Source organism: Sphaerisporangium dianthi (assembly GCF_042654065.1).
In the GTDB taxonomy this organism is placed as follows: Bacteria; Actinomycetota; Actinomycetes; order Streptosporangiales; family Streptosporangiaceae; genus Sphaerisporangium; species Sphaerisporangium dianthi.
Genome location: NZ_JBHSFP010000032.1, coordinates 1 through 56,538 on the forward strand (window position 1 = coordinate 1; position 56,538 = coordinate 56,538).

The following is a 56,538-nucleotide window of genomic DNA, read 5'->3' on the forward strand; positions in this document are numbered from 1 at the left end:
GGCTCATCGCTCAGGGCAAGGGTCTGAGTGATCTGGTCGAGCAGCAGGTGCCGCAGTCGATCACGCTGACGTCGGAGACCATCACCAAGGAGAACGCGCAGAAGTATCTGCCGCTGGGCTTCGAATCCTAGAATCGGGGGTTGTGCAGTGACTGACACCAGGGCCGCACTCGGGGTCGGCATGGTCGGGTACGCGTTCATGGGACGCGTCCACTCCCAGGCGTGGCGCAGCGTCGGGGCGTTCTTCGACCTGCCGGTGACCCCGGTCATGGCCGCACTGTCGGGCCGCAGCGGCGACCGCACGGCCGCCGCCGCCGCGAGCCTCGGCTGGGCAGCGGTCGAGACCGACTGGAAGGATCTCGTCGCCCGGGACGACGTGCAGATCGTGGACATCTGCACGCCCGGCGACTCGCACGCCGAGATCGCCATCGCCGCGCTGGAGGCGGGCAAGCACGTGTTGTGCGAGAAGCCGCTCGCCAACACCGTGGCCGAGGCGGAGGCGATGGTCGCGGCGGCCGAGCGCGCCGCGGCGCGGGGCGTGCGGAGCATGGTGGCGTTCAACTACCGGCGGGTACCGGCCGTCGCGCTCGCACGGCGGTTCGTCGCCGAGGGACGGCTCGGGGAGTTGCGGCACGTCCGCGCCCAGTACCTTCAGGACTGGATCGTCGACCCCGCGTTCCCGCTGGTGTGGCGGCTGCAGAAGGACAAGGCGGGGTCCGGGGCGCTCGGCGACATCGGCTCCCACATCGTGGACACCGCCCAGTTCATCACCGGGCAGACGCTGACCGGTGTGTCGGCCATCACCGAGACCTTCGTCAAGGAGCGCCCGCTGGCCGAGGAGTCGGCCGGGCTCGCCGCGGACGCCTCCGGTGACGGAGGGGCGACCGGCACGGTCACCGTCGACGACGCCGCGCTGTTCTTCGGCCGGTTCTCCGGCGGCGCCCTCGGGTCGTTCGAGGCGACCCGCTTCGCCACGGGACGCAAGAACGCCATGCGCATCGAGGTCAACGGCTCGCTCGGCAGCCTCGCCTTCGACTTCGAGTCGATGAACGAGCTGTGGTTCCACGACCACACGCTCGACGCGGAGGAGGCCGGTTTCCGGCGCATCCTGGTCACCGAGGCCGGCCACCCGTACGCGGGGGCCTGGTGGCCGCCGGGGCACGGGCTCGGCTACGAGCACACCTTCACCCACGAGGTGAAGGACTTCCTGGAGGCGATCGGCGAAGGCACCGACCCGGCCCCGTCGTTCGCCGACGGCCTGCGGGTGCAGCGGGTGCTGATGGCGGTCGAAGAGAGCGCCGCCAACGAGAGCCGCTGGACCGCCATTTCGTAGCCGCACGCCCGGCGCGAGCGGACCGTGACCGCTCGCGCCGGGCGAGCGGACCGTTGCGGGCGGCCCGGCGCGCGCGGATCATGGCGGCGGGCCCCGGCGACGCGCCAGGGCCCGCCGGCCGGCGCGGCGGCGTGACGGGCGGCCTGGCAAGCAATCGGGCCCCGCAGCGGGACCCGCGAGCATCAGAAGGAGAGCCGAAATGACGCGACCGATCACCTTGTTCACCGGCCAGTGGGCGGACCTGCCGTTCGAGGAGGTGTGCCGCCTGGCCGGGGAGTGGGGGTACGACGGCCTGGAGATCGCCTGCTGGGGCGACCACTTCGAGGTGGACAAGGCCCTGTCGGACGACTCCTACATTCCCCGCAAGCTGGAGGTCCTGGACAAGCACGGGCTGAAGGTGTGGACGATCTCCAACCACCTGGTCGGGCAGGCCGTGTGCGACAGCCCGATCGACGAGCGCCACAAGGGGATCCTGCCCGCGCGCATCTGGGGGTCGGGCGACCCCGAGGAGGTGCGTCAGCGGGCGGCGGAGGAGATGAAGGACACCGCCCGCGCCGCGGCCAAACTGGGCGTGGACACCGTGGTCGGGTTCACCGGGTCGTCGATCTGGCACACCGTGGCGATGTTCCCGCCGGTGCCGCCGTCCATGATCGAGGCCGGTTACCAGGACTTCGCCGACCGCTGGAACCCCATCTTGGACGTGTTCGACGAGGTGGGGGTGCGCTTCGCCCACGAGGTGCACCCGAGTGAGATCGCCTACGACTATCACACGACCGTGCGGACGCTGGAGGCCATCGGGCACCGCCCGGCGTTCGGGCTCAACTGGGACCCCTCGCACATGGTGTGGCAGCAGATCGACCCGGTGAACTTCATCCTCGACTTCGCCGACCGCGTGTACCACGTGGACTGCAAGGACGCCAAGGTCCGCATCGGCGACGGCCGGCGGGGACGGCTGTCGTCCCACCTGGCCTGGGCGGACCTGCGCCGGGGCTGGGACTTCGTCTCCACCGGCAGGGGAGACGTGGCCTGGGAGGACTGCTTCCGCGCGCTGAACGCCATCGGCTACGAAGGGCCGATCTCCGTCGAGTGGGAGGACGCCGGCATGGACCGCCTGCACGGCGCTCCCGAGGCCCTGGCGTTCGTCCGCGGGCTGAACGCGATCACCCCGCCCACCGCCGCCTTCGACGCCGCCTTCTCCTCGGAGTGACCCGCCCGGGTCTCCCCCCGGTGAGTCACCCGTCAGTGGAATGAGGCCGGAGGCCTGCCCGCCGGATCGGCGGGCAGGCCTCCATGCCGGTGGCCGCGCCACCTGACGCGGCGTCGCGGCGACAGAGGTGTCAGTCGAAGATGACGATCTGGCGCAGGACCTCGCCGGAGCGCAGGGCAGCGACGGCGTCGTTGAGGTCGGCGAGCTTGATCCGGGAGCTGATCATGCTCTCCAGGTCGAGCTTCCCGGCCTTCCACAGCTCGGCGAAGAACGCGAAGTCGCGGCGCACGTCACTGCCGCCGTACAGCGAGCTGAGCAGGTTCTTGCCCTCGAACAGCAGGCTGAACGCCGACAGCGGCACGAGATCGTCCATGGCGCCGGCCCCGACCACGATGACGTCGCCGCCTCGGCGGGTGGCCTGCCAGGCGGACATGATGGAGGCCGACTTGCCGACCGCCTCGAAGCCGTAGTCGAACCCGCGGCCGCCGGTCAGCGAGCCGATGACCTCCATGAGCTTGTCGGGGGTGCAGGCGTGCGTCGCGCCGACCTTCTTGGCCAGGGCGTGCTTGGACTCCAGGGGGTCCACCGCCAGGATCGTCGTCGCCCCGGACACGCGGGCCCCCTGGATGACCGACAGGCCCACCCCGCCGCATCCGACCACGGCCACGGTGGAGCCGGGACGGACCTTCGCCGTGTTGACCGCCGCGCCGACGCCGGTGGTGATGCCGCAGCCGATCAGGGCCGCGATCTCGTACGGCACCTCGGGGTCGACCTTGATCGCGCCCTGCCAGGGGACCACGATCTCCTCGGCCCAGGTGCCACAGCCGGCCATGCCGAACGCGGGGCTTTCGCCGCCGTATCGGAACCGGGCCAGCGTGAAGCTCTCCATGACGTAGGTCATGCAGAGGAACGGCTGGCCGACGAGGCAGTTCGGGCAGGCGCCGCAGGCCGGCGTCCAGTTGATGATGACGTGGTCGCCGGGCTTGACGGTGGTGACGTGGTCCCCGACCTCCACGACCTCGCCCGCGCCCTCGTGCCCGGGGATCACCGGCAGGGGCATGGGCAGCACGCCGGTCAGCACCGACAGGTCCGAGTGGCAGACGCCGGTCGCCTTGACCTTCACCCGCACGTCCGTCGGTCCGACCGGCGTCAGGGTGAAGTCGTCGCGGATGTCTAGCTTGTCGTCGCCGACGGCGTGCAGCAGGGCGGCTCGCATGGGGGGACCTCCTTGGGGTGCGGCCTATTCTCCTTCGAGGGAGAGCGCGGCCTTGGGGCAGGATCGGACCGCGTGGCGCACGCGGTCGAGCAACTCCGGCGGGGGCTCGGGGAGCAGGACGTTCAGGTTGTCGTCGTCGTCCACCTCGAAGACCTCGGGGGCCAGACCCATGCAGACCGCGTTGGCTTCGCAGACGTCGTAGTCGACTTTGATTCTCATCGGACCCTTTCTCGCATAAGGACGCTTCACAGCGAGATTAGGCCGTAGCGGGCGCAGAGAGCTTGCGATGGTCCCAGGAGACCACCCGTGTCGGCTCGACGACGTAGGCGACGCGTTTGCGGCCCGTCTGCTCGACGTACCCACGGAGCTCGGGCGTCACGTCGGTGTCGGAAAGTCCGGTCATGCGCTTGGTGATGTCCATGCCGATGCCGAGAACGGCGTCCGGCTCGGCGATCAGGCGCGCGGTGCCGTACAGCAGGACGCCGCGCAGTTCGGCGTAGTCGTCGCCGGCCTCGACCAGGCAGCTCACCCGGGGGTCGCGCTCGATGTTGCGGGTCTTCTGCGCCTTGCCGTACGTCCAGAACGCCAGCCGGCCCTCGGTCAGCCCGTAGAACATCGTCACCATGTGCGGCGTACCGTCCGGATTGATCGTGCCGAGCTGGAACTTGCGCGACTCCCGCAGGAACGCGTCCACCTCGTCGCCGGACATCACTATGCGAGCACGCTGGTTCACCCCGAAAGTAGAACACGTTCCACCGGACCCGACAAGAGGTCCACGGAACAATGTTCCGATGGCGCGCCCGCTCGCCGGCCGTCCCCGCTGTTACACGCGACATCCGGCCTGGCCGCTCGGACGCGCGCCCGGCTGAAGTGCGGGAACGGCGGGCCGGCGTGTCGCCGCCTACGCCGGGGGCAGGGTCTGGGCGGTTCCCGTGCGGGAGGCCCGCTCGACCGCGTCGACGAACCGGTGCCGCCTCAGGGCATGGTCGAAGCCGGGCACGGTGTGCGTGCCCTCGCGCAGATCCCGCCCGAAGCGCGCGTACACCTGGGCCACGCCCTGCGCCATCGCGGGCAGGTCGCGCGGGACCGGATCGAAGCGGCTGCCGGGGAGGGCGATGTCGGCGAGCGCGCGGTCGTCGCCCCGCCCGCCCTGCAGCCGCAGGTCCAGAGTCTGGAGGTTGCCGTTGACGCCGGGCGCGGTCAGGACCAGGTCGCCGTCGGTGCCGTTGATCTCCCAGCGGAAGTTGTCCCCCCGGGAGAAGCCGCCCCGGTAGTACAGCGAGAGGGCGGCGCCGCTGCGGAAGGCGCCCGTGAGGGACACCTGGTCGGCCACCGTCACCGGGATGGTGGAGCCCTCGTCGGCCACCTGTGCCTGCGTGAAGCTCGTGACCAGGTTGGCCGAGACGCCGGCGAGCTCGCCGAGCACCTCGTTCACCGCCTCCAGGGCGTGCAGCGCCGACACGGTCAAGAGCGTCACGCCGTTGGCGGCGTCGTAGAGATAGGCGTGCGCGCGGTCGGTCACGGGGCTCCAGGACATGCCCGATCCGACCAGCGTCGTGCCGAGCACCCTGCCGACGTAGCCGTCCGCGACCAGGTCGCGGGTGTGGCGGATCACCGGGAGGAAGCCGCCCTGCAGCCCGATCACCGTGCGGACCCCCGCGGCCTCGGCACGGGCGGCCAGGTCGGCCGCCTCGTCGGTGCCGGCGCCGAGGGGCCACTCGCTGTAGACCATCTTCCCCGCCGCCAGCGCCGCGGAGATCAGCGCGTGGTGGTGGGGCACCTTGACCGACACCACCACCAGATCCACCCCGGGATGGGCGATCAGGCCGGCGGGGTCGTCGAAGGCCGCCGGGACGTCGAACTCCTTGGCGGCCAGGTCGGCGGACGCGCGGCGGGACGTGCTGATGGCGCGCAACTCGTAGTCAGGGAGGGCCTTGAGCGCGGGAACGTGGCTGATGGCGGCCCAGCCGCCGACGCTCGCCCCGATGATGCCTACGCCGATGGTCATGATGCTCCTTGGATTGTGCCCGGTCGCCGGTGGCGAACGGAGTGTGCCGATGTCGCATTGCACGGAATGGGAGAACCGCAGGAGTTTAACTGGAACGTACGTTACAGATTGAGGGCATGAAAACGTCAGGCGAGGCAGCCCAGGGCCGCCTCCACGACGCTCATCAGGTATCGGCGGTCGGGATTGATCCCCCCCATGACGCGTAGCCCGTGAATGAGGGTCATGAGGAACCTCGCCAGATCTCGGGGGTCGCGGGCGCCGAGCGGCTCGCCGCGGCTCTGGGCCGCCGCGATCGCCTCGGTCAGTTCGTCCTCCAGCTGCGAGGTCGTCGCCCTCACTCGCGTGGCCACCTCGGAGTCGTGGCACAGCCGCTCGGTCGCGGCGCTGACGATCAGGCAGTTCTGCTCGCGCCCGTCCCGCAGGATGGTCTCCACCAGGTCGGCCAGGATTTCGTGGATCAGCTCCCTCGTGAGGGCGCTGCTGCGCAGCAGATCGACCAGAGGGCTCGCGTACCGCTCGCGGTAGCGGTCGAGCGCCGCCCGGTACAGCCCCTCCTTGCTGCCGAACGCCGCATAGAGGGAGCCGCGGCCCACCTCGGTGGCGTCGACCAGGTCCTGCACCGAGGTGCCCTCGTAGCCCTTGTGCCGGAAGACGGACATCGCCGCTTCCAGCGCGGCCTCCGTGTCGAACTCCCGTACCCGTGCCATGTCGTGCAGGTTAGCCGTATCTGGAACGAGCGGTCAAGTTCGTCGCCGGCGTGGGGTGACGGCAGGGATAGAACATTGTTCGGGCGGGATCGGGCGGGGATCGGGGGCACCTTTCGGGCAGTGGCGGTGTTGACAGATAGGGTGCATCCGCACTGGCCGCACATAGAGGGAAAATCATGACTCACGTGTCCATGCCGGCGGACCTGCGTCACGCGGCCGAGCGCGCGAAGGGCTTCATGCCGCCGAGCGAAGGCCAAGCCCTGTTCGAGACCGCCTGCGCGTACGGATCCCTCGGCCCCATCTGCGAGATCGGCACCTACTGCGGCAAGTCGGCGATCTACCTCGGCGCCGGCGCCCGGCACACCTCGTCCGTCGTCTTCACCGTGGACCACCACCGCGGCTCGGAGGAGATCCAGCCCGGCTGGGCCCATCACGATCCCACCCTGATGGACCCACGCTTCGGCAAGATGGACTCCCTGCCCTTCTTCCGGACGGCCATCGCGTCGGCCGGGCTGGAGGAGGAGGTCATCGCCGTCGTGGGACGGTCGGAGACGGTCGCCCGCTACTGGAACATCCCCCTGGCGATGCTCTTCATCGACGGAGGTCACTCCGAGGGGCCGGTGACGAGCGACTACGAGGGCTGGGCGCCACACGTCATGGTGGACGGTGCCCTGGTCTTCCACGACATCTACCCCGACCCCGCCCGCGGCGGCCAGGCCCCGTTCCGCGTCTACGGGCGCGCCCTGGCCTCCGGCGACTTCAAGGAGGTCGCCGCCGAGGGCTCCCTGCGCGTGCTCCAGCGCGTCGCGAGCCCCGGTCCCTCCGCCTGAGGTCCTGGAGACCTCCTACGAGACGTCCGGCACCCTCGCCGGACGTCCAGACCCTCCGCCCGAGGCCAGGACCTTTCGCCCGAGGCCGCGCCCCTTCGCCTGAGGTCAGGACTCGGGGGACTCGGGGGAAGGGGCGCCTGTGTAGGCCGCGGTGGTGCGCTCGGCCGCGGCGCGGGCCTTGGCCTCGTCGGCGCCGGCCGCCACGTCCGCGTCGGCCCAGCGCTCGCTGCTGAGCGTCATGAACAGCTTGCCCTCGTCGGAGGCCGCCCAGGCCGCCCCGGCCTCGGGGCCGGCGCCCTGCCCGGTGGACAGGTGGAGGTACAGGCCGACGAGGCCCATGTCCCAGCCGATGCCGACCGCGCCGGGGCCGAACTGCTCCCAGTGGTCTTCGGCGAAGGCGATGTGCTCCAGTTCGAACCGGGCGCGGTCACCCGGCTCGGGGGACAGCCGGACCTCGATCCAGCTGACGCTCCCGCCGAACTCCCAGGTGGCGGCGAAGCTCTTCGGGGGGTCGCAGCGCTCGACGACGCCGCCCGCCTGGCCCTCGAACTGGTAGCGGCCGTGCAGGCGCAGCTCGCCGGAGACGGGCAGGAACCACCGGGCGATGCGCTCGGGGTCGGTGCAGGCGTCCCAGAGGTCCTCGACGGTGGTGTCATAGGTCTGGCTGACGGTCACGGTGCGGGCCTCGCCGGCATCGAGCACGCGTGAGCCGACCTGCCGCCGCACGGCGTTGATCTGCTGGTTGACATCGATCATGGGGATTCCCCTTGCGTCGGTTGTTCGCCGGAGTCGCGGAGCCGGCGTTCGCGTCTGCCGCGGGCCAGCTCTGTCGCCAGCGCGTCCAGATGCGGAGTCCAGTAGCGCCGGAAGCGGTCGAGCCATGCGTCGATGTCGCGCAGCGGATCCAGGTTCACCGCGTACAGGCGGCGGGTGCCCTCGGGCCGTACCGTCGCGAACCCGCCGTCGCGCAGGACGCGCAGGTGCTGCGAGACCGCAGGCTGCGAGATGCCGAACTCCTCCTGGATTACCGCGGACACCGCGCCGGAGGTCTTCTCGCCGTCGGCGAGCAGCTCCAGGATCCTGCGGCGCACCGGATCGCCGAGAACATCGAACGCATGCACGAGGAATGTATATCAGTCTTCGCTTATATAAGGCAAATCTTTTGAGAGAGACCGCCTGGCGACCTCTCTACGTCCGGCTGGAGGCGGGGGAGCAGCCGCAGGCGTCAGGGTCGATGACCGGGACGGCGAAGCGGCCGGCGGCGCGGAACAGGGAGGACGCCGGTGTGGCGCCGGACAGGGCGTCGGCGGCGAGGACGACCGCCGCGGCGGTGTAGGCCGACTGCTCGTGCGGGAACCACGCCTTGTTCACGAACTGCCAGCCCGTCCAGTACGAGCCGTCGTGGTGCCGCAGGTGCTGCATGTCGCGGTACACCGCCAGCGCGCGATCGCGGTCGCCGATCGCGTCCAGGGTGAGCGCCAGTTCGCAGGACTCCGCGCCGGTCACCCACGGCTGGTCGGACACGCAGCGGATGCCGAGCCCGGGGACGACGAAGGTGTCCCACTCCTCCTCCAGCCGAAGGCGCGCGCCGGTCCCGCGCAGGGCGCCGCCGAGGATGGGGTAGTACCAGTCCATCGAGTACCGGCTCTTGTCGGCGAACGCCTCCGGGTGGGCGGCGAGCACGTGCCCGAGCCGGTCGGCGGCCAGCTCCCAGTCGGGCTGCGGCTCGCCCAGGTGTTCGCCGAGCAGCACGCCGCAGCGGAGCCCCTGGTAGATCGACGAGCACCCCGTCAGCAGGGCGTACTGCGCCGGGACGCCGGCGGACGAGCGCTCCCAGACGATCTCCCCGCGCGCCGTCTGCAGCCCGACGACGAAGTCCAGCGCCTTCCTGACGACCGGCCACATGGCGCGGGCGAACTCCTCGTCCCCGGTGACCAGGAGCTCGTGCCGCACGCCCACGGCGACGTACGCCGCGTGGTTGCTCTCGCCGTTCGCCTCGGCCGCCGCTCCCCGCACCATCTTCATCGGCCAGGAGCCGTCGGCGCGCTGGTGGCGCGCCAGCCAGTCGTAGCCCTTCCTGGCCTCGGCGGTGAGCCCGGCGGCGGTCATGGCCATCAGGCATTCGACGTGGTTCCAGGCGTCGACGTGTCCTTCTGGCCAGGGCACGCCGCCGTCGGTCTCCTGTACGGCCGCGATGCTGCGCGCGGTCGCGATGACCTGCTCCGCGGTGATGATGCCCGGTACCGCCGGGACGGCGCCCGTCGTGACCGTTTCGGTCATGCCGGCTTCCGGACGTAGACCACCACACTCTTGCCGATCAGAGGGTTGAGGACGGCCTCGGCGGCCCGGGTGAGCGCCGGGCGCTTCATGATGTCCCACACCAGCAGCTCGTGGTAGGCCTTGGCCAGCGGGTGGTCGTCGTCGTTCACGCCGACCGCGCACTTGATCCACCAGTACGGCGAGTGCAGGCCGTGGGCGTGGTGGTGCGGGCCCACCGAGAAGCCCGTCGACTTGAGCTTGGCGGTGAGCTCGGCCAGCGTGTAGATGCGGACGTGGCCGCCGGGGGCGGTGTGGTAGGCCTCGGACAGCGCCCAGCAGATGCGCTCGGGCAGGAAGCTCGGCACGGTGATCGCGGCCTGGCCGCCCGGCTTGAGCACCCTGTGGATCTCGCGCATCGCCGTCATGTCGTCGGGGATGTGCTCCAGCACCTCGGCGGCGATCACCCGGTCGAAGGAGGCGTCCGGGAAGGGCATGGCCAGCGCGTCGCCGGTCACGGTCTCGGCGGTGGCCTCCGGCGGCACCTCGCCGGCCTTGTCCATGGCGGCGAACATGCTCGCGACGCCTTCCAGCTCGGCGGCGTCCTGGTCGAACGCCACCACCTCGGCGCCGCGCCGCAGCACCTCGAAGGCGTGGCGGCCGGCGCCGCAGCCGAGGTCCAGGACGCGGACCCCGGGCCCGACGTGAAGCTTGCCGAAGTCGACGGTCAGCACTTACCGCTCCCCTTTCCTGCGGGCCTCGATGGCCTCGTGATAGGCCTCGACGGTCCGCTTGGCGACGACGTGCCAGGTGTACCGCTCCATCACCCGGTCGTATCCGGCCCGGCCGACCCGCTCGCGCTCCTCCGGCGAGTCGTGCAGGCGGCGCAGGACGGCGGCGAGCTCCTCGGGGTCGCCGGGGGCGACCTGGACGGCGGCGTCGCCGACGACCTCGGGCAGCGCCCCCGTACGGCTGGCGACGAGCGGGGTGGCGCACGCCATGTGCTCGACGGCGGGCAGTGAGAAGCCCTCGTAGAGCGAGGGGACGACCGAGATCTCGGAGGTCGCGATCAGCTCGCCCAGCTCGTCGTCGGAGATGCCGTGCACGAACCGCACCCGGTCGCCGAGCGCCAGTTCCTGGACGAGCTTCTCGGTGGGGCCGCCGGGCGTCGGCTTGCTGACCACCGTCAGGTTGACGTCGCGTTCGGTGGCGAGCTTGGCGACGGCGCGCAGCAGGGTGGCGACGCCCTTCATGGGCGAGTCCGCGCTGGCCACGGCCACGATCGACCCCTTGCGCCTGGGCAGGTGCGGGCGCGGGTGGAAGTAACGGGTGTCGACGCCGAGCGGGATGAGCCGCATGCTGCTCTGCGGCACGTTGAAGTCGCGGTGGATGTCGGCGAGGCTCGACTCGCTGACCGTGAGGATCGGCTTCAGGCGCGGCGCGACGATGCTCTGCATGCGGACGAACCCGTACCAGCGGCGCATCGAGAGCTGCTTGCGCAGCGGCGCGGCCTCCAACTCGATGCGCCGGTCCACGCTGATCGGGTGGTGGATCGTCCCGACGACCGGGAAGAGCTTCTGGATGCCCAGCACGCCGTAGCCGAGGGTCTGGTTGTCCTGCACGACGTCGAAGTCGCCCTGCCGCTTCTTCAGCTCGCGCAGCGCGCGCAGGCTGAAGGTCAGCGGCTCGGGGAAGCCGGCCGTCCACATCGTCGCGACCTCGAGGACGTCGATCCAGTCGCGATACTCGTGCAGGCCGGGGGTGCGGAAGGGGTCCTCGTCACGGTAGAGGTCGAGGCTCGGCACCTCGGTGAGCACGACGCCCTCGTCCAGTTCCGGGTAGGGCGGGCCCGAGAAGACCTCGACGTAGTGGCCGAGGGCGACCAGCTCGCGGCTGAGGTGGCGCAGGTAGACGCCCTGGCCGCCGCAGGTCGGCTTGCTCCGGTACGACAGCAGGGCGACCCTCAGCCTGCCCGGTTCCCGCTCCCGCTGGTCGTCTGGAACCTCCACGGACACCCCTTTCGAGAGCGGTGCTCGACGGCCGCCGTCGCAGGCACACCACAAAGCCGATCTTAGCCGCGAAGCCTACCATCTAGGTCTGAACCCGCACCTAATGTGTAATTGGGCCTCAAATCTCTCTCACACCTCAGGAGCTGGGACGTTAGGGTTACCGAACGTCGCTCGGTAGAACGTGTTCTACAGGGGTGGCCGCTGAGCGTATCGGCGTCCCATAGCGCTCGACGCACCCCTTGGCGGTACATTCGCGTCTTACAGCTCATAGTTCGGGCGAAGCCATACAAGCAGCCAAGCCCGAAGATCAAGGAGGACCCGTTGGCCAGGCGTGCGCTGATCACTGGCATCACCGGGCAGGACGGCTCCTACCTCGCCGAGCACCTGCTCGACCAGGGATACGACGTCTGGGGACTGGTGCGCGGCCAGGCCAACCCGCGGGTCTCGCGCGTCCGACGGCTGCTGCAGGACGTCCAGCTCGTCCGGGGCGACCTGCTCGACCAGGGCTCGCTGATCAGCGCCGTGGAGCGGGTCCAGCCCGACGAGGTGTACAACCTGGGCGCCATCTCGTTCGTGCCGATGTCATGGGAGCAGGCGGAGCTCACGGCCGAGGTCACCGGCATGGGCGTGCTGCGCATGCTGGAGGCGATCAGGGTGTGCTCGGGCGTCACCTCCTCACGCGCCCCGGGTTCCGCCCAGATCAGGTTCTACCAGGCGTCGTCGTCGGAGATGTTCGGCCAGGTGCGGGAGACCCCGCAGAACGAGCGCACCCCGTTCCACCCGCGCTCGCCCTACGGCGTCGCCAAGGCGTACGGGCACTTCCTCACCCAGAACTACCGCGAGTCCTACGGCATGTTCGCCGTCTCGGGCATCCTGTTCAACCACGAGTCGCCGCGGCGCGGCGCGGAGTTCGTCACGCGCAAGGTGACGCTGGCGGCCGCGCGCATCAAGCTCGGCCTGGCCTCGGAGCTGCGGCTGGGCAATCTCGAAGCCCGCCGCGACTGGGGGTACGCGGGGGACTACGTCCAGGCCATGCGGCTGATGCTCCAGGTCGAGGCCCCCGAGGACTACGTCATCGGCACCGGCCGCACCCACTCGGTGCGCGAGCTGGTGATCGCGGCGTTCGAGGCGGTGCAGCTCGACTGGGAGCGGTACGTGATCGCCGACCAGACGCTGCACCGGCCCGCCGAGGTCGACCTGCTGTGCGCCGACCCGAAGAAAGCCCGCGTCCAGCTCGGCTGGGAGCCCGCGGTGACCTTCGAGGAACTGGTCGCCATGATGGTCGAGTCGGACGTCCGGCTGCTGTCCGAGGGCGCCGACCCCGAGCAGGACTCCTCCTGGCCCTGATCGGCCTCCCCACCGGTCCGCGCAGGACGGCTCGGCCGACCGGCCGTCCAGTCGATCGGTCGTTGGCCGGCTCGGCCGACCCGCCGGCTCGGTGGGATCAGCCGATCCATGCTCCCGTGGTGAAGTTGCCGACGTTGATCGCCATGACGGGCAGCATGATCGCCATGATCGTCCAGAACAGCCATGGCCGTCGCACGCCCGCGTAGCCGAGGGCCAGCCACAGCGGGAACCAGGTCAGCGACGCGCGGCCGATCGACAGGTAGAACGACGACAGGGTCAGGAACGACAGCACCTGCGGGACCATGTACGTGAGCTCGGGCCAGCGGCGGCGCACCGCCAGCCAGATCGCCAGGCCCAGCAGCACCGCCGCCGCGACGATCTCCTCGTAGTAGGAGGTGGTCAGCGTGGGGATGTCGTCGGACATGTTCCAGGTGTTGAGGAACGCCTCCCACGGCCATACCGCGTGCCGGCCCCAGTACTGCGCCTGGACGCTGTTGTAGGCCAGCAGGTCGCCGGTGCGCGTCCAGTGGTACAGGGTGTACAGCCCCACCGGGATGGCGGGGAGGGCCAGCCAGAGCCACTGGCGCCGGCTCTCGGGCGCCCTGCGGCCGTTCTCGGCGACCAGCCACATGACCACCAGGCCGAGCGCGAGGAACAGCCCTGAGATGCGGACCGAGGCGGCGGCCGCCGCGCACAGGGCGGCGTCGTCCCAGCGCCCCTTGCGGGCCAGCAGCCACGCGGGGAACGCCAGCGCCAGGAAGAGCGACTCGGAGTAGCCGGTGTGGAGAAAGGCGGCGAACGGGCTGAGGAACAGGGCGGCCACCGCGAACGTGCCGCTGCCCTTGAACATGTGCTCGGCCAGCCGCGACAGCGCCACGGCGGCGACCGCGCTGGCCACCAGGGAGATCAGCACCGTGATCAGGCGCCCGTCGTGCAGGATCGGCCGCAGCAGCCGCACCAGCAGCGCCATGCCGGGGAAGAACGCGGGCAGTTTGGCGCTGTCCTGCATGCCCGGCGGGCCGTCGTACCCCCACTCGGCGATGGCGATGAAGTTCTCGGCGTCCCAGCGGGTCAGCCGGTTGAGGAACGGATCGGTGGTGCGGCCGGGCGCGGCCAGGTAGGTGTAGATCAGGAACCCGATGTGCGAGCACAGCCAGATGAGCAGCGCCCGCCGGTCGGTGGCGTCTGTCACGAACCGCGGCGGCCACCACCGGTCCCGAACCCGTCCGGCCCCCTCACCACCCTCGGCTTCGCCGTCCGTCGGCGTTTCGCCGTCCCTCGATGCTTCGCCGCTCGTCCGCGGTTCCGCTTCGGTGAGCGTCGCAGCCCCGGCGACCGTCTGCGCGTCGCCGGCCGTGCGTGATCCGGCCTCGGTGACCGTCGCAGCCCCGGTGGACGTCCGCGACTCGGTTCCGGCGGTCGCCTCGGCGGCCGTGTCGGCGGCCGGGCGTGACTCGGTTCCGGCGGTCGCCTCGGCGGCCGTGTCGGTGGCGGTGTCGGTGGCCGGGCGTGACTCGGTCGCGGCGGTCGTCTCAGGCGCGTGCACGGCGCCATTATCATCCGCGGGCACGGTGCCGGTGGCGGTGCCGTTCCGTCCCGCGACTCCGGCACCTCCGACGCCGGCGCCGTTCGAGGTCGTGGCCGCTCCGCCGTCGGCCGTGCCGCCGGCCTCCTTGGCGGGGACGGCGTCGGAGTCGGACTCGGGCTCGGTCGTGGCGGCGGGCGCGGCCGTGGTGGCGGCGGGCTCGCGTGGTGGGGTGCGTTCCATCACCAGGACACCCTGGTATATCCGGCAATTTCCTGACAAGCGAGTGCGGGTCACTTTAACGGCGTTCAGACAGGACGAATCCCGTGACCTGGGGCGACACGAACTTGCCCCGGCGGCCCTCTGCCGCCGCCGGAGCACGCCGCGAAACTTTCACGGCCGCGCCGGCGGTCAGGGCTTGCGGCCGACTCCGGCCAGTACCCACATCTTGTCCAGGTCGACCGCCCGGGCGATCTGGGGCCGCCACTCCGGCGCGCTGACCAGGCCGGGCTCGACGAGGTCGAGCCCTTCGAAGAATCGCGTCACCTCGCCGTGGGAACGGGCGACGAAGGGCGCGCCCGCGCTGGTGGACACCTTGATCAGCGCGGCCGTCTCCTCGGGGTGAGGGTCGGGGGTGACGCTGGAGACGGCCAGATGGCTCCCTGGGGCCATGAGATCGCGCAGGCGGGCGACGACCTCGTACGGTCCCTCGCCGTCGGGGATGAAGTGCAGGACGGCCACCATCAGCACGGCCACCGGCCGGTCGAAGTCGATGAGCCGCCGCAGGCCGGGGTGGTCGAGCACGTCGTCGATGCGCCGCAGGTCGCCTGGCACGAACGCCACGTCCGGGGACGTGGCCACCAGCGCCTCGCCGTGCGCGACGACGATGGGGTCGTGGTCGACGTAGACGACCCTCGACTCCGGTGCGATCTCCTTGGCGACCTGGTGGACGTTCTGCTGGGTCGGCAGGCCGGAGCCCAGGTCCAGGAACTGGCGGATGCCGGCCTCGCCGGCGAGGTAGCGCACCGCGCGGCCGAGGAACGCCCGGTTCTGGCGGGCCATGGCCCGCATCTCGGGGGCGATGGCGAAGACCTTGTCGGCGGCGGCGCGGTCGGCCGCGTAGTTGTCCTTGCCGCCCAGCGCGTAATCGTAGATGCGCGCGGCGCTCGGGACATTGGGGTCGAGGACCTGCGGTGCCGGGCGGAGGTCGGACATGGTCCCATCGTAGGTGTGATCAGCTCCGGTGGAGGCAGGCCTTCTCGCCTCGGCCGGGTCCTCCGGCGCTGGCCCGGCCGGCGGCGGCGAGCGGGAACGGCGCCGCGCCCGCGGAACAGGGCCGGCGTCCGGGGACGCCGGCCCTGTATGCCGGGATCCGGTGGTGTCAGGCCTGCACGGGGAGGTTCTTGATGCCGTTGATGAAGTACGACCTCAGGCGCTTGGCGTCGCCCGCGGGACGCAGGTCCGGCATGCGCTGAGCGAGCACCTCGAACAGCACGCGCAGCTCCAGCTTCGCCAGGTGGTTGCCCAGGCAGAAGTGGGCGCCCCCGCCGCCGAAGCCGATGTGCGGGTTGGGGTCGCGGCCGACGTCGAAGCTCGTGGGCAGGCTGAAGATGTCCTCGTCCCGGTTGGCCGAGGAGTAGAACACCACGACCTTGTCGCCCTCCTTGATCTGCTTGCCGCGCAGCGTGGTGTCGCGGGTCGCCGTGCGCCGGAAGAGGTTGACCGGCGACACCCACCGGACGATCTCGTCGGCGGCGGTGCGGGCCAGGGACGGGTCGCGGACGAGCCGCCCCCACTGCTCGGGATTCTCGAAGAGGGCGAGCATGCCGCCGGAGGCCGCGTTGCGGGTGGTCTCGTTGCCCGCGACGACGAGCAGCAGGACGAACAGGTCGAACTCGTCCTCGCTGAGCGACTCGCCGTCGTCGCCCGGCTGCAGCAGCTTGGTGACGATGTCGTCGCGCGGCTCCTCACGGCGCTGGGCGGCGAGCTGGTTGGCGTAGGAGTAGACCTCCATCGCGGCGGCCCGGCCCTCGTCGGGGCTGCCGGCGTAGTCGGGGTCCTCACTGCCGATCATGCGGTTGGACCACTGGAAGAGCTTGTCGCGGTCCTCGACCGGCGCGCCGAGCAGCTCGCAGATCACGTACAGCGGGAGGGGCGCCGCCACATCGGTGACGAAGTCCACCTCGCCCTTGGCCATCGCCTCGTCCACCAGGCCGTGGCAGATGTCGCGGATGTGGTCTTCGAGGATGCCGATCTGGCGTGGCGTGAAGCCGCGGTTGACCAGCGAGCGCCTGCGGGTGTGCTCCGGCGGGTCCTGGTTGAGCATCATCAGCCGCTGCAGCTGGCGCTGCTCCTCGGCCATCTCGTTGAACAGGGCCAGGTTCCTGCTGGAGGAGAAGATCTCGGAGTGGCGCGAGATGTGGACGACGTCCTCGTGCTTGGTGACGGCCCAGAAGCCCGGCCAGCCCGGCTGCTGCTCGCCCTCGTGCCAGAAGACCGGATCGTTGGCCCGCAGCCAGTCCAGCTGCTCGTGTGGAACGCCGGACCGCGCGTAGAGATCCTGGTCGACGAGGTTGATTTCCATATGACCGCCCGGGGGAGTTGATCAAGCGCTTGGTCGGCAACGTTTCTGAAACGTGTTCTATTACGGTCGCCGGGACCCGTCAAGGCGCGTCCGAGGTGTCAATACCCTCGCCGCCTCCCGGACCACCGTGTCCAGGGGCCAGGTTACGAGAAGGTGAAAGTCCTGTCGCGATGCCTCCGCAGCCATCGGATGAATGACCGGTCGTCCCGGAGGTCCCCTTGACGCGCGCGCATCCCCGCGTAGTGTTCTCTCTCGACACATCCGATGAATGCGAGGGAGACGCGTGAAGCCGCTGCGAGTCGGACCGCCCGGAGGGAGCGACCTTCCGCTGATCACCGCCCTGGAGACCCACGACATCCGGTTCCCCACCTCCCGGGAACTGGACGGCTCCGACGCGATGAACCCCGACCCGGACTACTCGGCCGCCTACGTGGTGCTGCGGACCGACGGCGACGTCGAAGGGCACGGCTTCGCGTTCACCATCGGCCGCGGCAACGAGGTGCAGACCGCCGCCATCGCGGCCCTGGCGCCGTACGTCGTGGGCCGGCGCCCCGACGACCTCGGCGCCCTGTACAAGGAGATGGTGTACGACTCCCAGCTGCGCTGGCTGGGTCCGGAGAAGGGCGTCATGCACATGGCGATCTCCGCGGTCGTCAACGCGCTGTGGGACCTCAAGGCCAAGATCGAGGGCAAGCCGCTCTGGCTGCTGCTGGGCGAGATGTCCCCAGAGGAGATCGTCTCGCTGGTCGACTTCCGCTACATCAGCGACGCGCTCACCCCCGGCGAGGCGCTGGACATCCTGCGCCGCGCCGAGCCCGGCCGTGCCGAGCGCGTCGCCGAACTGCGGGCGAACGGCTACGCCGCCTACACCACATCTCCCGGCTGGCTCGGCTACGACGACGACAAGCTGCGCCGCCTGTGCCAGGAGGCTATCGCCGCGGGCTTCACCCAGATCAAGCTCAAGGTGGGCGCCGACCTCGACGACGACCTGCGGCGCATGCGCGTCGCCCGCGAGGTGTGCGGGCCGGGCTTTCGCATCGCGATCGACGCCAACCAGCGCTGGGACGTCGGCGCGGCCATCACCTGGGTCAACGCGCTGAAGGAGTACGACCCGTACTGGGTCGAGGAGCCGACGAGCCCCGACGACGTCCTCGGCCACGCCGCCATCGCCCGCGCCCTCGCGCCGATCAAGGTGGCCACCGGCGAGCACGTGCAGAACCGCGTGGTCTTCAAGCAGATGCTCCAGGCCGGTTCGCTGTCGTTCGTGCAGCTCGACTCCGCCCGCGTCGGCGGCGTGAACGAGAACATCGCGATCCTGCTGCTCGCCGCCAAGTTCGGCGTGCCCGTCTGCCCGCACGCCGGCGGCGTCGGCCTGTGCGAGCTGGTGCAGCACCTGGCCATGTTCGACTACGTGGCCGTCAGCGGCAGCCTGCGGGACCGCGTGATCGAGTACGTCGACCACCTGCACGAGCACTTCGTCGACCCCGTGGTGGTCAAGGACGGCCGCTACCAGGCGCCCGGCGCGCCCGGGTTCAGCGCCGCCATGCGCCCGGAGTCGATCGACGCGTACGCCTTCCCCGGCGGGCGGGTCTGGGCCGAGATCGGCCGGCCGTCCTGACCTTGCCGCGTGCGGGCCGCCGACAGCGTCGAGTCCTTTTTGTGTGGCATGCTCTTGCTCGGCTTGATCACCGACGTACTCGCGCCGGCCGGCGTCTCCGCGCAGGGGATCCAGAAGATCTACGGAGGCAGCATCCTCCTCGTCGCGCTGATGCTCGTCCGCGTCACGAGCGTCACTAGCGGAAAGGCGCAGAACCGATGCAGCGGCTCGCCATGCGCACCCGGCTGCGGCCGGGTGCCGAAGAGACCTACGACAGGGAGCACGCCTCGATCCCGGCCGACCTGGAGGCCGAGATGCGCGAGGCAGGCGTGCACAGCTGGAAGATCTGGCGTGACGGTCTCGACCTGTTCCACTACATCGAGGTCGAGGACTACGCCGTCCTGCAGGAGAAACTGGACCGCAGCGCGGCGAACGCGGCCTGGCAGGTTCAGATGAACCGTCTGCTGGACGGCGGCGGCTTCGACCCGTCGTCCCTGGGCATGCGGATGGTCTGGGAGATGTAGGCGCCAGTCCGGCGAGCCCTTACGCCGAGTACGTTCTCATTTGTTCCGGCGCCGGCCGCCATCGGCCGGCCGGAATCACGCCCGGCGCCATCGGCGCGTTCAGCGGTCTTTTTGTCGTGTCCATGCGGCGCCGGGTGGTTCGAGGCGCCGCACAGCACCCTCTGATCTGGGCGAACCCGGGTCTTCGCGGGGGAAACCATGGCACGATGCTGAATTGCGGCCGACGAAGAATTTGATTCTCCCGAATGCGTGACGGCCGCGAGCAATGCACGTGAATTGCTCATTCTTAGCGGGTTATTGGCCCATTTGGCTAGGACGTCGGGTATATCCGCAAATGTTGGCCGACAGGTCATCCGAACCGGGTAAGGGAGAGGCACATGATGGCGGTGCGCGCGGGAGTCGTGGCGATGGTCATGCCGTTGACGTTGCTGAGCGAGGGCGCCCTGGCCGCGAGGCCGCAGCCCGAACCGCTGAGCCGCGGCCCCGAGCCGGTCCTCGCGCTCGGCCGGTTCGCGGGTTACGGCCACGGGCAGACGGCCGTCACCTACGATCCCAAGCTCGTCCCCGCGGGCTCGGCGGCGGCCGTCGCCTACGTCCCCACCGCCGACGGGCGCGCCAGCGTGCAGCTGAGGGCGCAGGGCCTGCTGCCCAACCGCAAGTACGGCGCCCACGTGCACACCAACGCCTGCGGTGCCAAGGGCGAGGACGCCGGGCCGCACTTCCAGCACGTCCAGGACCCTAAGACCCCCTCCACCGACCCCAAGTACGCGAACCCCCGCAACGAGATCTGGCTCGACCTCACCACCGACGGCCAGGGCAACGGCTTCTCCCGCGCCACGGTGGAGCGCAGGTTCGCCGAGCGGCGCCCGCACTCGGTGATCGTCCACGCCGACCACACCCACACCGGCGCCGGGCACGCCGGCCAGGCGGGGCCCCGGCTCGCCTGCATCAACGTCGACTTCTGAGAGGGCGCGGCCCTCGCCGGCCGCCGCGCCCGGCGTCACCGGTCCCTTCGGCAACGCCCGCGTCTTCACCGGCATGGACCTGGTGACCGGCGACCTTCAAGAAGATCCGGCTGCCGATGCGGACGATCCGGGCGTCGTCCGCGGCGCCCGGTCACGAGACGCGGGCCGCCGTGCCGGCATAGCGGGGCGAGGGGGCTCCCGCGTCGGTCACCTGGAAGCTCACCTGGCCGGCGCCGCGCGGTGCGAGACGCAGGATGCCGGTGTGGCACTGGTCGCCGCGCACCTGGTCGAGCCGGAAGATCCCCGTGGCGGCCTCTCCGCCCGTCCGGGTGAGGCGGCCGGTGCAGTGCAGATCGGCGCCCCACCGCATGATGCCGTCGCCGTCGCCGGCCGGCAGGCGGATCTCCACGGGGAACACCCGTCCGGCCGCCGGATGCTCGGCGCTGCCCGTCCAGGTGCCCGCGTACGACACCCCGCCCGCTCCGAGCCCGCCGGTCGCCCACCACACCGCGCCGAACGCCGCGACGGCCGCGACGGCGACGAGCCCCGCGAGCACCGGCCACCGTCGGCGTCGCTTCGGCGCCGGACCGTGCGACGCGGGCGCGTCCGGGCCGTTCTCCCTCGTCGGCGGTTCGGCGGCCATCATCGCGCCCGTCTCCAGCACGCCGCCGCGCGGCGGCGCGGGAGCGGTGACCGGCCGCGCGCCGATGAGATGGCGCAACGCCTCCTCGGCGCCCGGCCGGTTCGCGGGGTCGGCGGCCAGGCAGGCCACCACGAGCTCGCGCAGCGGCCCGGTGAGCGGGCCGAGGTCGGCCTCGCCGAACAGGACGCGTCCGAGGGTCGCCTCCAGCGACCCGGCCGCGTAGGCGTGCCGGCCGCTCGCCGTGAAGGCGACCGTGAGCGCCCAGCCGAACATGTCCGCCGCCGGGCCGGCCCGCTCGCCCCTGAGCTGCTCGGGCGAGATGTACGCCGGAGTGCCGGCGAGCGCCCGCCCCGCGGTGGTCGTGGCGCCCACCAGCCGGGAGATGCCGAAGTCGATGACCCGGGGTCCCTCGACGCCGAGCAGGACGTTGCCGGGCTTGAAGTCGCGGTGCACGACGCCGGCTCCGTGGATGGCGGCCAGCGCGGTGGCGGTGCCCACGGCGACGCGGTCCAGAGAGCCGCCCGTGAGCGGCCCCTCCGCGGCGACGTGCTGCTGCAGCGACACGCCGCGGACGTATTCGCTGACGATGTACGGGTGGTCGCCGTCGAGGTCGGCGTCCAGCACCTGGGCCGTGCAGAAGGGCGCCACCCGCTGGATCGCCTTCACCTCATCGGCGAACCGGCGGCGGGCCCGCTGCTCGTCGAGACGTGAGCGCATCAGCTTCAGCGCGACCCGGCCGCCGCCGGGCGCCTCCGCGAGGTAGACGACCCCCTGCCCGCCCTCGCCGAGGCGGCCCGTCAGGCGGTAGCCGCCGAGCCGCTCGGGGTCGCCGGAGCGCAGCGGGGCGGGCGTGGACATGAGCCATCCTTACCACGAACCCGGTCGAAGCAGCGTCGCCTCGTCAGCCGGCCCGCGCGCCGCGCAGGGGCCCGTCCGGTGCCGCGCTCTTGGCGGCCGGAACGGGCGCGGGAGCGGTGGTCGTACGCGCCGGGCCGCGCACGGCCAGCGTCGCCAGGCCGGCCAGCACGATCGCGCCGCCCAGCAGCTCGCCGGCGGCCGGGCGCTCGCCGAGCCACGCGAAGGCCGCCGCCATGCCGACGAGCGGCACGAGCAGGGTGAACGGCGCCACGGCCGAGGCGGGGTAGCGGCGCAGCAGCGCGTTCCAGATGCCGAAGCCCACGAAGGTGGCCAGCACCACCACGTACGCCAGCGCCCCGAGGGAGCCGGGGTGGAAGGAGGCGAACGCGCCCCGGATGCGGTCAGGGCCCTCGAACAGACCGGAGAGCGCGAGCAGGGGCAGCGGCGGCACCAGGCTCGACCACACCAGCAGCCCGAGCCCGGCGGGCGCCTCGGCGCGCCGGACGCACACGTTGGCCACGCCCCAGGAGGCCGCGGCCCCGAGCGCGAGGAGCAAGGGCAACAGCGGCACCTGCGCGCCCCTGCCGACCGCGATCACGGCGATGCCGGCGGAGGCGACGACGATGCCGGTGAGGCGGCGGCGGCCCGGCCGCTCACCGAGGGCCGCCGCGGCGAAGGCCACCGTGAAGATCACCTGGGCCTGCAGCACGAGCGAGCTGAGCCCGGCGGGCAGTCCGAGGTACATGGCGGTGAACAGCAGCCCGAACTGCCCGGCCCACTGGAACAGCCCCACGACGACGATCCAGCGGACCGGAATGGCCGGACGAGGGATGAGGAACACCGCGGGGACGGCCACCAGGGCGAAGCGCAGCGCCGCGAACAGCAGAGGCGGGAAGTTCTCGAGCCCGATGTCGATGACGACGAAGTTGACCCCCCAGATGACGGCGACCGCGACGGCGAGGAAGGAATGAAGGGGACGCACGCCTGGAGTTTCGAGGCAGATCAGCGTTCAGTCCATCTATTTCTTCTAAACCTGTCCTTGTAGCGTCTCTACATCGTCGCCCGATGTGGCCGTCACCTCGCCCACCGGGCGGGCCGTGTACCGCCTGAGCGCCGGCAGGGTGAGGGCGATCACCGCGGCGCCGGCGACGGTGGCCAGGCCGCCGCCGACCGCGCTCGCGGTGGGCGACAGCAGCGAGCCCGCCGCGCCCGCGCGGAAGTTGCCGAGCTGCGGGCACCCGACGCCGACCAGGTATTCGGCGGCGCCGACCCGTCCTCGGTAGCGGTCGGGCGTCGCGACCTGCACGACGGCGGTGCGGAACACCACGCTCAGCACGTCGGCGGCGCCGGCCACGACGAGCAGCGCGAGCGCGAGCCACAGGCTGTGGGCAAGGCCGAACCCCGCGACGCCGGCGCCCCAGACCGCCCCGGCGACCAGGATGGCCCTGCCCTGCCGCGACACCCGCCCCACCCACCCCGAGAGCGCCGTCCCGGCGAGGCCGCCGACCGCGACGGCCGAGGTCAGCAGGCCGAGGGTCTCGGCCGAGCCGCCGAAGCGTTCGGCGTTGATCACCGGGAACAGCGCGAAGGGCATCCCGAGGATGGTGGCGTTCATGTCCGCCAGGAAGGCTCCGCCGATTACGCGGTTGTTCCGGATGAACCGCAGGCCTTCGCCGATCGCCCGCAGGCCGGGCCGCGCGCCGCCGCCCTCCGGCGGCATGGCGGGCAGGCGCGCGATGCCGTACAGGGCGGCGGCGAAGCTCACCGCGTCGATGAGGTAGCACGTCCGCAGCCCCCAGGCGGAGGCGATCAGCCCGGCCAGCGCGGGGCCCACCGTCGCGCTGAAGTGGAAGGTGAACATGGTGAGCGCGGCGCCCGCCGGAACCAGGTCGGCAGGCAACAGCCGCGCGAGGAAGGTGCCCCGCGCCGGGCCGTTGACCGCGCCGAGCACCGACTGCGCCGCCACCAGGCAGTACAGCGGCCACACCTGCGTGAGACCGGCGAACGCCTGGACGGCGAACAGCGCCGACACCAGCGCCAGGCAACCGCTGGTCACCAGCACCAGCCTGCGCCGGTCGACCGCGTCGACGATCGCGCCGCCGGCGAGCCCCAGCACGATCGCCGGGACGGCGCTCGCGAGGCCCACCGCGCCGACGGCCACCGCCGAGCCGGTGAGCGTGTAGACCTGCAGGACGACCGCGAAGCTCGTCATCTGCCCGCCGACCGCGGACAGCATCGTCCCGGCCCACAGCCGGCGGAACGCGGGCGAGCGCCGCAGGGGCCGCACATCCATGAACAGCCGGCTGCCCGTCATCTCCCCGTCCTCCCCAAGGCGCCGCGGCCCCGTGCGGCATGAGCCAGAGTGAGCCGGAATGAGCGGGAAAGTCTAACGACACCGCGGGCGTGGCGAAGGGTCTCCCTCACCCGCACGTCGCGGGAGGCACGGGCTCAGAGGGCGCGGCGCAGCCATTCTTCGACGCCGGCGACGTGGACGGTGGCCCAGGCGCGGGCGACGTCGGGCTGCCGGGCCGCGATCGCCTCGTAGATCGCGGCGTGCTGCTCTCTGGTCTTGACGGTCGCGCCCTCCTGGGTGAGGCCGCGCCAGACGCGGGCCCGGGTGGTCGGACCGGACAGGCTCTCGATCAGCGAGCAGAGCACCGTGTTGCCCGAGCCCTTGGCGATGAGCTGGTGGAAGTCGAGGTCGTTGGCGACGAGTTCCTCGATGCTCGGGTCGCCGGGCAGGGCCTCCAGGATCGCCCGCAGCTCGTCGATCTGGTCGTCCCCCATGGCGAGCGCGGCCATGCCCGTGGCGGCGGGTTCGAGGATGCGGCGCACCTGGAAGAACTCGAGCACCGTGTCGTCGCGGTGGAAGTCGACCACGAAGGACAGGGCGTCGAGCAGCAGGTGGGGCTCGAGGCTGGTGACGTAGGTGCCGTCGCCCTGCCGCACGTCCAGCACGTTGATCAACGCCAGGGCGCGGACGGCCTCGCGGAGGGAGTTGCGCGACAGGCCGAGGCGCTCGGCGAGGTCGGCCTCTTTGGGCAGCCTCGCGCCGGGGCCGAGCTCGCCCGAGACGATCATGCCCTTGATCTTGTCGATCGCAGCGTCCGTGACCGCCACGGAGTCACCACCCTTGACTTGCGCGTTTCCATCCACAGACATCGGATGTCTATGAGTCTATGGGGTCAATGTGACGTGGTGATGAACCGGACGGGATCGCCGGGAGCGCCAGGTTCGCGGCGTACGGCGCCCTGGGACTCCAGCGTCCGCAGGTGGGCAGCCGCCTCGCCCGCCGCCATCCCCCGCTGCACCGCGATCAGCTCCGACCAGGGCCTGTTCCAGGTCATCCGCTCGGCGACCTGCCAGATCGTCAGGGGCCGGTCCGCGCACTCGGTCATCAACTCGCGGAGACGTAGGAGCTTGTCCTCGTGATGGGCGCGGATCTCGGCCGCGCGGGCGGCGATGCCGGCGAAGGCCCACTCGTGTGCGGGCAGGGCCTGCGCGGTCCCGAGGTCGGCGACGCGTTTGAGGGAGGCGATGAAGTCCCCGAGCGGGTCGATGTCCTGCCGGTCGTATGGATAGAGGCCGATATGAGGTGTTATGCCGGGGAGGATGTGGTCGCCGGTGAACAGCCGGTCGGCGCCCTCCAGGTGCAGGCACACGTGCCCGGGGGTGTGGCCGGGCGTCCACACCACGCGCAGAGCACGCCCCGGCAGGTCGACCAGGTCCCCGTCCCTGAGCTCCCGGTCGGGCTGCGCGGGCGGGTCCGGCCGCTCGAAACGCCGGACCTCGTCCGCGTCCGCCTCCGCGCCCGCGCGGCGCATCATCTCCGCCTGGAAGTCGCCGTGGGAGCCGTCGGGCATACTGCGGATCAGCCGCACCAGGGCGGCGTCCGCCTCGTGCATGGCGATCCAGGCCCCCGACTCCTCCCGCACCCGCCCGGCCAGCCCGGCGTGGTCGGGGTGGTAGTGGGTGACGACCACCCCGCGCACCTCACGGACGTCCACGCCGGCCGCCGCGAGCCCGTCACGCAGCGCCGTCCAGGCGTCCTCGTGGTTCCAGCCGGCGTCGACCAGCACCGGCCCGCCCGGGGACTCGACGGCGTACACCAGCGTGTACCCGAGCGGGTTGCCGGGGATCGGCACCGGCACGCTCCACACCCCGCCCCCCATGTCGGTGGTCCGCTGGGCGCTGAAGGGCCTGCGGCGCGTCCTCACACGCGCTCGAGGATGGTCGCGGTCGCCAGGGCGCCTCCGGCGCACATCGCCACCAGAGCGGTCGAACTGTCGGACCTTTCCAGCTCGTGCAGCGCCGTGGTGACCAGACGGGCGCCCGTCGCGCCCACCGGGTGCCCGAGCGCGATCGCCCCGCCGTTCACGTTGACGCGCTCCATGTCCGGATTGTGGACCGCCGCCCAGGACAGCACCACCGCCGCGAACGCCTCGTTCACCTCGAACCTGTGGATGTCGTCCACCGACATGCCGGACATGGCGAACACTTTGGCGGTCGCGTCCACCGGCCCGTCCAGGTGGAAGTACGGCTCGGAGCCGACCAGCGCCTGAGCCAGGATGCGGGCGCGCGGGCGCATGCCGTGCCGGGCCGCGGCCTCCTCGCTCATCAGCAGGACGGCCGCCGCGCCGTCGGAGATCTGCGAGGAGGTGCCCGCGGTGTGCAGGGCGTCCTCGCCGAGCACCGGCCTCAGGCGGGCCAACCCGTCGACGGTCGTCTCGCGCAGACCCTGGTCCTTGGACACGACGCGGGTCTCTCCCGTCGGAGCCCCGTCCTCGCCGAGGACGGGCGCCGTCACCGCGACGATCTCGCGCTCGAACCGGCCGTCGGCCCACGCCTTGGCCGCCAGCTGCTGGGAGCGGGCGCCGAACCGGTCGAGCCGCTCGCGGGTGAGCCCGCGCCGCTGGGCGATGCGCTCGGCGGCGGTGAACTGGTCGGGCAGGTCGATGGACCAGTCCGCGGGACGCGGGTCGGCGGGCAGCACGTTGCTGCCGAGCGGCTGGCGGCTCATGGACTCGACGCCGCAGGCGATGCCCGCGTCGATCACCCCGGCCTGGATGAGGGCGGCCACCAGGTGAACGGCCTGCTGGGAAGAGCCGCACTGGGCGTCGACGGTCGTCACCCCGGCCTGGTACGGCAGGCCCGCGTAGAGCCAGGCGTGCCGGCCGACGTGCCCGCCCTGCTCGCCGGCCTGGGTCACGCAGCCCGCGAAGACCTGCCCGATGATCGAGGGGTCGACGCCGGACTTCTCCACGACCCCTTTCATGGCGGCCGCGAGCAGGGCCTGGGGTTTCACCCCGGCCAGCCGGCCGTTGCGCTTGCCGATCGGAGTGCGTACGGCCTCGACGATCACGGGCCTGCCCATGCGGCCTCCTCAGCATTCGAACATGGTTCCAGCCGCGACTGTAACCGGTTCTAATTTCGCGCGGAAGCCCTCGCGGGCCCGGGGCCGCGCGGGGTGGCGGGCACGAGGGCGTGGCACACGCGGGACGTGGGCGGCGGTCAGGAGCCGAAGTCGGCGAGCAGGCGTTCGGCCGCGATCTCGATGCGGCGCTGGATCTGCTCGTAGGTGCGCCGTCCGCGCAGCATCTCGAGGAGCTCGTTCACCCACACGCCGGCCAGTGAGCCCGCCAGGGCGAACTGCTCTTCGCTCGCCGTCTCGAGGGTGAGGCCGTTGCCCGAGACGCGCAGCAGCAGCCCGGCCATGCGGTCGCCGAACGGGATCTCGACCTGCGCCATGATGAGCGAGCGGATCAGCGCGTCGGCCAGCTCGGGCTCGCGCATCAGGCCGCGGGTGGCCCGCATGAGCACGTCGACCGCGCGGCCGGCGGCCGTCTCGGCTCTGGGCGGGCGCCGCTCGATGCTGTTCTCCAGCAGGTCGATCTCTTCGCCGACGACCGCGACGACGAGATCCATCTTCGAGGGGAAGTAGCGATAGAGGGTGCCGAGCGCCACCCCGGCGCGTTCGGCGACGGTTCTCATCTGCATGGCCTCGACGCCGCCGCGCGAGGCGAGCGCCGCCGCGGCCTGGACGATGCGCTTGCGCCGTTGGTGCTGGCTGCGGGTGCGGACACCGGAGGAGGCTCGCCCGGCCTGGGCCTGGATGGCCGCCTGGTCGCCGCCGTCGGAGGCGGCGTCGGGGACGGCTGCCGGGCCGGCATGCGAGGTGCGCATGAGAACACGTTACCGGATTACTCGCAGGTAGGGCTTGTTACTCGCCGGTCACAAGGAATGCCGTCCTTGCATGACCTTTGTGTTGCGCGCAGATGTCGGGCGTGGGTCTCGTGCAATGGCTCTGGACACAGACTAGAATCTGTTCTAATTTGCGGCTGACCGGACTCCACCGGGCTCGACCGGGCCGTACGGAAGGCGTCGTGATGGATTTCGACCTCGACGAGACGCAGGCGGAGCTGAAAGAGCTGGCCGCGGGCCTGTTCGGCCGGGAGGCCGGGCACGACCGCCTCGCCGCGCACGCCAAGAGCGGCCACCCGTACGACGCCGCGTTGTGGCGGGCGGTGGCGCGGGCCGGCCTGATCGGGGCCTGCCTGCCGGAGGAGGCCGGCGGCGCCGGTCTGGGCGCCGTGGCGATGGCCGTGATCGCGCGCGAGGCCGGCGCCCGGGTGGTCCCGGCCCCGCTGCAGGACGGCCTGGTCGCGGCGATGGTGATCGGCCGGTACGGCTCGGCCGCACAGCGGGCGCTGGCGGCCCGCCTGGCCGAGGGCGAGATCGTGCTGACCGCCGCCCTCCTGGAACCGGGCCGCGATCTCGGGGCGCCGCCGCTCACCGAGGCCCGGCCGGCCGGCGAGGCCGGTGAAGGCGGTCACGCCGGTGACGGCGGTGACGCCGCGCGCGCTCATGAAGAGAGGACCGCGGGCGGGTGGGTGCTCTCCGGGCGCAAGACCATGGTCTCCTACGCCGCCGAGTCCGCGGCGATCGTCGTCCCGGCAGTGACGCCGCGGGGGGTCGGGCTCTTCCTCGTCGAGCCGGGGGCGGCGGAGCTGCGGCCCGTGCCCACGGCCACCGGCGAGCCGGCCGCCGCCCTGATCCTGGACGGCACCCCGGCAGAGCCGCTCGGCGAGCCGGACGGCGTGGCCTTCGCCTCCCTGCGCCGGCTCGCGCTGGTGGCGCTCACGGCGAGCGCCTCGGGCGTGCTAGCGGGCGCGCTCGCGCTGACCACCGAGCACATCAGGACCCGCAAGCAGTTCGATCGCGCGCTCGCCGAGTTCCAGGCGGTGACCATGCAGATCGCGGACGTCTACATCGCCGGGCGGGCGTTGGACGTGGCGGTCTGGTCGGGCGCCTGGCGGGTGGACCAGGGGCTGGACGAGGAGGCCGAGCTGGACCTCGCCGTCGCCGCGCACACGGTCGCCGACACCGCCCTCGCCGCCCTCTACACCTGCCAGCACCTGCACGGCGGCCTCGGCCTGGACGTCACCTACCCGCTGCACCGCCACTTCGCCTGGGGCAAGCACCGGGCGCACCTGCTCGGCGGCGTGGAGGCCCGGCTCGACTCGATGGGAGCCCTCGTCTGATGCTGATCGACCTGACGCCCGAGCAGAAACGGCTCGGTGACGAGCTGCGAGAGTACTTCGCCGCCTGCCTCACCGACGAGGACCGCGGCAAGATCGCCGAGGACCCGTTCGGCGAGGCGTACATGGAGCACTGCCGCAGGCTCGGCCGCGACGGCAAGCTCGGGCTCGGCTGGCCCAAGGAGTACGGCGGAGGCGGCCTCGGGCCGCTGGAGCAGCAGATCTTCGCCAACGAGATCGCCCGCGCCGAGGTGCCGTACCCGATCATCACGGTGCAGACGGTGGGCCCGACGCTGATGCAGTACGGCACGACCGAGCAGAAGGAGTACTTCCTGCCCCGCATCCTGGCCGGGGACTGCCATTTCGCCATCGGCTACAGCGAGCCGGGCGCCGGCACCGACCTGGCCTCCCTGCGCACGACGGCGGTCAGGGACGGCGACCACTACGTCGTCAACGGGCAGAAGATCTTCACCTCGGGCGCGCACTACGCCGGGTACGTCTGGCTGGCCGCCCGCACCGACCCCGGGGCCAAGAAGCACCGCGGCATCTCGATGCTGATCGTGGACACCCGCGACCCGGGGTACTCCTGGACGCCGATCGTCACCATGGACGGGCGCCACCACACCAACTCGACGTACTACTCCGACGTCCAGGTGCCGGCGGACATGCTGGTCGGCGAGGAGAACAAGGGCTGGGACCTCATCGTCAACCAGCTCAACCACGAGCGGGTCACCCTCGGCCCCGCGGGCAACCTCGCACGCATGTACGACCGGTTCGCGGCCTGGGCGCGGCGCACCGGCGCCATCGAGGAGCCCGCGGTGCGCCGGGCCCTCGGGCGCGTCTACGCCTACTTCCGCACCAACGAGCTGCTCAACTGGCAGGTCGCCGCCAACATGGGCCTCGGCTGGCTCGGGGCGCCCGACGCCTCCGCCACCAAGATCTACGGCTCGGAGCGCATGCAGGAGGTCGGCAGGATCGTGGGCGAGACGCTGGCGCGGTTCGGCGACCTGTCCGACCCCGGGACCGCCGCGTTCGTCCAGCAGCTCGACAGGTCGGTCAAGGGGGCGATCGTGCTCACCTTCGGCGGCGGGGTGAACGAGGTCCAGCGCGAGCTCATCGCCATGCTCGGCCTCGGCCTCCCGCGCCCGCCCCGGTGAGCGGGATGGCGACGGACACGCTGAGCACGGTCGAAGGAGAGAGATGACGACGACGGCCGCACCGGATCTTCACGAGCGGCTCACCGCGCTGGCCGAACGGCAGATCGCGGCGGGCGAGGTGCGCGGCGCCCCGGCGGCCGACCCGGTCAACCTGCCGATGATCCGTCACTGGACCGCCGCGATGGGGGACGCCAACCCGGTCTACACCGACGAGGCGTTCGCCGCCGCGAGCGTGCACGGGGAGATCGTCGCGCCGCCGGCGATGGCGCAGGTGTGGACGATGGGCGGGCCGGGCCCGCGCGAGGGCGCGACCTCGCCGGTGGACGACGTGCTGCGGGCGCTCGACGAGGGCGGCTTCACCGGAGTGGTGGCCACCAACTGCGAGCAGACCTACCACCGGTACGCGCGGCTGGGGGAGCGGCTGATCCCCGCCACGCGGTTGACCGGGCTGGCCGGGCCGAAGACCACGGCGCTCGGCACCGGATACTTCGTGACCTGGGTGATGACCTGGTACTCGGAGCACGAACCGGTAGCGGAGATGATGTTCCGGATACTGAAGTTTCGTCCGCGGGAGGATAAAGCCGCGCCCGAGGGGCGCAGCCCGTACCCTCTGCGACCGGCCGTCAACCGGGACACGGAGTTCTTCTGGAATGGTGTCCGGGAAGGCGAGCTCCGGATCCAGAAATGCGGTGACTGTGGCGAGCTGCGGCATCCGCCGGGACCGGTCTGCCCGTCGTGCCGTTCGGCGAACCGGGGGTACGCCGTGGCGAGCGGGCTCGGCGAGGTGTACAGCTTCGTCGTTCACCACAACCCTCCGGTGCCGGGAATCGAGCGGCCTTACGTGGTCGCTGTGATCGAATTGCCGGAGGGAACGCGAATTGTCGGAAATGTCGTGGAATGCCCACCGGAAAGCGTGGATATCGGCATGCCGGTCCAGGTGGCATATCGCGAGATGGACGACGAACTGACCTTGCCGATGTGGGTACCCCGGGAGTCGTGATGCGCACACTGACGGAAGACGACATCGAATACGGAGCCACGCTCCCGCCGTTGCGCATCGAGCTGACGCCGACCACGGTCATCGCGACCGCCCTGTCGACCATGGACTTCACGCCGGTCCACCACGACGTCGAAGGAGCCAGGGCCCAGGGCTCCAAGGACATCTTCCTGAACATCCTCACCACCATGGGCCTGGTCGAGCGCTACGTGACCGACTGGGCCGGGCCGGAGGCCCTCGTCCGCGGCATCAACGTCAGGCTCGGCGTGCCCGCGTACGCCGGCGACACGCTGACCTTCAGCGGGACGGTCACCGCCCGCGAGGGAGGCGAGGTGACGGTCGAGGTCCGCGGCGCCGTCAGCCTGGGCGACCACGCCATCGGCACGGTCCGCTTCAGCCTTCCCCGCTGAGGCCGCCGCCGGCTCCGGCCCACCCCTCCCGCCCGCGCATCCGCCCGCCCCGGGACCCGCACTCCACCGAGGCCGACGTCACCAGAAAGGCTCACCACGTGCACTCGCTCTCCGGCCGCACGGCCGTCGCGGGCATCGGCGCCACCGAGTTCTCCAAGGAGTCCGGCCGCACGGAGCTCCAGCTCGCCGCCGAAGCCGTCTTCGCCGCCCTGGACGACGCCGGGCTCTCCCCGTCGGACGTCGACGGCCTGGTCACCTTCACGCAGGACGCCAACCAGGAGATCGCCGTCGCCCGCGAGGTGGGCATCGGCGACCTCTCCTTCTTCTCCCGCGTCGAGTACGGGGGAGGGGCGGCGTGCGGCACGGTGCTCCAGGCCGCCATGGCCGTCGTCACCGGCGTCGCCTCCACGGTGGTCTGCTACAGGGCCTTCAACGAGCGGTCCGGGCGCCGGTTCGGCCAGCCGAACGCCGGCCTGGGCGGCGAGCCGTCCTCGCTCGGCGTCGAGATGGGCTGGCACGTGCCGTTCGGGCTGATGACCCCGGCCGCCTGGGTCGCGATGTTCGCCCGCCGGTACATGCACGCGTACGGCGCGACGTCCGAGGACTTCGGCCGCGTCGCCGTGGCCATGCGCCGGCACGCGGCCGCCAACCCGGCGGCCTGGTTCTACCAGCGGCCCATCACCCTCGCGGAGCACCAGGCGTCGAAGTGGATCGTCGCGCCGCTGCACCTGCTCGACTGCTGCCAGGAGAGCGACGGCGCCGTGGCGCTGGTCGTCACCTCGGCCGAACGGGCCAGGGACCTGCGGCGCTCGCCCGCCGTCATCACGGCGGCGGCGCAGGGAGCGGGCGCCGGGCAGATGATGATGACCAGCTTCTACCGCGACGACATGACGGGCCTGCCGGAGATGGGCGTGGTGGCGCGCGGTCTGTGGGAGATGTCGGGACTGTCGCCGCAGGACATCCAGACGGCCATCCTCTACGACCACTTCACCCCGTTCGTGCTCAGCCAGCTCGAAGAGCTGGGCTTCTGCGCCAAGGGGGAGGCACGGGACTTCATCGCCGACGGAGGCATCGAGATCGACGGCCGCCTGCCGGTGAACCCGAACGGCGGCCAGCTCGGCGAGGCGTACATCCACGGCATGAACGGCATCGCGGAGGCCGTGCGCCAGGTGCGGGGCACCTCCGTCAACCAGGTGGCCGGCGTCCGCAACGTCCTGGTCACCGCCGGCACCGGCGTCCCCACCAGCGGCCTCATCCTCTCCACCGACTGAGCCCACCACTCTCTGAGGACACCGTGGCCGGCGGTTCCGGCCGAGGGCCGGGGTTCAGGTGTTCTTCGCGGCGCGGTGCAGACGCAGGGCGGAGATGAGGAAGAAGACGCCGCCGACGGTCGCGTACCCGGCGAGGTTCGTCAGCGACGCGGTCGGCGTGCCGGCCTGGAGGATGAACGCCGTCCCGGCGATCGCGGAGATCGCCCCGCTGAGGATCATCGCCCATTGGCCGCCGAGCCCGCGGCGGCTGACGGCCACGATGAGCTGCACGATTCCGGCGGTGATCGCCCAGGCGCCCCAGACGCGCAGCACCGCGGGCACGCCCGAGGTGGCCGTGGCGGCCAGGCCGATGGCGGCGAGCAGGCTGAGGGCCAGGTTGACGTACAGGGCCGCGGCGGGGCGCGCGGCCTTCGAGGAGCGCAGATCGACGATGGCCGCGGCGACGTCGAACAGCGGGTAGATCACGAGCAGTGTCACGCCCACCGGCCCAGGGGCCGCCGGCCCGGTCAGGAACAGCAGGACCGCCCAGATGAGGGCGAAGCCGAATCGCACCAGGTAGAGGTTCCGCAACGCCACGGCGGTGCGACTGGTCTTCATATAGGTGACGGTGGTCAATGTCTGTCTCTTTCCCGTAGCGAGTAGGTAGAATGACTAGTCACTCTACCGCGCTGACAGTAGCTCGGGGTGACGTCCGGCGCAAGGGGAGAAGAGGAGAAACGCGTATGATCTCGAGCATGAACAGCCCCATGCGCGAGCGCCTCCTTGAGGCGGCGACCGAGCTGTTCTACGCGCACGGGCTCCGCGCGGTGAGCGTCGACAAGGTCATCGACCTCGCCGGCACGACGAAGGTGACGTTCTACCGGCACTTCAAGAGCAAGGACGAGCTCGTCGTCGCCTACCTCGAACGCCGCGCCACGTTAGAGCGGGACGGCATCGGTGCGGCGATCAAGCAGGGCGACGGCGATGTCGATGCCACCCTGCGGGTGATCTCCGAGGCGATCGGGATCATCGCCTGCGCGCCCGGCTTCCGCGGCTGTCCCTTCATCAACGCCGCCGCCGAATACCCTGACCAGGACAGCCCGATCCGCAAGGCGGTAGACGCGCATCGCCGCTGGAACAAGACGACGTTCGAACAGCTCATCGCCCCGCTCGGTATCACGAATGCGGGAGCGGTCGCCGACGACCTGATGCTGATCCGCGACGGCGCCATGGTCGCCGGGTACCTCGACCGGCCGACGGCCGTCGCCGCCTCGTTCCTCCGCAGTAGCCAGGCCGTCATCGGCACCGGCGCCTCGACCCGCATGTGAGCCGCCGCCTTCGGCCGCGTCGCGCGACGCGGCGAGATCGTGCGCGCTGTCCGGTGGCACGGCCGGCCGCGGCGCCGGCGGACCATCCCGGGCGGCCGCTCGGCTCGTTGACGGTGACGATCTGGCCGGCACCCGCCGGTCGGTACGCTCGGGGCAGGCCGTCGCCGGTCCTGCCCTTCGCCGGCCCGGAGGCCGGGAGTGATCGTCAGGGAGCGATGGGCGCCCAGGTCAGGGGGTGACGATCGTGGGGACGGCGAAGAACACGATCATGGCGATCACGACGCACACGAGGAGCCCGACCACCTCCCAGAGCCAGTCGTAGTGGTGCTCGCCGATCCTGATCGGCTTCGGCCGGTCGTGCCGCCGAGGCCGCGCCTTCTCGGACGCCGCCGCCACAGTGCCGGCGCCCGCCTCCGCCACGGCATCGGTGCCCGCCTCCACCGTGGACCCGGTGTCGGACCCGGCGGACGAGGATCGTGGATCGGCGGAGCCGTCGTCGGCACCCGCGGACGTGGTTCCGGGCCCTGCGCCTGTGGATCCGGGCGTCGCGGCCGTGCTTCCCGCACCCGCGGCGGCGCTCTCGGTGTCCGTGGAGGCGGTTCCGGCGTCCCAGGACGAGGTTCCGGTGCTCGAAGACGAGGTGGTGGCGCCCGTGGGCGTGCTTCCGGTGCCTGCGAGGAAGGGTGCGGGCGTGCTTCGGGTGCCTGTGAGGGAGGGGGCGGTGCTCGGGGGCGTGGCGCTGTAGGCGGTCGCCGCCGGCCTGGATACGCTCGGCGCTTCCGCCTCTGAAGGTGAGGCTGGTGAAGGGGAGGCTTCGGGCGCCGTTCGCCTCCCGAACGCCGGCCACTTCCCGAACGCCGGCCACCTCCTGGACGCCGGTCGCTTCTCGCTCGACGCGGCTCCGGCGGCCGCCGCGGCTTCCGCGTCCGGCGTGGAGCCGGCGTCGGACGTGGATTCCGTGGCCGATTTCGAGCCGGGCTCGGATGCGATCTCAGGGGCCGGCGCGGTCCGCGCAGAGGAGGAAGCGGTAACGGAGATCGCCGGCATCTCCACCGTCGAGGGGCCGTCGCCGGCCGTCGTGGCGTCGGTGACCGATGGGTTCACCCACGCGGGCGGGTAGGCCCGCGGGGCGGGCTCCGCGAACGCCGATGGCTCCGCGAAGGCCGATGGCTCCGCGAAGGCCGATGGCGTGTCGCCGCCCGCCGCCTTAGAGCCGGGGACGGCCTTCTGGCCCCCCGCGGCGGTATAGGGCGGCGTGGCGGCGGACGGCCTGGCAGGCTGCCCGGCGGACGGCCGCTGCGCGGGCGCCGCACCGGACATGGGCGGCGGCGCGCCGAACGTGGGCGGCGGCGCGCCGAAGCCGGCGGACGGCTCGGTGAACGCCGGCGGTGTGCCGGCTCTGGGGGGCGAGGTGAATGCCGAGGGTGCGCCGGTTCCGGAGGGCGGGGGCGGGGTGAATGCCGAGGGTGCGCCGGTTCCGGAGGGCGGGGGCGGGGTGAATGCCGAGGGTGCGCCGGTCGGGTGAAGCAGGGGCGTCGAGGGCGTGACGGGCGCGGGCGACGCCGGGCCGTTCGTGCGCTTGAGCGCGCCGCGCGCCGCCGCGATCAGCCTCGACAGGACTGAGCCCCGCTGCTCGTGCCCGGCCGCGCCGTGCCCGGTCTCCGCCGGGCGCGCGGGCCCCTGGGCCGCCGAGAGGGTGTCCGTGCCGTGCGGGCCGGACGGGTGGCCGTGCGTGCCAGGTGGGCCGAACCAGTGGATGGGCGTGCCGTGCGGGTCGGCCGGTGTGCCCGGCGAGTCGAAGGGGTCGCCGGCTGTGCCGAACCGGGCGAAGGGGTCGCCGGGTGTGCCGTGTTGCGCGAACGGGTCGCTGGGTGTGCCGTGCTGGGCGAACGGGTCGGTGGATGTGCCGTGCTGGGCGAAGGGGTCGGCGGGCGGGCCGGGCGGGCCGGAGGGAGGGGCAGGTGGGCCGGGCGGGCCGGGGGGAGGGGCAGGTGGGCCGTGAAGATCGGCGTCCTTGCGGGCCGCGGGCCGCGGGCGCGCGGGATCGGACTCGGCGGGCCGTCCCGCGGCGACGGGCGGCGGCGTGCCCACGCTGAAGGTGCGCTGGAGGGTGGGCCACTGCCCGGTCGCCAGGGCGTCCTTGAACGGCGACCCCTTCTCTCGGGGGGAGCCGCTTGTCTTCTCGCGAGGGGTGCCGGTCGCCTTGCCGCGAGGCGAGCCGGCGGGCTTCTCATGAGGGGTGCCGGCCGGCTTCTGGTCAGAGGTGCCGGTTGCTTTCCGGGCAGGGGTGGAGCGCGCCGTGCCGCGGACCTTCGGCATGGGCTCGGTGGTGGCCTCGTGCTTGGACCGGCGCCTCGGCTTCGGCGGCGACACCTCTGTGGCGGGGAAGACCCCGGTGTTGGTGAACGGGTTCGGCTCGGCGAGCGGCAGCGGCCAGCGCGGGGTGGTGGGCCACCGCTTGTCCTCAGGCAGGACGGGGGCCTTGCCGGTGCTCGTGCTCGTCTCTTCGGGCACCGCGTTGAGGATGCGGGTGCGCAGGGACACCGGAGGCTTGCGCCAGGGCAGCCGGCCGAGGGACTCTTCGGCCGGTGCGACGGCGAGCACGTCGTACTCGGCGACGATCCTGGGGCTCGGCGCCGTCACCCGGGCGGAGGAGACGGCCGCGGCGAGGGACCGCGCATAGCGGTGCCGGGCGCTGATCATGAGCTGCTCGGCCGTGTCGGCCGCCACGTCGAGGACCCACGCCATCTCCACCGTGTCGAGCCCGCAGACCGCCGACAGCAGCAGGACCTCGCGCTGGTGCGGGCGTACCTCGCGCATCACCCGCTCGACGACGGCGGTGACCGGGTCGGCGGCGGGATTGACCGAGGGGAAGGAGTAGGCGACGTCGCGCCGGTAGATCTCGCGGCGGGCGAGCGCGTACAGGGCGGCGCGCGGAGGCTCGAGGGCCGGGACGCCGGTGAGAACGGCCACCAGTGCGTTGGCGGCGGAGGCGGTGTCACCGAGCTGGTCGTGGCAGTACGCGAACAGCGCGGCGGCGTGACGGTCGTAGAGCTCGGCGACCAGCTCGCCTCGAGGGCGGCGATCGATGAGCGATTGAGTCACAGCCGGATCCTCTGGAATTCTCGAGCGGGGTCGGGGGGTTGGGTGTGACGGAAGAGGTTAGAGGGAGCTCGTAGTCAATCATGCCAAGGTCGTGCCGGAGGCCGCACTAATCGATGCCACTTTGATAGATATCGCGAAAGTACCAGGAAGAAGGCCGAGCACACTGAGCGTTCGTCCTTTTCTGAAATGCCGACAAGGTGGCATCAGGCGGGTCATGGGACAGATTGTCGGAGATCCCCATAGGGTGGGTCGGGAAAGATCAAGTGGACCTGCGGTCGGACCGTCACCTACCGTGGGGGCTGCCGAGCGGGTGGTAGCCGTACGCAGCCGACTCGACGTTTCCGGGCCACGGGGCCCGGCCGAGAAGCACGAGGTCGTGCGTGATCACTTTTGAAGGCGTCACCAAGCGCTACGGCGATGGAACGGTGGCCGTCGACAATCTCAGTCTCCAGGTGCCCACCGGGGCCATAACCGTCTTCGTCGGGCCGTCCGGATGCGGCAAGACGACATCGTTGCGGATGATCAATCGAATGATCGACGCCACGTCGGGCCGCATCCTGCTCGACGATCAGGACGTCCGCCATATCGACCCGCCGACCTTGCGCCGGGGCATCGGATACGTCATCCAGCAGGCGGGCCTGTTCCCGCATCGCAAGATCGTGGACAATGTCGCGACCGTGCCGTACCTCCTCGGGTGGGACAAGAAGAAGGCGCGCGCCCGTGCGATGGAGTTGCTGGAGCGCGTGGGCCTCGACACCAAACTCGCCGGACGCTATCCGTTCCAGCTCTCCGGTGGGCAGCAGCAGCGCGTCGGCGTGGCCAGGGCCCTCGCGGCCGACCCGCCCGTGCTGCTGATGGACGAGCCGTTCAGCGCCGTGGACCCGGTCGTGCGCACGAGCCTTCAGGACGAGCTGCTGCGGCTCCAGTCCGACCTGCACAAGACGATCGTGTTCGTCACGCACGACATCGACGAGGCGATCAAGCTGGGCGACACGGTCGCGGTGCTGCGGGTCGGCGGGCACCTCGCGCAGATCGCCGCCCCCTCGACCCTGCTCGCCGAGCCCGCGGACGAGTTCGTCGAGGGGTTCCTCGGCAGAGACCGCGGCATCCGGCGGCTGTCGTTCGTCCCGGCCGAGGGGGTGGCGACGCGGCGCGAGCGGGACGTCCCCGGGTGGACGGTGGTGCTCGACGCCGACGACCGCCCCCTGGGCTGGCGCGCGAACGGCTCGTCGCCGGCCTCCGGCACGAGCGGCTCGGCACCGGCCTCCGGCACGAGCGGCTCGGCACCGGCCTCCGGCACGAGCGGCTCGTCGCCGGCCTCCGGCACGACCGACTCCGAGCCGGCCTCTGGCACGAGCGACTCCGGGCCGGTCTCCGGCGCGGGCGACTCGACGCGGGCGGCGTCGGTCCGGGACGGGTTGCTGCCGTTCGGCACGTTCGACCGCCGCACGGACTCCCTGCGCACCGCGCTGGACGCCGCGCTGCTCGCGCCGTCCGGCTGCGCGATCGCGGTGGACGGCGAGGGGCGCTTCGAGGGCATAGTCACCCGGGAGGCCCTGGACGAGGCGCTCGCCCGCGCCAGGGCGGTGTCCCATGGGTGAGGGCGAGCCGCTGATCCGCTGGGCGTGGATCGGCCGCAACTGGCCGAACATCCAGCAGTTGCTCGTGGACCACGTCGTCATGGCGCTCGTCCCGGTGCTGCTCGGGCTGCTCGTCGCCCTGCCGCTCGGCCTGGCGAGCGCGCGCTGGCGGGTGCTCTACCAGCCGACGGTGACCCTGATGAACGTCGTCTACTCCCTGCCGTCGCTCGCGGTGTTCATCGTGCTGATCCCGCTGACCGGCCTGGCCGAGCGCGCCACGGTGATCATCCCGCTCACCTTCTACTCGCTGGCGGTGCTGATCCCCGCCGTGGTGGACGGCCTGGCGGCGGTCCCCGACCACGTGCGCCAGTCCGCGGTCGCCATGGGGTTCGGGCCGATGCGGCGGCTGCTCCAGGTGGACCTGCCGATCGCGGTGCCCGTGGTGCTGGCCGGCCTGCGGGTGGCGATGGTGTCCAGCATCAGCCTGGTCAGCGTCGGCGCTCTGATCGGCCGCGGTGGGCTCGGTTACCTGTTCATCGACGGCTGGCAGCGCCAGTTCTCCACGCCGATCATCGTGGGCATCGTGCTCGTCGTGGTGCTGGCCGTGCTCGCCGACGGCCTGCTCGTGCTCGCGCAGCGCCTGCTCACCCCGTGGGCCCGCGCCAGGAGGACCGCGTGAACTGGCTGATCGACTTCTTCGGCGACCCGGCGAACTGGTCGGGCTCCGGCGGCATCCCGGTCCGGCTGCTCGAGCACGTCGAGTTCTCGGTGGTGGCGCTGCTGCTGTCGACGCTCATCGCCGTCCCGCTCGGCCTGCTGATCGGCCACACCGGGCGGGGCGCCGTGCTCGTCGTCGTCACCGCCAACGCCGCCCGCGCGCTGCCCACCCTCGGCCTCGTGGTGCTGATCGTCCTGCTCGTCGGGGTGGGCACGACCTGGCCGGTGCTGATCCCGCTGGTCGCGCTCGCGATCCCGCCCATCCTGGTGAACACCTACGAGGGCATCCGCGGCGTGGAGGACGACCTGCGCGACGCGGCGTACGGCATGGGCCTGCGCGGCGGCCAGGTGCTGATGAAGGTGCTGGTCCCGGTGGCGATGCCCCTGATCCTGCTCGGCCTGCGCGTCGCGGCGATCCAGGTGGTCGCGACGGCGACCGTCGCCGCGTACGTCGGCCTCGGCGGGCTCGGCCGCTACATCATCGACGGGCTGGCGACCAAGGACTTCCCCAGCACGATCGGGGGAGCGGTGCTCGTGGCCCTGCTCGCCCTCGTCGTGCAGATCTTTTTCTCGTTGCTGCAGCGGGTGGTGGTCTCACCGGGGGTGAGCCGCCGCACGGGGCTGCGGTAACCTGTACAACCCCCCAAATTGGAAGGGAATAAAGCACCAATGAGGCGAATCATTGCCACCGCGGCGGTCACGCTGACCGCGGTGCTGTCTTTGGGCGCGTGCGGCGGAGGGGACCCGCTCAGCGGCGACACCGGCGCCAGCACGGCCCCCAGCACGTCCGGCTCCGCCGCCGGCGGCGCCAAGGTCGTCGTCGGCTCGGCCAACTTCCCGGAGAACGTCCTTCTCGCCTCGATCTACTCCCAGGCGCTTGCGGCCAAGGGTGTCCAGGTGGAGGAGAAGTTCAACATCGGCAGCCGCGAGGTCATCTACGACCAGGTCAAGAACGGCGCGCTGACCGTCCTGCCCGAGTACAACGGGGGTCTGCTCAGCTTCATCGACCCCAAGAGCACCGCTGCGAGCAAGGACGACGTCAACACCGAGCTGAAGTCCAAGCTCGCCCCCGAGGTGGAGATCCTCGACTCCTCCGCGGCCGAGGACAACGACTCGCTGTCGGTCACCAAGGAGACCGCCACCAAGTACAGCCTGACGACGATCGAGGACCTGGCCAAGGTCGCCAAGGACTTCACGGTCGGCGGCCCGCCGGAGTTCAAGAAGCGCCGTGAGGCCCAGTTCAAGGACGTCTACGGCCTGACGTTCAAGGAGTGGAAGCCGACGGGCGACACCACCGCGGACGCCATCAAGAGCGGCGCCGTCCAGGTGGGCAACGTCTTCACGACCGACCCGAAGATCCTGATCAACGGCCTGGTGCCGCTGCAGGACCCGAAGAGCGTCTTCAGCGCCCAGAACGTCACCCCGCTGGTCAACAAGGCCGGCGCGGACGAGACCGTGCGCACGACGCTGAACGCGATCTCCGCCAAGCTCGACACCGCGGGGCTGGTCGAGATGATGAAGCGCGTGGCCGTCGACAAGGACGACCCGCCCGTCGTCGCCAAGGACTGGCTCACCAAGAACGGCCTTGCCTGACCGGCGCGGCCCCACTCTCGAAAGGTCCTCCCGGAACCTCCGCGGAGGACCTTTCGCATGAGCGCCGCCGGGACGCCCGCACGAGCATCCGGCGCCTTCGCGCACGAGCACCGGGAGCTCTTTCACGCGGGCGCCGCGGAGGCCCGCCGCCCCGGCAGCGGCGGTCAGAACCCGGCCACGACCACCTTGCCGATCATGCGGCCGCTCTCCACCATCTCGTGGGCGCGGCGCAGCGTCGCCGCGTTGATCGGGCCGAGCTCGGTGGTGAGGGTCGTGCGGAGGATGCCGGCGTCCACCAGCTCGGCGACCTTCTCCAGCAGGTCGTGCTGGGCGATCATGTCGTCGGTCTCGTACAGCGGCCGGGTGAACATCAGCTCCCAGTGGAAGGCGATGCTCTTGGGCTTCAGCGGCAGCAGCTCCAGCCCTTCGGGCTCGTCGATGGCCGTGATGTGCCCGCCCGGCCGCAGGAGCTCGGCGTACGCCTCGATCTGGCCGTCGGTCTTGGGGGAGAGCACGTAGTCGACCCCCTGCGGCGCCACGGCGCGGACACTGGCGACCAGGTCGTGGTGGTCGGCGATGCGGTGGGCGCCGAGGCCGCGGACCCACTCTTGCGACTCGGGCCGTGACGCCGTCCCGATGACGGTGAGATCGGTCAGCGCGCGGGCCAGCTGCACGACCATGGACCCCACGCCGCCGGCCGCGCCGAGCACGAGCAGGGTCCCGGTGCTGCCCGCGTCCAACCGGAAGCGGTCGAACAGCGTCTCCCAGGCGGTGATGGTGGTCAGCGGCAGCGCGGCCGCCTCGGCGAAGCCGAGCGTCCGGGGCTTGTGGCCGACGATGCGCTCGTCGACGGCGTGGTAGCGCGAGTTGGAGCCGGGACGGGTGATCGAACCGGCGTAGTAGACCTCGTCGCCCACCTCGAACAGCGTGACCTCGGACCCGACGGCGGTCACGACGCCCGCCGCATCCCAGCCGAGCACCTTCGGCGTGCCTCCGGGATCGTCGCCCTTGCGTACCTTGGTGTCCACCGGGTTGACCGACACCGCCTCGACGCGCACGAGCAGGTCACGCGGGCCTGGCGTGGGGACGGGCAGCTCGACGTCCTCCAGGCTGGCGGGGTCGGACACGGGAAGGGACTTGCGGTAGGCCACCGCGCTCATCGTCTCTGTCATATCTCGACCGTACGCAACGGGCCGTGGTCACCTCCCTCCGCCTCCGCCCGCCGCGGGTGGGTGGTAGGAGTTGGGGCCATGAACGAGTTCGTGGAGGCGATGAGGCAGCTGGCCGCGGGGGTCGTGGTGGTCACCGTGCGGGACGAGCGGGACGACATCGGGACGACCGTGACCACGTTCACCTCCCTTTCCGCCGATCCCCCCATGGTGTCGCTGAGCCTGGCCTCCGCCGGGTACCTCTGCGAGGTGCTGCTGCGGCAGGACCGCTGGGCGGTGACCCTGCTGTCCGGCGATCAGGCCGTGATGGCCAGCCGGTTCGCCACGCCCGGGCGTCCCAGCGCGCGCCTGCTCCTGGCCGGGACGCCGCACCATCGGGGCCGCCACAGCGGGGCGTTCGTCATTGACGGCGGAGTGGCCGCGCTGGAGGCCGAGACCGCCCGGGTCATCCCGGGCGGCGATCACACGCTCTTCCTGGCCCAGGTGCTCGACGTCGACTACGTCACCCCTGCTCTGCCGCCTCTTGTGCGGATGCGCGGGCGCTACCGCGCGGTGACCTGACGTCGCGGCGGAGCACGAGCAGCGCGACGATGAAGGCCGCGGTCAGCAGGCCTGCGCCGACGGTGAAGGCCAGGTGGTATCCGCCGGTCAGCGCCGCGGCCCGGTCCTCGCCTCGCACGGCCAGGCCCTCGGTGCGGGAGGCCGCCAGCGTCGCCAGCAGGGCGACGCCCAGCGCCATGCCGATCTGCTGGGTGGTGTTGAACAGCCCGGAGGCCAGTCCGGCGTCCTCCTCGCCGGCGTCCGACATGCCGAGGGCGGTCAGCGCCGGGATGGCCAGCCCGAAGCCGGCGGCGAGCAGCATCGCCGGGAGCAGGTCGGTGACGTAGTTCGCGTGCACGGGGACCCGGGCCAGCAGGGCCAGCACCCCGATCAGCAGGGCGAGGCCCACCAGCAGGACGTCACGCTCGCCGAAGCGGGCGTACAACCGTGACGAGACGCCGAGCGACACCACGCCGATCGCGATCGACGCCGGCAGCATCGCCAGGCCGGTTCCCGCCGCGCCGTATCCGAGAACCTTCTGCAGGTAGAGCGCGGTGAGGATCTGGAAGGAGAAGAGCGCGGCGACCATCAGCATCTGGACGATGTTGGCCCCGGCGACGGTGCGCGACCGGAGGACGCGCAGCGGCATGAGCGGGGTCCTCGCGGTGGCCTGACGGGCGAAGAAGCCGGCGAGCAGCGCGATGGCGAGGACCCCGAGGCCGATCGTGGAGGCCGATGCCCACCCTCGCGCCTCGGCCTGGACGACGGTGTAGATGGCCAGCATGAGCCCGGAGGTCACCAGGAGGGCGCCGAGGACGTCGGCTCCTGCGGCCAGGCCGAGGCCGCGGTCGCGCGGCAGCACCGGGACGGCGACCGCGAGCGCGACGAGGCCGACGGGCAGGTTGACGAAGAAGATCCAGTGCCAGGTCAGGGCGTCGGTGAGCAGGCCGCCGAGCACCGCGCCGGCGGACGCTCCGGCGGCGCCGGTGAAGCTGAACACGGCGATCGCCTTGGCGCGCTCGGCGGGCTCGGTGAACAGCGTCACGAGGATGCCCAGGCCGACCGCCGCGGCCATGGCGCTGCCGGCGCCCTGCAGGAAGCGGGCGACGATCAGCGTGGCCGGGTCGGCGGCCACGCCCGCGAGCACCGATGCGGCCGTGAACACCGCGGTGCCGGCCAGGAAGACCCGCTTGCGGCCGACCAGGTCGCCGAGCCGTCCGGCCAGCAGCAGCAGGCTGCCGAACGCGATCAGGTAGGAGTTGACGACCCAGCTCAGGCCGGCGGGGGAGAAGCCGAGGTCGGTCTGGATGGCGGGCATGGCCACGGTCACGATGCTGCCGTCGAGGATGGTCATCAGCGTCGCCGTGGCGATCACGCCGAGGGCGATCCACCGGGAGCGGGGTCCTTGAGGGGACGCCTGCGGCGATGGGCGCCGGCCGGCGTGGGAGGGGGAGGTGGCGGGCATCAGTGCACTCCTGTCGGATGAGGCGACAGGAAAGACCGTAGCAGATAGTTTTGTTATAGACGATCCTTGTCGGATCTAACTCGCGCGCTGGCGTGCCCTCCGGACCGGCTGCGGGTTCTCGGCGGGGATGGCCAGCTCGCCGGTGACCAGGCGGTCCATGAGCCGCAGGAAGACGTCGCGCTCGTCCTTGGACAGACCCGCGAGCGCGGTCTCGTGGACGCGGTCGACGATCTGCTGGCTGCGCGCGGCGACCCGCGCGCCCTCGTCGGTGACCGCGATGATGCGGGCCCGCCGGTCCTTGCCGGACGGGCGGCGTTCGGCGAGACCGGCCTTCTCCAGCGCGTCCACGGTCACCACCATCGTGGTCTTGTCCATGTCGCCGATCTCCGCCAGCTCGATCTGTGTGCGCTCTTCTTCGAGCGCGTGCACCAGCACGCAGTGCATGCGGGCCGTGAGGCCGATCTCGGCGAGCGCCGCCGCCATGCGCGTCCGCAGCACGTGGCTGGTGTGGTCCAGGAGGAACGACAGGTCCGGTGCGGTGCGTGCGGGCGCCATGGCGGTCATTCCTCCAGCATAACTATTGGTCCCGTGGTGGATTATCCCGAAGCGGACCCGTCGCGGGAGGCCGGCCCTCGATGCGGGCCGCCGTCCCACGCCTCGTCCGGAGCGTGGGACGGGGCGCGTCAGTCGAAGCCGCCGAACCAGCCGGGGACGTCGAGACGGAAGATGTCGGCCGGGGTCACCGCCCGCAGGTCGGACTCCAGGGCGAGCAGGCGGTCCTCGCCGAGTGCCTGCGCCCAGCGCGCCCGGATGTCGTCGAAGATGCGGGCCGACCGCACGAGGCTGTCCACGCCGCGGTCGGTGAGCCGCACGACCTTGCGCCGGGCGTCGTGCGGGTCGGAGCCGCGCTCGACGTAGCCGACGCGCTCGAGCGTGTCGACCGTCTTGCCCGCGGCCTGCTTGGAGACCCCGAGCCGGCGGCCCAGCTCGGCGGCCGTCGTGCCGCGCGTGCCGATGGCCTGCATGACGAACCCGTGCAGCGGGCGCACGTCGGGATGCCCCTGGCGGGCCAGCTCGGCGTGGACCTCGTCGATGATGGTGCGGAACCCGAGGAACAGCCGGAGAGGCAGCTCGTAACCCGGCGGGCTGGTGGACACGATGGACGACCTCGCTCAGTGGCAGACAACCCGGTTGACTATCGTAGCGGTGCCCGCCACCAGGCGAAGAGGGCGGTCATCAGGGTGAGGTGCGTGGTCGCCGCGCCCGCGCGGCGACCGCTCGCCTTTAACGGATCGTCCACGTGCCCGGGAGCATGAGCGGACCGTACGCGGGCAGGCCGAGTTCGGCGGCCAGACGGGCGAGCGGCCCCCAGGCCTCCAGGCGCACCTGGCCGAGCGCCGCCGCCTTGTCCTCACTGGACTCCGGCGGGCGCAGCCGCTCGAGGGGGTGCATGCGCGGGTACGAGCGCACCGTGGCGTCCTTGGGCAGGCCGGCCCGGCTGCGGGCGATCGCCAGCGCGTCCTCCAGACCGCCCAGCTCGTCCACCAGGCCCCTGCCGAACGCGTCGGCGCCGGTCCAGACCCGGCCGCGTGCCAGCTCGTGGGCACGATCGCGGTCGAACCCCCTGCCCTCGGCGACCTTGCCCACGAAATCGTCGTAGATGCGGTCGAGCCAGGCGTTGACCCGCTCCCACTGCGGCTCGGAGAAGGCGCGGCTCGGCGAGAACATGCCGGAGTTGGCGCCCACGTCCACCGACTCGGAGGTGACGCCGATGCGGCCGAGCAGCTCTCCCAGGGCCGGCTTGCCGCCGAACACCCCGATCGAGCCGGTCAGCGTGCCCGGCTGGGCGACGATCACGTCGGCGGCCATCGCGACGAAGTAGCCGCCCGACGCGGCCAGGTCGCCCATCGAGATGATCACCGGCTTGCCGGACCTGCGCGTGAGCACGACCTCGCGCCAGACGACGTCCGAGGCGACGTACGACCCGCCGGGGCTGTCGACGCGGAAGACGATCGCCTTGACGTTGTCGTCCCGGCGGGCGGCCCGGAACGCGGCCGCGATGGTGTCGGACCCCATGGCGCCCGCGCCGCCGAGCGGGCTGCGCCCGCTGCGGCCCAGGCGGATCTGGCCGTGGCCGTGGATCAGCGCGACGACCCGCTCACCCGGATGCGGGAGCTTCTTGGCGATGGCGCCCTTGGCGTACCGCGCGACGTACAGCAGCAGATCGCCCTCGCCGCGCACCTCTTCGTACACCTCGTCGCGGTAGGCGAGGCGGTCGACCAGGCCCGCCTCGACCGCCTCGGCCCCGATGAACGGCCCTCGGTCGATCAGCTCGCGGACGCGCTCGGGCGCGAGGCCCCGCCCCTCGGCGATGCCGGAGACGACCTGTTCGATGACCGACTCGGCGATGCGCGCGGTGGACTCGCGGTGCGCCTCGGTCATGTGATCTTGGGTGAACATGTTCGCCGCGGTCTTGTACTCGTGCCGCTGGCTGATCTGGTAGTCGACGCCGATCTTCGACAGCGCGTTCTTGACGAAGCGCTGCTCCAGCGAGATGCCGGTCAGGCCGACGTCGCCGGACGGCTGGAGGTAGACCTTCTCGAAGGCGCTCGCGAGGTAGTAGGGCACGGTGCCCGCGCCGAACTCGCCGAAGGTCTCGGAGTAGGCCACGGTCAGCTTGCCGGCCGCCCGGAGCTGGACGACGGCCGTGCGCAGCTCCTGGACCATGGCGAGCCCGATGGGGCGTCCGCTGATCTTGACGATGAGGCCCTTGACGCGCGGATCTCTGCGCGCGCGGCGCAGACCCGACAGGACGTCCGCGAGGCGGGTCTTGCGCATGGACAGCAGGGCGCCGAGCGGGTCGGAGGGTGGACCCTCGGTCAGGCCCTCGGTGAGGTCGAGTTCGAGCACGAGGGGAGCCGTGCGCCGCTGCCGGAGCCTGTCGACGGTGTCCATGATCGACTTGGTCGCGTCCATAGCGACACCTTAGGCGACGTTGCCGGTGAAGAGGCGCACGGTTTTCCTCCCGTTACACCGGCGGCCGGTCGCGGGCGTCCGCCTCGGCGACGGCCCTGCCGGGCCCGGCCGTCCGCACGCCCGTCCGCGCGCCGCCCCGCGTCGCCTCCGCGCCCGCCGGCTCGTCGTCCGCGACGGCCTGGCCGGGGTCCGGCACCGCCTGCGCGGCATCCGCCGCGAGCTGCCCGGCGTCCGCGGCGGGCGCGGCCTTGCGCAGGTACAGCGCGCCGAGCGGCGGCAGGCGCAGCCGCGCGGAGTAGGGGAGCCCATGCCATGGCGCCTCGGCGGCGTCGACCGTCCCGAGGTTGCCCACCCCGCTGCCGTAGTACTGGTAGGCGTCGGTGTTGATCACTTCGTCCCATCGCCCGCCGGCCGGCAGGCCGATGGCGTAGTCCTCGTGCGGCTGCCCGGAGAAGTTCACCACGCAGGCCAGCATCGAGCCGTCGGTGCCATGACGCACGAAGGAGAAGACGTTGCCGGAGGCGTCGTCGGCGTCGATCCACTGGAACCCGGCCGGGCTGTGGTCCTGGGAGTACATCGCGGGCGTCTCGGCGTACACGTGGTTGAGGTCGCGGACGAGCCGCTGGACGCCCTGGTGCGGCTCGAAGTCCAGCACCCACCAGTCGAGGCCGCGCTCCTCCGACCACTCGGAGCCCTGGCCGAACTCACTGCCCATGAACAGCAGCTTCTTGCCGGGGTGGGCCCACATGAAGGCGAACAGGGCCCGCAGGTTGGCGAAGCGCTGCCACTCGTCACCGGGCATCTTGCCGAGCAGGGACCCCTTGCCGTGCACCACCTCGTCATGCGACAGCGGCAGCACGAAGTTCTCGGAGTAGGCGTACATCAGCGAGAACGTCATCTGGTGGTGGTGGTACTGCCGGAACACCGGCTCGTGGTGCAGGTAGGCCAGGGTGTCGTGCATCCAGCCCATGTTCCACTTGAACCCGAAGCCGAGCCCGCCGAGGTGCACGGGGCGCGAGACGCCGGGCCACGCCGTGGACTCCTCGGCGATGGTGACGATGCCCGGCGCCTCGCGGTAGGCCACCGAGTTCATCTCTTTGAGGAACTCCACGGCGTCGAGGTTCTCGCGGCCGCCGTAGATGTTCGGCGTCCACTCGCCCTCGCGGCGGGAGTAGTCGAGGTAGAGCATCGAGGCGACCGCGTCCACGCGGAGGCCGTCGATGTGGAACTCCCTGAGCCAGTAGACCGCGTTGGCGACCAGGAAGTTGCGCACCTCGCGGCGGCCGAAGTCGAAGATGAGCGTGCCCCACTCGGGATGGGTGCCGCGCCGCGGGTCGGAGTGCTCGTACAAGGGCGTGCCGTCGAACCGGGCGAGCGCCCACTCGTCCATGGGGAAGTGGGCGGGCACCCAGTCGAGCAGGACGCCGATGCCGGCCTGGTGCAGCCGGTCGACCAGGTGGCGGAACTCGTCCGGGCCGCCGAACCGCGAGGTGGGCGCGTAGTAGGAGGTGACCTGGTAGCCCCACGAGCCGCCGAAGGGGTGCTCGGCCACCGGCAGCAGCTCGACGTGCGTGAACCCCATCTCCTGGACGTACTCCACCAGCTGGGTCGCCAGCTCTTCGTAGCTCAGGCCGGGCCGCCACGAGCCCAGGTGCACCTCGTAGGTGGTCATCGGCGCCGCGAGCGCGTCCTGCTCGGCGCGCCGGCGCATCCACAGGTCGTCCTGCCAGACGTAGGAGGAGGAGTCGACGATGGACGCGGTGGCCGGCGCCTGTTCCGTGCGCCGGGCCATAGGGTCGGCCTTGGACCGCCACACCGAGTCGGCGCCGAGGACGGAGAACTTGTAGTGCTCGCCCTCGCCGACGCCGGGGATGAACAGCTCCCACACCCCCGACTGGCCGAGGGACCGCATCGGGTGGGCCTCGCCGTTCCAGTGGTTGAACCCGCCCTCGACCCGGACGCCGCGCGCGTTGGGCGCCCAGACGGCGAAGGCCGTGCCGTCCTCGTCGTCGTGCCGCATGACGCGGGCTCCGAGGACCTCCCACAGGCGTTCGTGCCGCCCCTCGCCGATCAGGTGCAGGTCGACCTCGCCCAGGGTGGGCCAGTGGCGGTAGGGGTCGCAACTCTCGTACGGCTGCCCGTCCGCGTAAGTGACCCGCAGCCGGTAGGGCGGGATCTTGTCCACACCCGGCAGCGTCACGGAGAACACCCCGTACGCCTCGTGGCGCAGCTCGTGCGCGGAGTCCTCAAGGACCAGCTCGACCTTCTCGGCCAACGGCTTGAGCGCCCGCACCGTGAGGCCCTCGGGAGTGAGGTGCGCGCCCAGGATCGCGTGCGGATCATGGTGCGCACCACCGGCCAGCCGGTTCAAGTCAAGATCCGCGTTCATCAGATCGCCCACCGCTCCTCGGCACCGTGATTGCTGTTTATGAGCTAACCCTGCCCCAGATCGTCCCGCCAACCCATGATGTCGGCCGGATCACACCATAGGTACGGCAATCGCGCGGTTCGGCGATGCCGGAGCCCGTCACCACTCCAGCACGCGGACACCTCCGGTGGCCATGTCGACGACGACGCGCCCGATGTCGAGGTCCTCGCCGTTGGGGAACCACACGAACAGTTGCAGGCAGCGGCGGGTCTCGCATCCGAACCGCCGGAAGATCAGGGATCTCACCCGAAGGTCGGCGGCCGACGACAGCGGTCTGTGCGCGGCCTCAGCGTAGGCCCTGCGGACGATCAAGGCGAGCGGGGGATCGGCGAGCAGGAACTCGGTCGCGCGTCTCTGCTCGGAGCGGGTGGGGGCCGGCGGGTGGCCGCCGTCGCGCAGGTCGCCCGTGGAGGGGAGCCCCGGAGGGCGCGGGGCGCCGGTCGCGCCGCCGCGATGGGCGCGGGCGGCCTCGCGGCTGCGCGCGCTCGTCTCGTTCTCATGCCCTGGGCCGTCCTCCCGCGGCCACCCCGCGGAGGGCGGCCGGTCGAGCTCGGTGGCGACCGGCCGCGGGCGCCGCGCCCCGCCGCCGCCCGTCCAGACCGCCAGTGCCGCCACGCCCGTGGTGAGCGCCATGGCCAGGGCGCCGCCCACGACGGTGATCGCGAGCCGCCCTCGCCCCATCAGCCCACTCTCTGACTCTGTGTCAACGCATCGTCACAGATGGTATCGGAGGCAGTGCGGCGGCCGTCGCAACCGGTGGGGGTCCCCTTGTCAGCCGATGGGGTCGGCGAAGGCGGCGAGCGGGATGGGCAGCCAGGCCGGGCGGTTGCGGGCCTCGTAGACCACCTCGTAGGCGGCCTTGCTCAGCTCCAGGGCGCGCAGCAGCACGGCGTCGTCGCCGTGGATGCGCCCGCCGCCCGCCGAGTACCCGGCGATGAACGCCGCCCGGTTGCGCTGCGCCCACTCGGAGGCCCGGGGCTGGAGCCGCGCGACGTCGGGATGGTCGGCCAGCAGGTGGCGGGACGCGTACTCGAACGAGCGGAGCATGCCGGCCACGTCTCTGAGCGGGGAGTCCAGGGCGCGGCGGTCCTGCAGCGGCTGCCCCGGCTCGCCCTCGAAGTCCAGCACGACCCACTCGCTGGGCGTGCGCATGACCTGGCCCAGGTGGTAGTCGCCGTGGACCCGCTGCACGGTGATCGGCCGTCCGGTGTCGGCCAGCCGGTCGAACGCCTCGTGGGCGACCGCGGCGTGCGCGGCGAGCTGGGGCACCTCGGAGATGGCGTCCTCCAGGCGCCGCCTGAACCCCTCGACCATCCGCTTGACCTCGGGCGCCTCCACCGTGCTCGTCGGGAAGGCGGCGGCCAGTTCCTTGTGCAGGTGCGCGGTGGCCATGCCCAGGCGGTTGGACTCGGCGGCGAAGTCGCCTCCGGCCTCGGACGCGGCGGTGCTGGACAGCGATCCGTACAGGTCGCGCACGCTGGTGAGGGCCAGGGCCCATCCGTCGCTCGCGGTGCGCAGGAACTCCTGGGTGAAGGCGAGCGTGGTGTTCTGGCCGGCGACGTCGGCCTCGATCCACCCGTACGGCCTGGCGATGTTCGGTGATCCGCGCTCGGCGAGGGCGGACACCACTTCCAGCTCCGGGTTCACCCCCGGGACGATCTTGCGGAACAGCTTGCAGATGTAGGCGTCGCCGAAGACGAGGGAGGTGTTGGACTGCTCGGCGCCGAGGACCAGGCTGCGGAGCGAGGTGTCGATCTCGCTGCCGGGCATCCGGCGGAAGCGCAGCCCGCCGATGTCGGCCTCCGCGGCCATGGAGGACAGGAGCAGGCCGGTGACGTCGGCGTCGTGCACCGCGTCATAGGCGTGGCCGTCGGCGGCCTCGCCGATCGCCGCGTGCAGGAGCCGCTGGGGCAGCACGGGACGGAAGCCGACCAGGAGCTGGTAGCGATCAGTGCGCGTGTCCTGGCGGACGGTGATCACGATATGGCGGACCTCGACCTGCTCGTGGGTCCGCGGTCTGCCGCGGTGCGTGGTCCCGCAGGACCCCGCCACATCGCTGTGGAAGGATTCTGCAGGACCACGAAGAGGCAACGGAGTGACGGCCTCGACGGCCAGGTCGGTGATCGCGCGGCCCTTGCCGGCGAACCACCGCTGATGGGTGATCCAGCCGGCAAGTAGCTCTTCGAGAGTATGTGTCACGTCTCCTCGGCTGCTGCGCTCGTGGGCGGAAGGGTGAACCAATAGAACCCATGCCCGGGAAGCGTCAAAAGATACGGAAGTTCGCCAATTGGAGGAAATGGCACCCCTCCCGTGCACTCCACGGGCGTGACGCCCTCGAACCGGCGCAGATCCAGCTCGACGGGCTGGGGGAAGCGGGACAGGTTGTTGACGCACAGCACGCGGTCGTCGCCGAGCTCGCGGACGAACGCGAGGACGCTGGGGTTGGAGGAGTTGAGCTCGGTGAACTCGCCGAGACCGAAGACGTGGTGACGCTTGCGGATCTCGATCATCTTCTTGGTGAAGTGAAGGAGCGAGCCGGGGTTCTTCTGCTGCGCCTCGACGTTGAGCGCCTGGTACCCGTAGATCGGGTCCATGATCACCGGGAGGTAGAGGCGGCCGGGGTCGCAGTCCGAGAAGCCCGCGTTGCGGTCGGGGGTCCACTGCATCGGGGTGCGGACGCCGTCGCGGTCGCCCAGCCAGATGTTGTCGCCCATGCCGATCTCGTCGCCGTAGTACAGCACCGGGCTGCCGGGGAGGCTCATCAGCAGAGCGGTGAACAGCTCGATCTGGTTGCGGTCGTTCTCCAGCAGAGGAGCCAGGCGGCGGCGGATGCCCACGTTCGCCCGCATCCGCGGGTCCTTGGCGTACTCGGTGTACATGTAGTCGCGCTCTTCGTCGGTCACCATCTCGAGCGTGAGCTCGTCGTGGTTGCGCAGGAAGATGCCCCACTGGCAGTTCTCCGGGATCTTGGGCGTCTGGGCCATGATCTCGGAGATGGGGTAGCGCGTCTCGCGGCGGACGGCCATGAAGATGCGCGGCATCAGCGGGAAGTGGAAGGCCATGTGGCACTCGTCGCCGCCGGTCACCGGGTCGCCGAAGTACTCGACGACGTCGGCCGGCCACTGGTTGGCCTCGGCGAGCAGCACGCGGTCGGGGTAGAGCGCGTCCACCTCCTTCCTGATGCGCGCCAGGTAGGCGTGCGTCTGCGGGAGGTTCTCGCAGTTGGTGCCCTCCTGCTCGAACAGGTAGGGCACGGCGTCCAGGCGGAAGCCGTCGATGCCGAGGTCCAGCCAGAAGTTCAGGACCTCCACCATGGCGTCCTGAACCGCCGGGTTCTCGTAGTTGAGGTCCGGCTGGTGGTGGAAGAACCGGTGCCAGTAGTACTGCCCGCGCACCGGGTCGTAGGTCCAGTTGGAGGTCTCGGTGTCGATGAAGATGATGCGGGCGTCGCTGTAGGCCTCGTTGTTGTCCGACCAGACGTAGAAGTCGCCGAACGGCCCCTGGGGGTCGTGCCGGGACGCCTGGAACCACGGGTGCTGGTCGCTGGTGTGGTTCATGACGAGGTCGGCGATGACGCGCATGCCGCGCTTGTGGGCCTCGTCCACGAGCTTGATGAAGTCCCCCAAATCGCCAAAATCCGGGAGGATCTTCATAAAGTCGGAGATGTCGTATCCGCCGTCTTTGAGGGGGGATTCGTAGAGTGGCAGGAGCCACAGGCAGTCGACGCCGAGCCACTGGAGATAATCCAGCTTGCTGATGAGGCCGCGGATGTCCCCGGTGCCGTCGCCGTTGCTGTCCGCGAATCCCCGGATGAGGACCTCGTAGAAGACGGCGCGCTTGTACCAATGAGGGTCGCGCGGCTTTTCGTGTGTGAAGGTGTTCGGGACGGGCTGAGGCGTCAAGCTCACCTGTGGACTCCCCGCTGTGCTTATGCGCGCTTTCCGTCGCCTTTGCCAGGGCCTACGGCTGACTGGCCGGCGTCGCTCGCAGTGAGAGGACGTGGGCTGGGTTGGTGTGCGGATCGAGACGCACGTAATTGGCATGCCGCCACTGGAACGACTCGCCCGAGAGCTCATCGTCCACGACGAATTCGGCGTCCCAATCGAGGCCGAGGGCTGGCATGTCCAGCCAGACCGTCGCCTCATGGGTGTTGTGCGGATCGAGATTGACCACAACCAGGACCACATCGCCTACCGCGTGCCTTCGTGTGGACGCGTCATAGGCACCGGGCAGCCGCTTGGAGAAGCAGACCATCTCCGGGTGATCGATGTTGTGGAACCGTAGGTTACGCAGTTCCTGAACCGCCGGGTGTGCTCTTCTGAACAAATTGAGGGTTGTGATGAAGGGAGCGAGGCTCCGGCCCTCGCGTTCGGCGGTGGCCCAGTCGCGCGGCCTCAGCTCGAATTTCTCGCTGTTGAGATATTCTTCGCTGCCCGGTCGTACCGGGACGTTCTCCGCGAGCTCGTAGCCCGCGTAGACCCCCCACGTCGGTGACGCCAGCGCCGCCAGGACGGCCCTGATCTTGAACGCGGGGCCGCCGCCGTTCTGCAGGTACTCGTGAAGGATATCCGGAGTGTTGACGAAGAGGTTCGGGCGCACGATGTGCGACGTCTCGTGCGACAACTCCGCAAGGTAGCTCTCGAGGTCGGCCTTGGAGTTCTTCCACGTGTAGTAGGTGTACGACTGGTGGAAGCCGACCTTGGCCAGCGTCTGGAGCATCGCGGGACGGGTGAACGCCTCGGACAGGAACAGCACGTCCGGGTCGGTCGCGTTCACCTCGGCGAGCAGTCGCTCCCAGAACCCCACCGGCTTGGTGTGCGGGTTGTCCACGCGGAAGACGCGCACGCCGTGGGACATCCAGTGGCGCACGACCCGCAGGACCTCGGCGTAGATGCCCTCGGGGTCCTTGTCGAAGTTCAGGGGGTAGATGTCCTGGTACTTCTTCGGCGGATTCTCGGCGTAGGCGATCGAGCCGTCCGCCCTGATGGTGAACCAGTCGGGGTGCTCCTTGACCCACGGGTGGTCGGGGGAGCACTGCAGGGCCAGGTCGAGCGCGACCTCCAGGCCCAGCTTGCGCGCCCGGGTCACGAAGGCGTCGAAGTCCTGGAAGGTGCCGAGGTCGGGGTGGATCGCGTCGTGGCCGCCGTCCTCGGAGCCGATCGCCCAGGGGGAGCCCACGTCGTACGGCTCAGGGTGCAGGGTGTTGTTGCGGCCCTTGCGGAAGGTCTCGCCGATCGGGTGGATCGGAGGCAGGTAGACGATGTCGAAGCCCATGCCCGCCACGGCCGGCAGCCGTTCGGCGGCGGTCCGGAAATCTCCGGACCTGGGGATGGCGCCGTCCTCGAGCACCGCGCCCTCGGACCGGGGGAACATCTCGTACCACGAGCCGAACAGCGCCCGCCTGCGGTCCACGCGCACCCGGTGCCGCGGCCCGCGGGTGACCAGGTCGCGCAGCGGATGGACGGCCAGCACGGCGGCCGTCTCGGGGAGCTGCGCCGCGGCCAGCCTCGCCCGCGGGTCAAGATCGTCATCGCGCAGCCGGTCGGCCACCATCTGCAGAACCGCGCGATGGGCGCACTTGTCGCAGCCGGCCTGGCGCACGGCCCTGGCGGCGCGCTCGAACAGGCGCGCGCCCTCCTCGCACATGAGGTCGGTGTCGATGCCGCGAGGGATCTTGATGCCGGCGTCGTGCAGCCAGGTGGCGATCGGGTCGCTCCAGGCCTCGACGCGGAACTGCCACTCGCCCTCGGTCGGCAGCGTGACCTCGGCGACCCAGCGGTCGGTGCCGGAAGCGACCTCGCGCATGGGCAGCAGGCGCCCGCGCGAGCCTAGCGGATCGGTCAGCACGACCCCCGCGGCCACCGCGTCATGTCCTTCGCGGAACACGGTGGCGCTTATCTCGAAGGTCTCGCCGGCCGCCGCCTTCGCGGGCCGTTGCCCGCAGTCGACGACAGGGTGGATGTCCTGTATTGGGATTCTTCCGATCATCGCGTCTCAAGGTAGCGGCGACGCGCCGGGCGCCGCCGGAGATTGTGCGGGCAGGAGTGATCTTTGCTTTCAAGTAGTCACCGGCCTGCGCCGGCGTGCGGGCGGGCATGGTCAGCGGGCATGGGCAGCCGGACCCGGAGATGACGTGCCGTCATCCCTGGGCTCGGAGGCTGTTGTTGAGGCTCTTACATGGGACTGCCCCCATAGTCGCTCTTCAAGCCTGCTTGAGGGAAGTCAGGGGATACTTGGGGGGACCCGAGTTCTCGCCGGCCGGCCGGTGATCGTCGAGCCGTTCATGATCAATTTGAGATCACTGTGACGAGTCGGCTTTAGTGAGGTTTGAGCTGCTTGGGTAGCGGTGAGAGCAGAAACGCATGAGATCTGGTAGGCGCACAAGAGTGTTTCGGTCGCGCGTCGTGGCGCTGAGTAACTAGGGTCTGGCCCCGTGAGAGCAATCCGCAGGTTCACCGTCCGTACCGTCCTTCCCGTGGAGCTGGCCGCGCTCGGCGAGCTCGTCCAAAATCTGCGCTGGTCATGGCATCCCGAGACCATGGACCTCTTCGCAGAGGTGGACCCCGAGACGTGGCAACGGGTCGGGCACGACCCCGTCGCACTGCTCGGCGCGGTAGAGGCAGACCGGCTGGCCGAGCTGGCCCGTGATCGCAGGTTCCTCCGCAAGCTGGCCGACG

51 protein-coding genes (1 of these 51 only partly in view) are annotated in these 56,538 nt (G+C 71.2%); 19 read left to right on the plus strand and 32 right to left on the minus strand.

Features of this window, described 5'->3' with window-relative positions; translation table 11 throughout:
- The first annotated feature begins 147 nt into the window (after positions 1-147).
- Together ACFO60_RS32335 and ACFO60_RS32340 are read left to right on the plus strand one after the other, a co-directional pair.
- A complete protein-coding gene (locus tag ACFO60_RS32335) occupies positions 148-1,332 on the plus strand; it encodes a Gfo/Idh/MocA family protein (RefSeq protein ID WP_380848125.1) in 1,185 nt (394 codons plus the stop codon).
- A gap of 199 nt (positions 1,333-1,531) precedes the next feature.
- Positions 1,532-2,539 carry a sugar phosphate isomerase/epimerase family protein gene (locus ACFO60_RS32340; RefSeq protein WP_380848128.1) on the plus strand — a complete coding sequence of 336 codons (1,008 nt, stop codon included), beginning with the start codon at positions 1,532-1,534 and terminating at the stop codon, positions 2,537-2,539.
- Between the two features lie 130 nt (positions 2,540-2,669).
- Here ACFO60_RS32340 and ACFO60_RS32345 read toward each other — a convergent pair whose 3' ends face one another.
- From ACFO60_RS32345 to ACFO60_RS32365, 5 genes are all read right to left on the minus strand, one after another.
- Positions 2,670-3,755: a Zn-dependent alcohol dehydrogenase gene (locus tag ACFO60_RS32345; RefSeq protein ID WP_380848131.1), complete on the minus strand. Its 1,086-nt coding sequence runs from the start codon at positions 3,753-3,755 to the stop codon at positions 2,670-2,672.
- Between the two features lie 24 nt (positions 3,756-3,779).
- Entirely contained in the window at positions 3,780-3,974 is a 195-nt protein-coding gene (locus ACFO60_RS32350; protein ID WP_380848134.1) for a ferredoxin, read from the minus strand.
- A 37-nt stretch (positions 3,975-4,011) separates the two neighbouring features.
- On the minus strand, positions 4,012-4,488 hold the full coding sequence (locus ACFO60_RS32355; protein WP_380848137.1) for a pyridoxamine 5'-phosphate oxidase family protein: 477 nt from the start codon (positions 4,486-4,488) through the stop codon (positions 4,012-4,014).
- Between the two features lie 168 nt (positions 4,489-4,656).
- Complete coding sequence (locus tag ACFO60_RS32360) at positions 4,657-5,763, minus strand: Gfo/Idh/MocA family protein (RefSeq protein ID WP_380848140.1); 1,107 nt, start codon at positions 5,761-5,763, stop codon at positions 4,657-4,659.
- Positions 5,764-5,888: 125 nt separating this feature from the next.
- A complete protein-coding gene (locus ACFO60_RS32365; protein WP_380848143.1) occupies positions 5,889-6,470 on the minus strand; it encodes a TetR/AcrR family transcriptional regulator in 582 nt (193 codons plus the stop codon).
- A gap of 191 nt (positions 6,471-6,661) precedes the next feature.
- On the opposite strand from ACFO60_RS32365, the gene ACFO60_RS32370 reads away from it, so the two are divergent.
- The gene (locus tag ACFO60_RS32370; protein ID WP_380848359.1) at positions 6,662-7,300 is read left to right on the plus strand and encodes a class I SAM-dependent methyltransferase; all 639 of its coding nucleotides are present in this window, start codon (positions 6,662-6,664) and stop codon (positions 7,298-7,300) included.
- Positions 7,301-7,405: 105 nt separating this feature from the next.
- Here the strand turns inward: ACFO60_RS32370 and ACFO60_RS32375 are convergent, their stop codons facing one another.
- The 5 genes from ACFO60_RS32375 to ACFO60_RS32395 form a co-directional block, all read right to left on the minus strand.
- Positions 7,406-8,056 carry an SRPBCC family protein gene (locus ACFO60_RS32375; RefSeq protein ID WP_380848146.1) on the minus strand — a complete coding sequence of 217 codons (651 nt, stop codon included), beginning with the start codon at positions 8,054-8,056 and terminating at the stop codon, positions 7,406-7,408.
- On the minus strand, positions 8,053-8,421 hold the full coding sequence (locus ACFO60_RS32380) for an ArsR/SmtB family transcription factor (RefSeq protein WP_380848149.1): 369 nt from the start codon (positions 8,419-8,421) through the stop codon (positions 8,053-8,055). The genes ACFO60_RS32375 and ACFO60_RS32380 overlap by 4 nt, the downstream gene beginning before the upstream one ends.
- 67 nt (positions 8,422-8,488) lie before the next feature.
- A complete protein-coding gene (locus ACFO60_RS32385) occupies positions 8,489-9,580 on the minus strand; it encodes a glucosidase family protein (protein WP_380848152.1) in 1,092 nt (363 codons plus the stop codon).
- The gene (locus ACFO60_RS32390) at positions 9,577-10,290 is read right to left on the minus strand and encodes a class I SAM-dependent methyltransferase (protein WP_380848155.1); all 714 of its coding nucleotides are present in this window, start codon (positions 10,288-10,290) and stop codon (positions 9,577-9,579) included. The genes ACFO60_RS32385 and ACFO60_RS32390 overlap by 4 nt, the downstream gene beginning before the upstream one ends.
- Positions 10,291-11,565 carry a glycosyltransferase family 4 protein gene (locus ACFO60_RS32395; RefSeq protein WP_380848158.1) on the minus strand — a complete coding sequence of 425 codons (1,275 nt, stop codon included), beginning with the start codon at positions 11,563-11,565 and terminating at the stop codon, positions 10,291-10,293.
- 321 nt (positions 11,566-11,886) lie between these two features.
- Here ACFO60_RS32395 and ACFO60_RS32400 point away from each other — a divergent pair, with 321 nt between their 5' ends.
- Complete coding sequence (locus ACFO60_RS32400) at positions 11,887-12,912, plus strand: GDP-mannose 4,6-dehydratase (RefSeq protein WP_380848161.1); 1,026 nt, start codon at positions 11,887-11,889, stop codon at positions 12,910-12,912.
- A 97-nt stretch (positions 12,913-13,009) separates the two neighbouring features.
- Here the strand turns inward: ACFO60_RS32400 and ACFO60_RS32405 are convergent, their stop codons facing one another.
- From ACFO60_RS32405 to ACFO60_RS32415, 3 genes are all read right to left on the minus strand, one after another.
- On the minus strand, positions 13,010-14,680 hold the full coding sequence (locus ACFO60_RS32405; protein ID WP_380848164.1) for a mannosyltransferase family protein: 1,671 nt from the start codon (positions 14,678-14,680) through the stop codon (positions 13,010-13,012).
- 168 nt (positions 14,681-14,848) lie between these two features.
- Positions 14,849-15,652, minus strand: coding sequence for an SAM-dependent methyltransferase (locus ACFO60_RS32410; protein WP_380848167.1), 804 nt, complete (start codon positions 15,650-15,652; stop codon positions 14,849-14,851).
- 166 nt (positions 15,653-15,818) lie between these two features.
- The gene (locus ACFO60_RS32415) at positions 15,819-17,021 is read right to left on the minus strand and encodes a cytochrome P450 (RefSeq protein WP_380848170.1); all 1,203 of its coding nucleotides are present in this window, start codon (positions 17,019-17,021) and stop codon (positions 15,819-15,821) included.
- Between the two features lie 283 nt (positions 17,022-17,304).
- On the opposite strand from ACFO60_RS32415, the gene ACFO60_RS32420 reads away from it, so the two are divergent.
- The 3 genes from ACFO60_RS32420 to ACFO60_RS32430 all read left to right on the plus strand — a co-directional run bounded on the left by ACFO60_RS32420 (position 17,305) and on the right by ACFO60_RS32430 (position 20,107).
- Entirely contained in the window at positions 17,305-18,639 is a 1,335-nt protein-coding gene (locus ACFO60_RS32420) for an L-fuconate dehydratase (protein ID WP_380848173.1), read from the plus strand.
- Between the two features lie 197 nt (positions 18,640-18,836).
- Entirely contained in the window at positions 18,837-19,142 is a 306-nt protein-coding gene (locus tag ACFO60_RS32425) for an L-rhamnose mutarotase (RefSeq protein ID WP_380848176.1), read from the plus strand.
- 377 nt (positions 19,143-19,519) lie between these two features.
- A complete protein-coding gene (locus tag ACFO60_RS32430) occupies positions 19,520-20,107 on the plus strand; it encodes a superoxide dismutase family protein (RefSeq protein WP_380848179.1) in 588 nt (195 codons plus the stop codon).
- A 151-nt stretch (positions 20,108-20,258) separates the two neighbouring features.
- On the opposite strand, the gene ACFO60_RS32435 is transcribed toward ACFO60_RS32430, so the two are convergent.
- The 7 genes from ACFO60_RS32435 to ACFO60_RS32465 form a co-directional block, all read right to left on the minus strand.
- Entirely contained in the window at positions 20,259-21,608 is a 1,350-nt protein-coding gene (locus ACFO60_RS32435; RefSeq protein ID WP_380848182.1) for a serine/threonine-protein kinase, read from the minus strand.
- Between the two features lie 43 nt (positions 21,609-21,651).
- The gene (locus ACFO60_RS32440; protein ID WP_380848185.1) at positions 21,652-22,590 is read right to left on the minus strand and encodes an EamA family transporter; all 939 of its coding nucleotides are present in this window, start codon (positions 22,588-22,590) and stop codon (positions 21,652-21,654) included.
- Positions 22,591-22,635: 45 nt separating this feature from the next.
- Complete coding sequence (locus ACFO60_RS32445) at positions 22,636-23,922, minus strand: MFS transporter (RefSeq protein WP_380848188.1); 1,287 nt, start codon at positions 23,920-23,922, stop codon at positions 22,636-22,638.
- 134 nt (positions 23,923-24,056) lie between these two features.
- Positions 24,057-24,728, minus strand: coding sequence for a FadR/GntR family transcriptional regulator (locus tag ACFO60_RS32450; protein WP_380848191.1), 672 nt, complete (start codon positions 24,726-24,728; stop codon positions 24,057-24,059).
- Between the two features lie 65 nt (positions 24,729-24,793).
- Entirely contained in the window at positions 24,794-25,825 is a 1,032-nt protein-coding gene (locus ACFO60_RS32455; protein WP_380848194.1) for an MBL fold metallo-hydrolase, read from the minus strand.
- Positions 25,822-26,982 (minus strand): steroid 3-ketoacyl-CoA thiolase, encoded by a 1,161-nt coding sequence (locus tag ACFO60_RS32460; protein WP_380848197.1) that lies wholly within the window; start codon positions 26,980-26,982, stop codon positions 25,822-25,824. The genes ACFO60_RS32455 and ACFO60_RS32460 overlap by 4 nt, the downstream gene beginning before the upstream one ends.
- A gap of 137 nt (positions 26,983-27,119) precedes the next feature.
- A complete protein-coding gene (locus ACFO60_RS32465; protein WP_380848200.1) occupies positions 27,120-27,791 on the minus strand; it encodes a TetR family transcriptional regulator in 672 nt (223 codons plus the stop codon).
- A 203-nt stretch (positions 27,792-27,994) separates the two neighbouring features.
- Between ACFO60_RS32465 and ACFO60_RS32470 the strand changes: the two genes are divergently transcribed.
- The 5 genes from ACFO60_RS32470 to ACFO60_RS32490 all read left to right on the plus strand — a co-directional run bounded on the left by ACFO60_RS32470 (position 27,995) and on the right by ACFO60_RS32490 (position 32,981).
- Entirely contained in the window at positions 27,995-29,149 is a 1,155-nt protein-coding gene (locus tag ACFO60_RS32470; RefSeq protein ID WP_380848202.1) for an acyl-CoA dehydrogenase family protein, read from the plus strand.
- Positions 29,149-30,303 (plus strand): acyl-CoA dehydrogenase family protein, encoded by a 1,155-nt coding sequence (locus ACFO60_RS32475; protein WP_380848205.1) that lies wholly within the window; start codon positions 29,149-29,151, stop codon positions 30,301-30,303. Before ACFO60_RS32470 ends, ACFO60_RS32475 begins: the two co-directional genes overlap by 1 nt.
- A 43-nt stretch (positions 30,304-30,346) precedes the next feature.
- Positions 30,347-31,303, plus strand: a complete 957-nt coding sequence (locus ACFO60_RS32480) for a bifunctional MaoC family dehydratase N-terminal/OB-fold nucleic acid binding domain-containing protein (RefSeq protein ID WP_380848208.1) — start codon at positions 30,347-30,349, stop codon at positions 31,301-31,303.
- Positions 31,303-31,710, plus strand: coding sequence for a MaoC/PaaZ C-terminal domain-containing protein (locus ACFO60_RS32485; RefSeq protein WP_380848211.1), 408 nt, complete (start codon positions 31,303-31,305; stop codon positions 31,708-31,710). The genes ACFO60_RS32480 and ACFO60_RS32485 overlap by 1 nt, the downstream gene beginning before the upstream one ends.
- Before the next feature lie 98 nt (positions 31,711-31,808).
- Positions 31,809-32,981, plus strand: a complete 1,173-nt coding sequence (locus ACFO60_RS32490) for a lipid-transfer protein (protein ID WP_380848214.1) — start codon at positions 31,809-31,811, stop codon at positions 32,979-32,981.
- A gap of 54 nt (positions 32,982-33,035) precedes the next feature.
- On the opposite strand, the gene ACFO60_RS32495 is transcribed toward ACFO60_RS32490, so the two are convergent.
- Positions 33,036-33,578, minus strand: a complete 543-nt coding sequence (locus ACFO60_RS32495; protein WP_380848217.1) for a hypothetical protein — start codon at positions 33,576-33,578, stop codon at positions 33,036-33,038.
- A gap of 137 nt (positions 33,579-33,715) precedes the next feature.
- Here ACFO60_RS32495 and ACFO60_RS32500 point away from each other — a divergent pair, with 137 nt between their 5' ends.
- Positions 33,716-34,288: a TetR/AcrR family transcriptional regulator gene (locus ACFO60_RS32500; protein WP_380848220.1), complete on the plus strand. Its 573-nt coding sequence runs from the start codon at positions 33,716-33,718 to the stop codon at positions 34,286-34,288.
- Between the two features lie 228 nt (positions 34,289-34,516).
- Here ACFO60_RS32500 and ACFO60_RS32505 read toward each other — a convergent pair whose 3' ends face one another.
- Complete coding sequence (locus ACFO60_RS32505; protein WP_380848223.1) at positions 34,517-37,393, minus strand: RNA polymerase sigma factor; 2,877 nt, start codon at positions 37,391-37,393, stop codon at positions 34,517-34,519.
- 380 nt (positions 37,394-37,773) lie between these two features.
- Here ACFO60_RS32505 and ACFO60_RS32510 point away from each other — a divergent pair, with 380 nt between their 5' ends.
- The 4 genes from ACFO60_RS32510 to ACFO60_RS32525 are packed head-to-tail and all read left to right on the plus strand — an operon-like array spanning position 37,774 to position 41,283.
- Positions 37,774-38,994, plus strand: coding sequence for an ABC transporter ATP-binding protein (locus tag ACFO60_RS32510; RefSeq protein WP_380848226.1), 1,221 nt, complete (start codon positions 37,774-37,776; stop codon positions 38,992-38,994).
- Positions 38,987-39,652 carry an ABC transporter permease gene (locus ACFO60_RS32515; protein WP_380848229.1) on the plus strand — a complete coding sequence of 222 codons (666 nt, stop codon included), beginning with the start codon at positions 38,987-38,989 and terminating at the stop codon, positions 39,650-39,652. Before ACFO60_RS32510 ends, ACFO60_RS32515 begins: the two co-directional genes overlap by 8 nt.
- Positions 39,649-40,320 carry an ABC transporter permease gene (locus ACFO60_RS32520; protein WP_380848232.1) on the plus strand — a complete coding sequence of 224 codons (672 nt, stop codon included), beginning with the start codon at positions 39,649-39,651 and terminating at the stop codon, positions 40,318-40,320. Before ACFO60_RS32515 ends, ACFO60_RS32520 begins: the two co-directional genes overlap by 4 nt.
- A 39-nt stretch (positions 40,321-40,359) precedes the next feature.
- Positions 40,360-41,283, plus strand: coding sequence for an ABC transporter substrate-binding protein (locus tag ACFO60_RS32525; RefSeq protein ID WP_380848235.1), 924 nt, complete (start codon positions 40,360-40,362; stop codon positions 41,281-41,283).
- Positions 41,284-41,447: 164 nt separating this feature from the next.
- On the opposite strand, the gene ACFO60_RS32530 is transcribed toward ACFO60_RS32525, so the two are convergent.
- Positions 41,448-42,455 carry a zinc-binding alcohol dehydrogenase family protein gene (locus ACFO60_RS32530; protein ID WP_417765088.1) on the minus strand — a complete coding sequence of 336 codons (1,008 nt, stop codon included), beginning with the start codon at positions 42,453-42,455 and terminating at the stop codon, positions 41,448-41,450.
- 78 nt (positions 42,456-42,533) lie between these two features.
- On the opposite strand from ACFO60_RS32530, the gene ACFO60_RS32535 reads away from it, so the two are divergent.
- Positions 42,534-43,013 (plus strand): flavin reductase family protein, encoded by a 480-nt coding sequence (locus tag ACFO60_RS32535; RefSeq protein ID WP_380848238.1) that lies wholly within the window; start codon positions 42,534-42,536, stop codon positions 43,011-43,013.
- On the opposite strand, the gene ACFO60_RS32540 is transcribed toward ACFO60_RS32535, so the two are convergent.
- From ACFO60_RS32540 to ACFO60_RS32580, 9 genes are all read right to left on the minus strand, one after another.
- Positions 42,955-44,457, minus strand: a complete 1,503-nt coding sequence (locus tag ACFO60_RS32540; protein ID WP_380848241.1) for an MFS transporter — start codon at positions 44,455-44,457, stop codon at positions 42,955-42,957. The genes ACFO60_RS32535 and ACFO60_RS32540 overlap by 59 nt on opposite strands.
- A gap of 75 nt (positions 44,458-44,532) precedes the next feature.
- Positions 44,533-45,021: a MarR family winged helix-turn-helix transcriptional regulator gene (locus ACFO60_RS32545; RefSeq protein ID WP_380848244.1), complete on the minus strand. Its 489-nt coding sequence runs from the start codon at positions 45,019-45,021 to the stop codon at positions 44,533-44,535.
- Positions 45,022-45,140: 119 nt separating this feature from the next.
- The gene (locus ACFO60_RS32550) at positions 45,141-45,614 is read right to left on the minus strand and encodes a MarR family winged helix-turn-helix transcriptional regulator (protein WP_380848247.1); all 474 of its coding nucleotides are present in this window, start codon (positions 45,612-45,614) and stop codon (positions 45,141-45,143) included.
- A gap of 127 nt (positions 45,615-45,741) precedes the next feature.
- Complete coding sequence (locus tag ACFO60_RS32555; RefSeq protein WP_380848250.1) at positions 45,742-47,433, minus strand: S49 family peptidase; 1,692 nt, start codon at positions 47,431-47,433, stop codon at positions 45,742-45,744.
- 52 nt (positions 47,434-47,485) lie between these two features.
- On the minus strand, positions 47,486-49,822 hold the full coding sequence (gene glgB / locus ACFO60_RS32560) for a 1,4-alpha-glucan branching protein GlgB (protein WP_380848253.1): 2,337 nt from the start codon (positions 49,820-49,822) through the stop codon (positions 47,486-47,488).
- A 138-nt stretch (positions 49,823-49,960) separates the two neighbouring features.
- A complete protein-coding gene (locus ACFO60_RS32565) occupies positions 49,961-50,542 on the minus strand; it encodes a hypothetical protein (protein ID WP_380848256.1) in 582 nt (193 codons plus the stop codon).
- A 90-nt stretch (positions 50,543-50,632) separates the two neighbouring features.
- Positions 50,633-52,060, minus strand: coding sequence for a maltokinase N-terminal cap-like domain-containing protein (locus ACFO60_RS32570; protein WP_380848259.1), 1,428 nt, complete (start codon positions 52,058-52,060; stop codon positions 50,633-50,635).
- Positions 52,057-53,769, minus strand: coding sequence for a maltose alpha-D-glucosyltransferase (gene treS / locus ACFO60_RS32575; RefSeq protein ID WP_380848262.1), 1,713 nt, complete (start codon positions 53,767-53,769; stop codon positions 52,057-52,059). The genes ACFO60_RS32570 and treS overlap by 4 nt, the downstream gene beginning before the upstream one ends.
- A 52-nt stretch (positions 53,770-53,821) precedes the next feature.
- On the minus strand, positions 53,822-55,849 hold the full coding sequence (locus ACFO60_RS32580; RefSeq protein WP_380848265.1) for an alpha-1,4-glucan--maltose-1-phosphate maltosyltransferase: 2,028 nt from the start codon (positions 55,847-55,849) through the stop codon (positions 53,822-53,824).
- A gap of 445 nt (positions 55,850-56,294) precedes the next feature.
- Between ACFO60_RS32580 and glgP the strand changes: the two genes are divergently transcribed.
- Positions 56,295-56,538: the 5' end (the start) of an alpha-glucan family phosphorylase gene (gene glgP, locus ACFO60_RS32585; RefSeq protein ID WP_380848267.1), read on the plus strand. The gene runs 2,354 nt beyond the window's last position; 244 of the gene's 2,598 nt are visible here — the first part of the coding sequence; its start codon is at positions 56,295-56,297; its stop codon lies off the right edge, out of view.

Excerpts from the sequence above, each read along its gene's own strand:
- ACFO60_RS32340 (WP_380848128.1), top strand. The coding sequence starts at position 1,532 with ATGACGCGACCGATCACCTTGTTCACCGGCCAGTGGGCGGACCTGCCG.
- ACFO60_RS32345 (WP_380848131.1), bottom strand. The coding sequence starts at position 3,755 with ATGCGAGCCGCCCTGCTGCACGCCGTCGGCGACGACAAGCTAGACATC.
- ACFO60_RS32350 (WP_380848134.1), bottom strand. The coding sequence starts at position 3,974 with ATGAGAATCAAAGTCGACTACGACGTCTGCGAAGCCAACGCGGTCTGC.
- ACFO60_RS32360 (WP_380848140.1), bottom strand. The coding sequence starts at position 5,763 with ATGACCATCGGCGTAGGCATCATCGGGGCGAGCGTCGGCGGCTGGGCC.
- ACFO60_RS32365 (WP_380848143.1), bottom strand. The coding sequence starts at position 6,470 with ATGGCACGGGTACGGGAGTTCGACACGGAGGCCGCGCTGGAAGCGGCG.
- ACFO60_RS32370 (WP_380848359.1), top strand. The coding sequence starts at position 6,662 with ATGCCGGCGGACCTGCGTCACGCGGCCGAGCGCGCGAAGGGCTTCATG.
- ACFO60_RS32375 (WP_380848146.1), bottom strand. The coding sequence starts at position 8,056 with ATGATCGATGTCAACCAGCAGATCAACGCCGTGCGGCGGCAGGTCGGC.
- ACFO60_RS32385 (WP_380848152.1), bottom strand. The coding sequence starts at position 9,580 with ATGACCGAAACGGTCACGACGGGCGCCGTCCCGGCGGTACCGGGCATC.
- ACFO60_RS32405 (WP_380848164.1), bottom strand. The coding sequence starts at position 14,680 with ATGGAACGCACCCCACCACGCGAGCCCGCCGCCACCACGGCCGCGCCC.
- ACFO60_RS32410 (WP_380848167.1), bottom strand. The coding sequence starts at position 15,652 with ATGTCCGACCTCCGCCCGGCACCGCAGGTCCTCGACCCCAATGTCCCG.
- ACFO60_RS32415 (WP_380848170.1), bottom strand. The coding sequence starts at position 17,021 with ATGGAAATCAACCTCGTCGACCAGGATCTCTACGCGCGGTCCGGCGTT.
- ACFO60_RS32425 (WP_380848176.1), top strand. The coding sequence starts at position 18,837 with ATGCAGCGGCTCGCCATGCGCACCCGGCTGCGGCCGGGTGCCGAAGAG.
- ACFO60_RS32430 (WP_380848179.1), top strand. The coding sequence starts at position 19,520 with ATGATGGCGGTGCGCGCGGGAGTCGTGGCGATGGTCATGCCGTTGACG.
- ACFO60_RS32435 (WP_380848182.1), bottom strand. The coding sequence starts at position 21,608 with ATGTCCACGCCCGCCCCGCTGCGCTCCGGCGACCCCGAGCGGCTCGGC.
- ACFO60_RS32445 (WP_380848188.1), bottom strand. The coding sequence starts at position 23,922 with ATGACGGGCAGCCGGCTGTTCATGGATGTGCGGCCCCTGCGGCGCTCG.
- ACFO60_RS32460 (WP_380848197.1), bottom strand. The coding sequence starts at position 26,982 with ATGGGCAGGCCCGTGATCGTCGAGGCCGTACGCACTCCGATCGGCAAG.
- ACFO60_RS32465 (WP_380848200.1), bottom strand. The coding sequence starts at position 27,791 with ATGCGCACCTCGCATGCCGGCCCGGCAGCCGTCCCCGACGCCGCCTCC.
- ACFO60_RS32470 (WP_380848202.1), top strand. The coding sequence starts at position 27,995 with ATGGATTTCGACCTCGACGAGACGCAGGCGGAGCTGAAAGAGCTGGCC.
- ACFO60_RS32475 (WP_380848205.1), top strand. The coding sequence starts at position 29,149 with ATGCTGATCGACCTGACGCCCGAGCAGAAACGGCTCGGTGACGAGCTG.
- ACFO60_RS32480 (WP_380848208.1), top strand. The coding sequence starts at position 30,347 with ATGACGACGACGGCCGCACCGGATCTTCACGAGCGGCTCACCGCGCTG.
- ACFO60_RS32485 (WP_380848211.1), top strand. The coding sequence starts at position 31,303 with ATGCGCACACTGACGGAAGACGACATCGAATACGGAGCCACGCTCCCG.
- ACFO60_RS32495 (WP_380848217.1), bottom strand. The coding sequence starts at position 33,578 with ATGAAGACCAGTCGCACCGCCGTGGCGTTGCGGAACCTCTACCTGGTG.
- ACFO60_RS32500 (WP_380848220.1), top strand. The coding sequence starts at position 33,716 with ATGAACAGCCCCATGCGCGAGCGCCTCCTTGAGGCGGCGACCGAGCTG.
- ACFO60_RS32515 (WP_380848229.1), top strand. The coding sequence starts at position 38,987 with ATGGGTGAGGGCGAGCCGCTGATCCGCTGGGCGTGGATCGGCCGCAAC.
- ACFO60_RS32525 (WP_380848235.1), top strand. The coding sequence starts at position 40,360 with ATGAGGCGAATCATTGCCACCGCGGCGGTCACGCTGACCGCGGTGCTG.
- ACFO60_RS32530 (WP_417765088.1), bottom strand. The coding sequence starts at position 42,455 with ATGACAGAGACGATGAGCGCGGTGGCCTACCGCAAGTCCCTTCCCGTG.
- ACFO60_RS32535 (WP_380848238.1), top strand. The coding sequence starts at position 42,534 with ATGAACGAGTTCGTGGAGGCGATGAGGCAGCTGGCCGCGGGGGTCGTG.
- ACFO60_RS32540 (WP_380848241.1), bottom strand. The coding sequence starts at position 44,457 with ATGCCCGCCACCTCCCCCTCCCACGCCGGCCGGCGCCCATCGCCGCAG.
- ACFO60_RS32545 (WP_380848244.1), bottom strand. The coding sequence starts at position 45,021 with ATGACCGCCATGGCGCCCGCACGCACCGCACCGGACCTGTCGTTCCTC.
- ACFO60_RS32555 (WP_380848250.1), bottom strand. The coding sequence starts at position 47,433 with ATGGACGCGACCAAGTCGATCATGGACACCGTCGACAGGCTCCGGCAG.
- glgB (WP_380848253.1), bottom strand. The coding sequence starts at position 49,822 with ATGAACGCGGATCTTGACTTGAACCGGCTGGCCGGTGGTGCGCACCAT.
- ACFO60_RS32565 (WP_380848256.1), bottom strand. The coding sequence starts at position 50,542 with ATGGGGCGAGGGCGGCTCGCGATCACCGTCGTGGGCGGCGCCCTGGCC.
- ACFO60_RS32580 (WP_380848265.1), bottom strand. The coding sequence starts at position 55,849 with ATGATCGGAAGAATCCCAATACAGGACATCCACCCTGTCGTCGACTGC.